Annotated in this window: 32 protein-coding genes (1 of these 32 running past the window's edge); 14 read left to right on the plus strand and 18 right to left on the minus strand. The window is 67.6% G+C overall.

The window, feature by feature from the left end:
• The 5 genes from cpaB to AC6EI8_RS01725 form a co-directional block, all read right to left on the minus strand.
• On the minus strand, positions 1–717 hold a 717-nt coding region (cpaB, locus tag AC6EI8_RS01705; RefSeq protein ID WP_498381107.1), incomplete at its 3' end, for a Flp pilus assembly protein CpaB.
• A gap of 76 nt (positions 718–793) precedes the next feature.
• Positions 794–1,267, minus strand: a complete 474-nt coding sequence (locus tag AC6EI8_RS01710) for a TadE/TadG family type IV pilus assembly protein (protein WP_223819606.1) — start codon at positions 1,265–1,267, stop codon at positions 794–796.
• Between the two features lie 53 nt (positions 1,268–1,320).
• A complete protein-coding gene (locus AC6EI8_RS01715) occupies positions 1,321–1,833 on the minus strand; it encodes an A24 family peptidase (RefSeq protein WP_498381108.1) in 513 nt (170 codons plus the stop codon).
• 28 nt (positions 1,834–1,861) lie between these two features.
• Positions 1,862–2,038 carry a Flp family type IVb pilin gene (locus tag AC6EI8_RS01720; protein WP_150083274.1) on the minus strand — a complete coding sequence of 59 codons (177 nt, stop codon included), beginning with the start codon at positions 2,036–2,038 and terminating at the stop codon, positions 1,862–1,864.
• A gap of 360 nt (positions 2,039–2,398) precedes the next feature.
• On the minus strand, positions 2,399–3,493 hold the full coding sequence (locus AC6EI8_RS01725) for a collagen-like triple helix repeat-containing protein (RefSeq protein ID WP_226105062.1): 1,095 nt from the start codon (positions 3,491–3,493) through the stop codon (positions 2,399–2,401).
• Between the two features lie 630 nt (positions 3,494–4,123).
• Here AC6EI8_RS01725 and AC6EI8_RS01730 point away from each other — a divergent pair.
• Entirely contained in the window at positions 4,124–5,845 is a 1,722-nt protein-coding gene (locus tag AC6EI8_RS01730) for a collagen-like triple helix repeat-containing protein (RefSeq protein WP_226105060.1), read from the plus strand.
• A 207-nt stretch (positions 5,846–6,052) separates the two neighbouring features.
• Positions 6,053–7,732: a ShlB/FhaC/HecB family hemolysin secretion/activation protein gene (locus tag AC6EI8_RS01735; protein ID WP_498381109.1), complete on the plus strand. Its 1,680-nt coding sequence runs from the start codon at positions 6,053–6,055 to the stop codon at positions 7,730–7,732.
• A gap of 102 nt (positions 7,733–7,834) precedes the next feature.
• Here the strand turns inward: AC6EI8_RS01735 and AC6EI8_RS01740 are convergent, their stop codons facing one another.
• Together AC6EI8_RS01740 and AC6EI8_RS01745 are read right to left on the minus strand one after the other, a co-directional pair.
• On the minus strand, positions 7,835–8,242 hold the full coding sequence (locus tag AC6EI8_RS01740; protein ID WP_149319887.1) for a hypothetical protein: 408 nt from the start codon (positions 8,240–8,242) through the stop codon (positions 7,835–7,837).
• 13 nt (positions 8,243–8,255) lie between these two features.
• Entirely contained in the window at positions 8,256–9,473 is a 1,218-nt protein-coding gene (locus AC6EI8_RS01745; protein WP_498381110.1) for a BON domain-containing protein, read from the minus strand.
• 469 nt (positions 9,474–9,942) lie between these two features.
• Here AC6EI8_RS01745 and AC6EI8_RS01750 point away from each other — a divergent pair, with 469 nt between their 5' ends.
• Positions 9,943–10,131, plus strand: coding sequence for a hypothetical protein (locus AC6EI8_RS01750; RefSeq protein WP_226105056.1), 189 nt, complete (start codon positions 9,943–9,945; stop codon positions 10,129–10,131).
• On the opposite strand, the gene AC6EI8_RS01755 is transcribed toward AC6EI8_RS01750, so the two are convergent.
• The 3 genes from AC6EI8_RS01755 to AC6EI8_RS01765 form a co-directional block, all read right to left on the minus strand.
• Positions 10,132–11,349, minus strand: a complete 1,218-nt coding sequence (locus tag AC6EI8_RS01755; protein WP_498381112.1) for a class I SAM-dependent methyltransferase — start codon at positions 11,347–11,349, stop codon at positions 10,132–10,134.
• 369 nt (positions 11,350–11,718) lie between these two features.
• On the minus strand, positions 11,719–12,054 hold the full coding sequence (locus AC6EI8_RS01760) for a hypothetical protein (RefSeq protein WP_150083280.1): 336 nt from the start codon (positions 12,052–12,054) through the stop codon (positions 11,719–11,721).
• An 83-nt stretch (positions 12,055–12,137) separates the two neighbouring features.
• Complete coding sequence (locus tag AC6EI8_RS01765) at positions 12,138–12,668, minus strand: DUF4142 domain-containing protein (RefSeq protein WP_223819610.1); 531 nt, start codon at positions 12,666–12,668, stop codon at positions 12,138–12,140.
• A gap of 339 nt (positions 12,669–13,007) precedes the next feature.
• On the opposite strand from AC6EI8_RS01765, the gene AC6EI8_RS01770 reads away from it, so the two are divergent.
• On the plus strand, positions 13,008–13,388 hold the full coding sequence (locus AC6EI8_RS01770; protein ID WP_149319884.1) for a hypothetical protein: 381 nt from the start codon (positions 13,008–13,010) through the stop codon (positions 13,386–13,388).
• Between the two features lie 183 nt (positions 13,389–13,571).
• Here AC6EI8_RS01770 and AC6EI8_RS01775 read toward each other — a convergent pair whose 3' ends face one another.
• The 5 genes from AC6EI8_RS01775 to AC6EI8_RS01795 form a co-directional block, all read right to left on the minus strand.
• On the minus strand, positions 13,572–14,720 hold the full coding sequence (locus AC6EI8_RS01775; protein WP_498381113.1) for a zinc-dependent alcohol dehydrogenase: 1,149 nt from the start codon (positions 14,718–14,720) through the stop codon (positions 13,572–13,574).
• Positions 14,721–15,006: 286 nt separating this feature from the next.
• A complete protein-coding gene (locus AC6EI8_RS01780) occupies positions 15,007–15,567 on the minus strand; it encodes an RNA polymerase factor sigma-70 (RefSeq protein WP_149319882.1) in 561 nt (186 codons plus the stop codon).
• Positions 15,568–15,710: 143 nt separating this feature from the next.
• Positions 15,711–15,974, minus strand: a complete 264-nt coding sequence (locus tag AC6EI8_RS01785; RefSeq protein ID WP_223129709.1) for a DUF4880 domain-containing protein — start codon at positions 15,972–15,974, stop codon at positions 15,711–15,713.
• 108 nt (positions 15,975–16,082) lie between these two features.
• Positions 16,083–17,894, minus strand: a complete 1,812-nt coding sequence (locus AC6EI8_RS01790; protein WP_498381114.1) for a cyclic peptide export ABC transporter — start codon at positions 17,892–17,894, stop codon at positions 16,083–16,085.
• Between the two features lie 278 nt (positions 17,895–18,172).
• The gene (locus tag AC6EI8_RS01795; protein WP_498381115.1) at positions 18,173–20,383 is read right to left on the minus strand and encodes a TonB-dependent siderophore receptor; all 2,211 of its coding nucleotides are present in this window, start codon (positions 20,381–20,383) and stop codon (positions 18,173–18,175) included.
• 260 nt (positions 20,384–20,643) lie between these two features.
• On the opposite strand from AC6EI8_RS01795, the gene fhuF reads away from it, so the two are divergent.
• From fhuF to AC6EI8_RS01820, 5 genes are all read left to right on the plus strand, one after another.
• The gene (gene fhuF / locus AC6EI8_RS01800; RefSeq protein WP_498381116.1) at positions 20,644–21,384 is read left to right on the plus strand and encodes a siderophore-iron reductase FhuF; all 741 of its coding nucleotides are present in this window, start codon (positions 20,644–20,646) and stop codon (positions 21,382–21,384) included.
• 111 nt (positions 21,385–21,495) lie between these two features.
• Positions 21,496–31,197, plus strand: coding sequence for an amino acid adenylation domain-containing protein (locus AC6EI8_RS01805; protein ID WP_498381117.1), 9,702 nt, complete (start codon positions 21,496–21,498; stop codon positions 31,195–31,197).
• Positions 31,198–31,201: 4 nt separating this feature from the next.
• A complete protein-coding gene (locus AC6EI8_RS01810; RefSeq protein ID WP_498381118.1) occupies positions 31,202–38,956 on the plus strand; it encodes an amino acid adenylation domain-containing protein in 7,755 nt (2,584 codons plus the stop codon).
• On the plus strand, positions 38,953–43,587 hold the full coding sequence (locus tag AC6EI8_RS01815; protein ID WP_498381119.1) for an amino acid adenylation domain-containing protein: 4,635 nt from the start codon (positions 38,953–38,955) through the stop codon (positions 43,585–43,587). The genes AC6EI8_RS01810 and AC6EI8_RS01815 overlap by 4 nt, the downstream gene beginning before the upstream one ends.
• A 67-nt stretch (positions 43,588–43,654) precedes the next feature.
• Complete coding sequence (locus tag AC6EI8_RS01820; protein ID WP_498381120.1) at positions 43,655–50,770, plus strand: amino acid adenylation domain-containing protein; 7,116 nt, start codon at positions 43,655–43,657, stop codon at positions 50,768–50,770.
• Here AC6EI8_RS01820 and AC6EI8_RS01825 read toward each other — a convergent pair.
• Together AC6EI8_RS01825 and AC6EI8_RS01830 are read right to left on the minus strand one after the other, a co-directional pair.
• On the minus strand, positions 50,721–50,966 hold the full coding sequence (locus tag AC6EI8_RS01825; RefSeq protein ID WP_149319600.1) for a hypothetical protein: 246 nt from the start codon (positions 50,964–50,966) through the stop codon (positions 50,721–50,723). The genes AC6EI8_RS01820 and AC6EI8_RS01825 overlap by 50 nt on opposite strands.
• The gene (locus AC6EI8_RS01830) at positions 50,963–52,171 is read right to left on the minus strand and encodes a PepSY-associated TM helix domain-containing protein (protein ID WP_498381122.1); all 1,209 of its coding nucleotides are present in this window, start codon (positions 52,169–52,171) and stop codon (positions 50,963–50,965) included. The genes AC6EI8_RS01825 and AC6EI8_RS01830 overlap by 4 nt, the downstream gene beginning before the upstream one ends.
• 193 nt (positions 52,172–52,364) lie before the next feature.
• Between AC6EI8_RS01830 and AC6EI8_RS01835 the strand changes: the two genes are divergently transcribed.
• Positions 52,365–53,462, plus strand: a complete 1,098-nt coding sequence (locus AC6EI8_RS01835; protein ID WP_226109218.1) for a GNAT family N-acetyltransferase — start codon at positions 52,365–52,367, stop codon at positions 53,460–53,462.
• Positions 53,463–53,547: 85 nt separating this feature from the next.
• On the opposite strand, the gene AC6EI8_RS01840 is transcribed toward AC6EI8_RS01835, so the two are convergent.
• Positions 53,548–54,894, minus strand: a complete 1,347-nt coding sequence (locus AC6EI8_RS01840; RefSeq protein WP_498381124.1) for a lysine N(6)-hydroxylase/L-ornithine N(5)-oxygenase family protein — start codon at positions 54,892–54,894, stop codon at positions 53,548–53,550.
• 262 nt (positions 54,895–55,156) lie between these two features.
• Here AC6EI8_RS01840 and AC6EI8_RS01845 point away from each other — a divergent pair, with 262 nt between their 5' ends.
• The 4 genes in view from AC6EI8_RS01845 to AC6EI8_RS01860 are tightly spaced (each overlapping or abutting the next) and all read left to right on the plus strand, a layout consistent with a single transcriptional unit that may run on beyond the window.
• On the plus strand, positions 55,157–55,381 hold the full coding sequence (locus AC6EI8_RS01845) for an MbtH family protein (RefSeq protein WP_149319596.1): 225 nt from the start codon (positions 55,157–55,159) through the stop codon (positions 55,379–55,381).
• A complete protein-coding gene (locus AC6EI8_RS01850) occupies positions 55,378–56,145 on the plus strand; it encodes a thioesterase II family protein (RefSeq protein ID WP_226109222.1) in 768 nt (255 codons plus the stop codon). Before AC6EI8_RS01845 ends, AC6EI8_RS01850 begins: the two co-directional genes overlap by 4 nt.
• A complete protein-coding gene (locus AC6EI8_RS01855; RefSeq protein ID WP_498381125.1) occupies positions 56,139–57,095 on the plus strand; it encodes a 4'-phosphopantetheinyl transferase family protein in 957 nt (318 codons plus the stop codon). The genes AC6EI8_RS01850 and AC6EI8_RS01855 overlap by 7 nt, the downstream gene beginning before the upstream one ends.
• Positions 57,092–57,671: the 5' portion of a TauD/TfdA family dioxygenase gene (locus AC6EI8_RS01860; RefSeq protein ID WP_498381126.1), read on the plus strand. 413 nt of this gene lie beyond the right edge of the window; 580 of the gene's 993 nt are visible here — the first part of the coding sequence; its start codon is at positions 57,092–57,094; its stop codon lies off the right edge, out of view. The genes AC6EI8_RS01855 and AC6EI8_RS01860 overlap by 4 nt, the downstream gene beginning before the upstream one ends.

A 57,671-nucleotide genomic window follows, 5' to 3' on the forward strand; every position in this document is an offset into this window, starting at 1 on the left:
CGCGGGCTCCGCGAACAGCGTCTCGCTCGGCATGCCGTCATCGTGCGGATTGCGCAGCGCCAGCACCAGGCGGCCCGCCTGCTGCGCCATCGTCAGCTTGCTGACCTGCGCCAGCGGCACCGTCAGCACCGCGGTCTTGGCGCCTTCGCGGCGGTTCATCATCTGTTCGGGCGCGCCTTCGCGCGAATCGTTGACGGCGTTTACGCCATACGCCAGTACGCGCAGCCTGGAAAGCAGCAAGCGGGCCTGGCTGCCGTCGATTTCCTGACTGTCCCGCCGCAGTACGAGGAACACGTCGACAAGGTCGCCCGGCCGCACGCGATGCCCCACACCGATGACCTCGTCGACGGCAATGGCGACCGCGCGCTCGCCTTCAGGCACCTGTGAGGCAAGACCGCCGGCCAGTTGGCCCTCCAGCACCGGCACATTGGCGCCGAGCGCCACCAGCGGAATCTGGCCCGCCACCGCATCAACGGACTTGTAGCCGCCCGTCGGATCGATTGGCAGCATCTCCACCCTCAATGCATCTGCACTCAAGGGCTTGCCGGCCTCCACGGGCCTGGTGGTGATCACGACCGGATGCAAGGCCGCGGGCGATGAAGCCGGATGCACGGGCGGTTTGGCGGGCCCCCGCCCGACCTGCCAGGCAAGCAGCGCGAGCAGCCCTGCCAAGGCCAGCAGCACGATGGCAACGATTCGGATCTGTTTGCTGGTCATGGGAGATGTCCGTGCATGGCGTGGAATTCGCGCACTATGTCATTGGGGTAGAAAAGGTGCCGCGACATGTTGGTGCTCAGATATCGGGCGCCAATTGCGCGACGGCACTGCCCATCAGCGTTTCGGGAACGGGCACGAAGGGAATGCGCGGCAGGATGTTGGCGGCCGGCAGGCGCAACGTCACGCTGACGCAGATTGCGTCGGCCGGCGCGCTGCAGGGTGCCGCCGACGCGAGATTGCCGGCGGAAGCAAGATTTGACTTGATGCTGGCAGGCAGCGCGGCAAGCGCGGTGTCGGCAGCCGCTGCCACGCGCAAGTCCTTGGATGCGGCAATACTGCCGTCGACGGCGCCACTGGGGTAGCGCAACGCCGCGCGCGCGCCTTCGGCCGCTGCCAGCGTCAACACCTGCTCGAGGACCAGGATCATGCCGTAGTAGACAATGCCCAGCACCAGTGCGAGCAGCACAGGCAAGACCACGGCGAATTCCAGCGCGGCGATGCCTCGCGCGCGGGCTCGCGATGGCATAAGCCCCCTTTTCCCCAGTTTCATGCATTCATCCGGTTTGTCTTATGTTGGCGCCAACCGGTGGCGCATATCGCTCTTCAGGAACTGCCTTGCCCAACCGATAGCCATAGCAGCACCCCGATGGCAAGGTACGCGGCATAGGGAATGCCTCGAGTTCGCGCCACGGTCTCCGGGCGCAATGCATCGAATATGCCGAAACGGCGTTGCCACTGCCCCATGGCAATCCCGAACCACCCGACGACCGCCGAATGACGAAGCGCAAGAACGGCGCAAGCATGGACGAACGCCAGCAACGTGCCGACCAGCCATACCGGCAGCAAGCCCGACGGCCCGATGAACAGTCCCACTACCGCGAAGAACTTCACGTCGCCGGCGCCCATGCGGCCGAGCAGGTAAGCCGGCAGCATGATCGCAAACCCGATCGCGAATCCGAGCGCGCGCGTTCCCAGCGGCATCGACGCGTCGTAGCCGAGAGACAGCACGAGACCGGCCGCAATCAGCGCGCACGCCAATGCGAGGTTCGGTACTTTGCGGTAGTGAAAGTCAGTCCAAAGGGTCGTCACGCAGAGGAGCGTGACGATGAGTGCCATGGAGAAGTAGCGTGATGCCTGTCTGCGCTTACTTGACGAAGGCTTCGAGCTTCCCAGCCAACTTAGTGAAGGCACCGCTCAAGTTTGTGCCGAGGGACTCGGCTGCACCAGCGACCGCCAGCGCGATCAGACCCGCGATCAGACCATATTCGATGGCCGTCGCCCCCCGCTCGTCCCGAATGAAACGCAAGAACCCCTGTTTCATGATGACCGCTCCTTCTTTATTGCTAGTTATCCCAACACTTTGGATACCGCGTCGATCCGCGCGATCGCCTGGCTCTAATGGCTTGGCTGATCTCGTGCAGCAAGTATCCGTGTTGTTTTTATAAAGGAATTTTTTAATTTCAGCTACATCCGTTTGCTGTCTTGACAAAAGTTTTCAGTTGCCCCGATTGACAGTGCTCCTACTGTCGGCTCATGCATTAGGACTACTACGGATGGCGGACGGTCTTTCCGCTTCCCTGAATAAAAAAAGATGCGCAGCCGCGGGGATCGTCCGACTGCGCACCATCAAGCTGCCTGGCATGGCCCCCGGACTGGTGCCATGGCAGCAGTCGACTACGCCTTAGCGCCCCAGCGCTCCAAGCGTGCCGACCAGGCCGGTCACAGGTGCCAATAGCCCACCGACCGGTGCCAACACACCGCCGGTCTTGCCGCTGCCGGCACCCTTGTCAGAACCACTGCCCGCCTGACCACCCGTTTGGGTGAGAGGCAGACCGCCAAGCAGGCCACCGAGCGGATTGCCCGCACCGCTGCCTGCATTGCCATCACCGTGGACCAGTCCACCCGCTGCGGCCACGGTCCTGCCGACTTCCGTCACGACACCGCCCACCGGGCCGACCACCGGGGCCTTCGTCGCGCTCAGGTGCGTGCCGGTATGCGCGACCACGCCGCCGACCTTGGTCAACAGGTTGTCGACCGGCGCCCCCAGGCGCGTGGTGGCACCCAGCGCCTGCGTGGTGTCCGTCAGCTTGCTGGTCAACGGCACGATCACCTTGCTGGTCTGGCCGGTCAGCTGCGCGACCGGGCCGGTCGACAGCTTGTCGCCCAGCTTCTCGCCCAACTGCTGCACGCCGCCGGCCACGTGATTGATCACGGCGCCCACCGGCGTGGTCACCGGCGACAGCACCTTCAGCTGGTCCTGGCCCAGCGAGTTCACCAGGTCCCCCGTGCTCGACAAGGTATGGCCGGTTTGCGTGACGACATTGCCGGTGCTTGCCACGGTCACGCCGACCGGGTTGTCCACCGCGCCCATCTTGCCGAGGCCATCGCGCACGCCCGCGCCCAGCGCGGCCACCGTGTTGCCGGCATCGACGACCACCTGGCCGGTCGCCTTGCCCGTCGCGTCGCTGACGATCGGCAGATTGGCGCCCTGGATCTGCTTGCCGATTTCCGAGATCGCATTGCCGGTTGCCGTCACCGTATTGCCGGCGCCTTCCGCGACCTGGCCCGTCGGCGTGGTCGGTTTCGACGTGGTCGGCGGCGGCGTGCCGCCTCCATCGTCACCGCCGCCGCCATTGCTTGGAGGCGGCGTCGTCGCAGGCGGCCGCGTGCCACTACCCGAACCGCTCGACGAGCAGCCCGCCATCATCCCCAGTACGCATGCGCACGCCAGCGCCATCATCACCGGCGCGCGTCGCGTCGAATTCGTCCGCTTCATTGTGTTTCTCCTTGTGGATCGGACCGGCGCGGAACCCTGACCCGTCCCGTGGTGCCGGCGGTCCCCGTGCAGCGGGGACTCGACGCCTTGGTCCGCAAGGCGTGTGCCATGGAGAGAAACGATGCGGAACGTGCCGGCCGCGCAGCCCGGCGCATCGCCCGCAAAGCCTTGCAGGGCGCGCCTTTGCGGGCCAAAGCCCGGCATGGAAATGAGGCCATGCGAGGACGCATTGCCGCGCTTTCCGACGTTACGTGCTACGTAACGTGTTACGGCGCCCATCGCCACACGCCGACGCTCGCGAACACCGCGCCGGCACGCCCCCGCGCGCCATCGCCCACCCCCTCCGATGTTCCGTTCGCGCCGTAGCGCGTTACGTAACGCGTAACGCCGCCACACGCCTCGCGCATGGTCTTGCGAGCTCTGCACGCAGTTGCCCCCATTTCCCGCAAACCGTTGCTGCACAAGGCTTTCCGGCAAGCCATCGAACTTGTCCATGCGCGTGGCGCACAGCTGGTCACTCAGTGGCACACCGCTTGCGCTTGTGACAGCAGCACGGCGGCGCCACGCGCCCCATGCCTTTCAACTCGGGAACGTCAAACACGAGAACACTTGTTGACCAGGGGATCAATGATGAAAAGAACCAAGACAACCTTGACCGCCACGGCGCTGCTCAGCGCATTGCTGCTGCTCGGCGGTTGCGCGAGCGGCAGCGGCTCGACCTCGATGGGGACGGGCAGCAAGGGAGGCGGCACGGTCGGTGACACCAATGGCGGCACCGGCAGCCCGAACGGAGGTGGGACCGGTGGTGGAAGCGGTGGCGGTGGTACTGATGGTGGCGGTAGCGGCGGTGGTGGCACCGGCGGTGGCGGTACTGGCGGCGGCGGTACTGGTGGTGGTGGCAGCGGCGGCGGTGGTACCGGCGGCGGCGGCGATGGCGGCGGTAGCGGTGGTGGTGGCGGCGGCGGTGGTGGCGATGGCGGCGGCGGTGGCAGCACGCCGGTACGCAGCCCGACCGGAGAGATCGTCAACCCGACCGGCGGCCTCGTCAGCAAGGTCGGCGACGTCGTCGGCGCCGTCGGCGAGCAGCTGCAGAACGCCAACCTCCCCGTGGTCCCCGACCAGACGCAGAACGGTGTCGGCGGCGCGCTTGTGTCGGTCGGCAACGCGGTCGACTCGCTGGGCACCGGACTGAAGGACGGCCTGGGCAATATCCCGAACGTTGTCAATCCGATCGGCACTACCGTGGCCAGCACCGGCAACGTGGTGACCCATGTCGGCACGGCAGTCACGCAGGTCGGCAGCGCGGTCACCGGCCTGGGCACCGGCCCGCTGTCGCCGCTTGGCGCGGTGACGTCGCCGGTCGGTGCGCTGGTCGACAAGGTCGGCACCGGCGTGCAGACGCTGGGCGGCACGGTGGGCACGGTGCTGTCGACCGGTCCGGTCGAGCAGCTGACCAGCGGCGTCAGCCGCGCGATCGTACCGCTGACCTCGCAGCTGACCAGCACCACGCAATCGCTGGGCGCGACGACCGGCCTCGGCCAGCCCGTGAACAACCTGCTGACCGTGGTCGGCGGCACGGTGGCGCAGCTCGGCGGCAAGCTGCAGCAGACCAATACGCCGGTTGTCAGCGGCGTGGGCGGCGTGGTGACCGGTGCGGGCAACACCGTTGCCGCGCTGGGCGGCGCGGTGCATGCGCCGGGCACGACCCCGAGCGGTCCGCTGGCACCGGTCGGCAATCTGGTCAGCGGCATCACGGGCGGATTGGCCGGTGGCGGCAATGGCGGCACGGGTCCGCTGGCGCCGGTGACCAACCTAGTTAGCGGGCTGACCGGCGGCTTGACCGGCGGCAACAACGGGGGCAGCGGCAGCGGTCCGCTGGCTCCGGTCACCAATCTTGTCAGCGGGCTGACCGGTGGTCTCACCGGCGGCCTCACCGGTGGCAACAACGGAGGCAATCCCGGCGGTTCGGGCAGCGGTCCGCTGGCCCCGGTCACCAATCTCGTCGGCGGGCTGACCGGTGGCCTCACCGGCGGCAATAACGGCGGCGCCGGCAGCGGTCCGCTGGCTCCGGTCACCAACCTCGTCGGCGGGCTGACCGGTGGTCTCACGGGCGGCAGCAACGGCGGTGCCGGCAGCGGTCCGCTGGCTCCGGTGACCAATCTGGTCGGCGGCGTGGTCGCCGGTGTTACCGGCGGCGTGACTGGCGGCGGCACGGCACCGGCACCCGCCCCGGCTCCCGCTCCCGGCGGCACTGCCGGTGGCGCGACCACCGGTCCGGTCACCGGCGCGGTCGGCGGCATCGTCGGCGGTGTGCTCGGCACCGTTGGCGGTCTGCTGGGGGGTCGCCGCTGATGAGGGCTTGATGCCCGCCTGATGCACACGTGATGCGCCGCCGATCGGCCGCCTGGCCGATCGCGGCAAATCCGCTGCATCGCCTCACTCAGCCTTGCAGTACAGCCGGACGCCACTTCGATAAGCGCGCAGGCAGCGGCAGCCTGCGCGCCGGTGGAGATCCGGCTTCCACAGCCGCATCGGTTTCATTGTGAAAGGGGATTGACCATGTCGCGCACGCACACTCGCGTCGCCATGCTGCTGCTCGGCCTCGGTGCCTGGCATGGCGGCATGCATCCAGTTCTGGCCGCCGATCCGCGCAGCCCGGTCCAGGGGGACCCGACTCAAACGCTGCCGAAGATCGCGCCGCCCAAGCCCACCGGGGAAGTCAAGGTACAGGTCGAACGTCCCGACCCGGCCCTGCAGAATCTGCTGTCGGCCAAGCTGACGCCGACACGCTTCCAGATCGAGGGCGCCAGGACGCTGCCCTTCGACCAGATCGCGGACAAGTTCAAGCCGCTGGCCGGCAAGGAAATCACGGTTGCCGAACTGCTGCAGGCCACCAATGCGGTCACCGAGATGTACCAGCAGCATGGCTATCCGCTGTCGTTCGCCTTCGTTCCCGCGCAGTCCTTCGAGAACGGCAATGTGCTGATCACCGTCGTCGAAGGCTATGTCGCACGCGTGACCATTCGCGGCAATCCGGGGCCGCTGGAGAATCGTCTTCGCGCGATCGCCGAACGGCTGAAAGAGGAACGGCCGCTGACGCGCGCGAGCTTCGACCGCTATTCCAGCGTGCTGGGCCTGCAGCCGGGCGTGCAGGTCGGCGCCACGGTGCAGCCGCCGACCACCACCGACGGCGCCAGCGAAATGGTGCTCGACGTCAAGCGCAAGCCGATCGCCTTCGGCACCGGCGTCGACTACATGTCGCCCGGCGTGCGGGCGATTGCAACGGCAACGGCCAGCGGCCTGACGCCGCTTGGCGAGCAGCTGACGGTATCGGCGCTGTTCCCCAAGGGACGCGACGACGAGGAGTACTACGCGCTCGGCTATGCGCAACCGATCGGCACCGAGGGGCTGGTCGCGCGCGTCAACGCGTCGCACTATCGCGGCGTGCCGCAGAACGCCACGCTCGAGCAAATCGGCTTCAACCGGCGCTACGTCAACGACAACAAGCGGCTTGGCGCGAGCCTGAGCTATCCGCTGCTGCTCAGTGCGCGGCATTCGCTGACGCTGAGCGGCGGGCTCTACGGGACCGACCAGTTCGAGCGCTATACGCAGGCCGGCACCGATCGCTCGGTAGCGATCGGCACCAATGTGCGGGTAGTCAATGCGGAGCTGGCCTATGTCCAGCGCAAGGAAGGCGTGTCGCGCAGCGCCACGCTGGGCCTGTACAAGGGCGTCGATGCGCTGGGCGCACGCCGCGAGAACAATGCCAACGACCTGAGCTTCCTGCGCACGCGGCTGCTGCTGTCGCAGGCGACCGACCTGCCCTTCGGCTTCGGCATGGCGGTCTCGGCCGCCGGCCAGTACAGCGGCGATCGGCTGGCGTCGAGCGAGCAGATCAGCTTCGGCGGACGCTTCTACGGCCTCGGCTATCCCGCCGGCGAAGTGGCGGGCGACAAGGGTTGGGGCGCGTCCGCCGAGATCAGCCGGTTGTTCGGCATGGACATGACCTACCTGAAGACGCTGCAGCCGTATGTGTTGGCGGATGTCGCGCGGGTCTTTTCGAACAGCTACTCGCTGACGCACCGCTCGCTGTCGTCGGTGGCGCTGGGCGTGCGCTTCTCGGACCGGCGCTACTACACGCTGGACCTGTCGCTGGCGCAGCCGGTCGGCGACAAGCCGATCAATGCGGAACGCCGCTCGCCGCGCATCAACGCGAGCTGGTCGTATCAGTTCGATTGAGCCGGCCTGCCCTCACCCCCGCCCTCGCCTGCAAGCGGATCGACATCATGCCGAGGCGCCCCTATCGCAAATCATCGGACCGCCTCGGCAAGCGATCCGGCCTTACTCGGGCTCGTGCCGGGGCGGACGTTCCTCGCGCTGGTCAGTGTGATCGGCGCGGTCTGCGGGCGTATCCGGGGGGATGCCTTCGGCTGCATCGGCGATGCGCTCGCCGATCTGCTCTTCTGGCAGCAACGCCTCGGTCCGATTGTCGTGCGGATAGTCCTGTTCCTGCTCGGGCAGGCCTTCCAGGTTCATGTCCGAATCGATCGGCTCGATGTCCGTATCGGGATCGAGCGAACTTGGAATCGCGCGCGCTTCCTCCCTCACCTCGCGTTCGCGCTGGGCCTCGGCGCTGGAGGTAGTGCTGTCGTTGCCGCTGTCGTTGCCAATATCGTCGGCAGACTCGCGCGCGCGAAGCTTGTCGCGGGCATCGTCCTGATCGCGCTTGTTGTCGGTGTTCCGGTTCATCGTCCTCTCCCCATCACGTAGCGTGCTTGCCCGGCGTCGTGGTGCCGCCGTGCGGGTCGGTGCCCTTGGGCACTTCCCCGGCGCCGACCTCCATGCCGCCGACATAGCTGCTGGCGGTGCTGCCGGTGGCGCTGCCGGACGTGCTCATGCCGGAGACACGTTGGCCCCCCGACGCGGACCCGGCCGAACCCTGCACCACCTGGCCGCCTTCGCGCTGCACGCGAATCCGGTTGTGGACCTCGCGCACGCCGAAGATGTCGTCGGCGATGTCCTCGACGCAGTATTTCTGGCGGCGGTCGCGCACGGCGCCGGTCAGCGTGACCACGCCGTCGCTGACCTGGACCTCGACGTCCTGCACTTCAAGGCGGTCGTCATGCGCCAGGCGTTCGCACAGGTCCTCGCGAATCCGTTCGTCGCTGCGCTGGTAGCCCTTGGGCGAGACGCGGCGGCCGGGACCGCTGCCGCTGCCCGAGCCCTGCCCCCAGGTCACGCGCTGCGGCGCGCCGCTGAAGCGCTCGTAGGCCTCGTCGCGGCCGTGCGATTGCCATTGGCCGCCGGCGCTCCAGTCGTCGCCGGGCCAGCCCGACGGACGGCCGCCGCGTCCAGGGCGCTCGCTTTCGGGGAAGCGTCCGCCCTCGTCCATCCAGCGCGCGCTGGCCTGGCGGCGGCCGGCATTGCCGCTGCCGCGCTCGTCGGGCCAGGACGGCGCATCGAGCCGCTCCGAATCCGAGATGCCATAGGCCTGGGCGAGATTGGCGCGGGTCTGCGGGTCGTCGGGCTCGTAGCGATCGCGCCAGGGCGTACGCGATTGATCTGGCCACGGCCCGCCGCGCTGTCCGCGCGAGAGCCGGCTGTCGGTCAGGTCGCCGCCGCGCCGTTCGCCGCTGCCCGATAGTCCCCTGTTGCCGCGCATCACCTCGCCGGTCGACGGAAAGGTGCCGTAGGGATTGTCGCCAACCGGTTCTTCGTAGCTGCGGCCGAAGCGGCCCTCGCCGAAGTGGCCGGCGCCATAGCCGTGTTCGGCATGGCGCGGCGCCGCGAACGGATCGTCGCGGCCGCCGCCGTAGCGCGGCATGCCGGGCCGGCCGACACCGCGTCCCTGACGGATTTCCTCCTCGGCGTATTCCGCATAACGGCCGCCCTGGCGCGAGCCGCGCTGGTCAAGCCGATCTTCGGCGCTATACGGCTGGCGATAATCCCATACGCGGCGGCTGGTGCTGCGATCGTTCATCTCTGCCTCCGTTGGTAAGAGTTGCAAATGCTGTGGCGGGGAACCGGCGCGAAACGCCCGTCCGGTCCGGCGTGTATCGGTGGTGATGTCCTTGGTGACGCAATTTCCATTCCGCCGCCGAAGGCTGTGTGCGCTAGGCGACTTTCGCGCCGAGTGGCGGCGGATAGCCTGTGGCAACGCGGGATAGACTGACCGCTCGCCCGCGCTTGGCGCCTCTCCCGTCCCCGGTGGAGAGGCGCCCTTTCTCGTCTGGACTTTGTCGTTCGGACTTTCTCGTTGGGGATCGCAGTGCGGGACGGCCACGCCCCAGCCACCCCTGCGGGCGGCACGCGGAACCGCGGCGCCGACGGGCGCCACAGCCATGCCTGCCGCGCGGCTGCCGTGCAAGGGCAGGCCGGGGCTGACCGCATCGGCCATCACGCAAATAGCGTTCCCGCGCGAACATGGCGATGCGCGCGGCGATTCGGACATGGCAATGCGCATCGCGATCAGGCGATGCGCGCTGCAATCAGGGAATCAGGAAATCAGGGAATCAGGGGACCAGGGGATCGAACGTCGCGCCAAGGAAGGCGGCAACTGCGGCGCGCCGCCACCGAATCCGGCGGCGGCGCGAGGCGACCGGGAGATCGCCATGCGGCCGACTGGCGTGTCGGCGTGACTACAGCGTGCGCCGTCGCGCGACGACGAACAGGCTCAGCGCGGCTTCCGCCGAGCGCGGATCGATGCCGGACAACCGCTGCGCCAGCCGGATCTTCAACGGCGGGCGGCCCATCGCACCATCGAGCACGTCCTTGCCGACATAGTGGCTGTGCGGATAGATCGCGATATCAAAGCCCAGTGGCCGCAGCGTCGTGTGTACCAGCTCGCGCGTGAGCCCATCACCCGGCCGGTGATGCAGTTCGGTCGCCAGCGCCCAGGTCTGTTCGTCATCGGCCGCGGTATGGCCGCCGCGCCGAAGCCAGCGATAGATCGGCAAGCGCATGCGCCAGAGCAGCAGGGCAATCCCGCGGAAATTCCACGCCGAGCGCTGCGGATCGTGATCGAGGATCAGCAGCCCGCCGGGACGGACGAGCCGCGACGCCTCGACCAGCGCGCGCCGCATGTCGTCCAGATGATGCAGCGACCCGTTGATGGCCACGACGTCGGCGATGCCCGAGCGCAACGGCATATCGTGCGCGTCGGCCCGCAACGGCAGGTAGCCGACCCCTGCCGCTCTCTCCAGGCTGCCCGGCGCGATGTCGACGCCGATCGCGACGCGCGGCTTGCCCCCCAATGCGGCCAGCAGATTCCCGGGGCCGCAGCCGACATCGACCAGCACCTTGCCATCGAGCGACCCCATTACGGACAGCCACCGCTCTCGCAACTCCGGATAGCGATGCACGCTGGCCAGCCAGTCGTCCATCCATTTGGGATGGCTGAAGTAATGCGCGTTGGCGCGCATGCCGGTGGTGAACGCATCGATGCGCGCCTCGGGAAAGGCCCCACCGCGTACCACGGCGCCCGGCTTCAGAAAGGGCTGCAATCGCTCGAGATAGCTGTCCTCTCGGCTGGCCGTCGCCTGCATGGCCAGGGTGGCGTCGGATCGTTCGACATCGCGTCGCAAAACGGATGGGCCGAGTGGCTCGGCGCGCGCTGGAACGCATGGGTCGGAGAGCAGGGCGTCGTTCATGTTGGATCCCGGGGTAGAAGCGCCGGCGCGGCCGTGACCACGGCCCACACCAGACGAAAGACGCGAAGGGCCGGCCGGCCGCACGCCGTCGCCGGCGCGATGCCGTTCCTTTCCAATGCGCTGCGTATTGGCAGGCCGGACCCGCCCGGTGCATGCCGGTCGGTATGCCTGGCCTCCTGGTATGACTTCGACGCGAGCGGCCGCCATCATGCTTCGACGGACCAGCCCCAGACCCCGTGGACTGGCGCTGCCTCGCGTCCGCCCTCCCCCACGGCTCGGACGCGATTGCCTTGGCATGCCGGTGTACCGCCACGGCGGGTTGCCGCGGCCGCGACATGCAAAGACCGCCAGCATGTCAGCGTTGACAAACCCACGAAGGCAATCTAGTTAGCGTTTGCTGCGCCCGCAAATAAAAAATTGTTTGCCTATGTGCGCGAGCCAACATTTCCGTCCATGCGGCCAATTGCGGTCGCGCGAAAAGAAGCGGCGCCCGTACTGGGCGCCGCGCTCGGACAAGGAAAAGGGACGGAAAAGCGGGAAGAAGCGCTACGGAAATGGCCGGCGCCAGCGGGATCGTCAGCGTGCCTTCGCCGGCGAAGCCGGATAGCCGTAGCTTTCGGCCGCAGAGGCGCTGCGGCTGTTGCCGCGATTCGACTGGCTTGCCTCGCCGCGCTTGCTGGTGCCCGTGCCCTTGGTCGCATCGTGCTGGCGAGTGCCGCCATGCGCGCCATGGTCCGAAGTGGAGCTGCCGCTCGGCCCCTGCACCGGGCGGGTCGGCGCGACGTCCGACGCGGCCGTACCGGGCGCCTTGTCCCCGCCCGGAGGCGTTCCGGTAGCGGGCGTGGCCGTGGGTTGCGACATCACGGCGCCGGACATCAGCGCCAGCATCGCGAAGGTGGCAAAACGTTTCATCTCTGTCTCCTGCGTAGTGGTGGCGACGGGCCCCGCTGGCGCATCGCGGTTCGTGCTGCCTGGTGCGGTGCCTGGCGCGGTGCCTAGCGTTTCGCCGACTTGGCCGGGGACTTTCCCACCTCGTTGGCCATCTTGTTGGCCATCTCGAGATGGTGTTGCAGCGTTGGCAGCGTCTTGCCGGCGAACGCCTTGATTTCCGGATCGCGCGCCTTCGTCGAAGCCTCGCGGAACAGGGCGACGGCCTTGTTGTGCGCCTTGACGCCGACCTCCTTCGCGTACTCGCGATCGAAGGTTGCGCCCTCCAGCGCCCCCAGCGCCTCCAGCCGCTTCTTGTCCGCCGAGGGCAGCTCGGTCGGCAGCTCCACGCCCTTGGTCGAAGCCAATGCCTTGAGCTCACTGTCCGCGGCCTTGTGGTCCTTGAGCATCTGCGAGGCAAAGGACTTCACCGTCTCGCTCGATGCCTTGCTTTCGGCCAGCGTGCTGGCCTCGATTTCCAGCATGCCGCTCTCGGCCGCCTTCTTCATGAAGTTCGTGTCGGTCTTGCCAACCTCGGCAAACGCGAGGTTCATCGACGCCGCGGCGGCAACCAGCAGCGCGGGACGGATCCATTGCATCGCTTTCAAGGTGACCTCCATCGGCCAGATCAGTGACAACGGCCGCGGCGCAACTTCCGTGCCGAGTCGGCGCGACAAGATCGGTGTATGGCCCGAGGCATACGGGTGGCCTGCTTGCGTGGTCCTCTGCGTTGCCGCCCCGGAATTTCTACATCGCCTCGTAAGGATTGCAGTACGGGACTCGCAGCCGTCGTCCAATTCCTACAGTCAATTCAGGCATCGCCTTCCTGAGCGGGCATGGCGCGGCACGTATCGTTAGGTAACGGGCATCGTGTGCCACCAGCCGGTGTCTGTCCGGACGGGCCTGCCCGTTCTCACGTTCAATGGATGGAGCCAACGATGAAGCGAATCGTCACCACTACCGCGCTTGCGCTGTGCGCGGCGCTGAGCCTGCCCGTGGTCGCACAGCAGGCACCCCCCAGCAACAACGCGCCGAACCCGAGCGCGCCGCCGACCGAAGGCAACCCACCCGCGAGCCGCAGCACGACGCCGTCGGCGACTGGCGGCAGCATGAGCGGCAGCAGCGACACCACGATGCAAAGCGGGTCGACCAGCTCGACCGGTTCGACCATGACCGGTACCGAGAAACGCGACAAGAAGAAGAGCGGCACCACGCATCGCAGCAAGAAGCCGCGCCAGCAGGGCATGCCCGACGCGGTAACGCCGGACTCGCCGTCGGCGCCGAAGGGCGATTCCCCCAGCCCCGCGACGAAGCAGTAAGCCTGGCGCTGACCGGGCGCTGCATGGCCCGGCAAGCCGGTACGACCGGATACGGCGTGCCGGCTTTTTTTGTCCGCGGCTTCGTCCGGGCTTCGTCCGGGCTTCGTCCTGGTGTCGACCGGGGCGATCGCTCGCCCCCGGGTATCGCTGCGCTTGCTCGATGCCCTTGCCTGGAGCGCCAGGTTACGGCTCCAGCTTGACCTTCATCCAGCCGGGCTGGCGCTGGTCGAATGCCTCGTACGCCTGCAACGCGCCGGTCAGCGGCTCGGTCTGGGTCAGCACCTCGGCGGGATCGATCACGCCGGCGCGCACCAGGTCCACCAGCTCGGGCAGGATCGCGCGGTGATTGCAGTTGCCCATCTTCAGCGTCAGGTTTTTGTTCATCGCCTTGCCGATCGGAAAGGTCTCGTGCGCCTCGGGATAGACGCCGATGATCGACAGCGTGCCGGCCTTGGCCAGCGCCTCGACCGACCACTTCAGCACCTCCGATGGACCATCGCCGGGTTGCCATAGCGACGGCCGGCCGGTGGAGCCGCCTCCATCGGCATGCCGGCGCTGCGCATCGATGCCGACCGCATCGATGGCGCGGTCGGCGCCGATGCCGCCGGTCAGGCGCAGGATCGCCTGCACCGGATCTTCACGGTTGAAGTCGATCGCTTCGGCGCCCTGCGCCTGCGCTGCCTCGAGCCGCGAAGGCACATGATCGACCGCGAGAATGCGGGACGCGCCCAGCAGATGCGCCGACACGATTGCGAACTGGCCGACCGGTCCGCAGCCGAACACGACCACCGTATCGCCGCGCCGGATCTCGGCCAGCTGCGCGCCGAAATAGCCGGTCGGAAAGATGTCCGACATCAGGATGGCCTGGTCGTCGCTGATCTCGTCCGGCAGCTTGATCGCGCCGATATTGGCAAAGGGAATCCGCGCGTACTCGGCCTGCAGGCCATGGAAGGGACCGGAGGTCTGCGGTCCGCCGAAGAAGGCCGTGCCCGCGCGCATGCCGTTGGGATTGGCGTTATCGCACTGCGCGTGGTAGCCGCTGCGGCAGTAGCTGCAGTAGCCGCAGGCGATCGTGGAAGGAATCACGACCCGATCGCCGGGCCGCAGATTGTTGACGTCCTGTCCGACCTCGGTCACCACGCCGACGCCCTCGTGGCCGAGGATGGTGCCCGGGCGCATGCCGGGCATGGTGCCGCGGACCATATGCAGGTCGGTGCCGCATATGGCGCTGGCGGTCAATTCGATCAATGCGTCCGTCGGCGCCTGCAGCACCGGATCGGACACATCGTCCAGGCGTATATCGCCGACTCCGTGGAATACGACAGCTTTCATCGCGCAACTCCGCAAGACTGGGTTGACGCGGTCCGACCCACCGGACCGCAATGTCACGGCAGGACGCAAATTGCATTCCGGGAAGCGGCGCGATGGAGGGCTGGAACTCGGGTAGACGGGGATAACAGGATGCGATGGTCGCGCTTGCACGGTCCCGATCAAGTGGTATCGGATCACGCGGCGCCGGATCAAGTGGTATCGGATCACGCGGCGCCGGATCAAGCGGTGCCGGATCAGGGGGTGCCGGATCAAGCGGTACCGGACTGCACGGATTGCAGGATGAAAATTACGCAGCGCCGAACAACGCGTCGCGGCAATGGGTCATCGCATCGCGGATCATGAAATTGACCAGTGTCGGAGACACGCCGAGGATCACCGCGATCTCCTTCTGCGTCATCCCCCGAATCCGATACATCTCAAAGGCTTTCTGGGTACGCTCTGGAAGTTCGGCCAGCGCGCCCGCCACCGTGCCGAGCGCTTCGCGGCCCAGCGTGATGGACTCCGGCGACAAGGCGTCGCTGGCCACCAGCAGGCCATCTTCCTCGCAGGCGGCGTGCCGTTGTTCCAGCGCCGCGCGCCGATGCCGATCGATGGCGAGATTGCGCACGGTCTGGAACAGGTAGCCGACGGGTTGCCGGACGACGATGGCGCTCTCCTGGTCCATCAGCTTCAGGAAGGTGTCCTGCACCACGTCCTCCGCGCCGGCACGGCAGCCCAGGATGCGCGCCGCGGCGTCGATCAGGGCTCGGCGATAGCTGAGGAAGGTACCGAACAGTTCCTGATTCATATGGCGCGGCTGGTGCGCCTCGACAGGCGTCCGGACCTCGTTGATCGGTTGCTCGGTCATTTCGTTCCCCCTCCCAGAAGAAACCGACGGACATGCTAACGCAAATGCGACTCATTCGCAATTATAGCGACATGCCCGTGCGATTCGAAGAGGCAATGTGTAAAGGTTGGTGGCCGAATGCGACCGAGGTATGACAGCGAAGGTCAGCCGTGCCGTGTGGGGCGCTGCCCTGCCGTGGGCGGCATGCGCGCTTCGAGGGCGGCCTGGATCGAGGGGGTCGCCGCACCGGTCGCCTGCCACACGGCGCAGGCCTGGCGGAACGACTCGATGTGATCGGGCGACTGGTCGAGCCAATCGAGCAGGCGTTGTTCGGCGCTGGCGTCGAGCATGCCGTCCCGCATCAGCATCACCCAATCGAGCGCTTGTTGCCAGGCGATGTCGTTGCCCGGCGATCGGTTCTGGACCACGTACAGCTCCCCTTGATGCGTTCTTGTGCGCCGATGTCATGCACCAGCGTCGTGTGACGCGATTGTAGCGGAGTCGCTGCCTGGGCACCGGCGCAACGAGCCGGTGTCTCATGCCGCGCGCTGCCGCTCGGTGGCGATCGCCACGCCCGCCGGCTCTGCGGCCGGTTGGTGTTCGCGCTGATGTTCGGGCGGGTATTCGGGCGGGTCTTCGGGCTGGTATTCGCGCTGGTGTTCAATGTGCTGCTCGCGGATGCGACCCTGTTCGAGCAGCACGATGCGATCCCCCGCATCGAAGTAGCGATCGTCGTGCGAGATCACCAGCACCGCCTTTCCCTGCGCGCGCAGGGCCGGCACGATCTCGCGATAGAACACTGCCTTGAAGGCCGGATCCTGATCCGCGGCCCATTCGTCGAGCACGATCACGGGCCGATCCTCGAGACAGGCGGCGACCAGCGCCAGGCGCTTGCGCTGGCCCTGCGACAGCGCGCGCGTCGAGAACGCGCCGCCGCGCACGGTCACCTTGTGCTGCAACTGCAGACGCGCCAACAGCTCGTTGGCACGCGCGTCGAGCGCCGCGTATCTGCCTTCATGATCGCCCTGCCCGTCATTGCCACCCGCCCCCCCCTCTTCACCTTCCGAGGCCGCGCCCAGCAGGCTGTCGAACAGATGGAAGTCGGAGAACACCGCGGTGCACTGCTGCCTGTGTCGCTCACGGTCAGACGCATCGGCGATCGCCTGGCCATTGAGCACCACGCTCCCGCTCTCCGGCGCATACAGGCCGACCAGCAGCTTGGCCAGCGTGGTCTTGCCGCTGCCATTGCCGCCGACGAGGAACACCACCTCGCCGGCGCGCAGCGACAGATCGATCGGCCCCAGCGTGAAGGCGCCGTCCTCACCATCGCGGAAGTAGCGATGCGTGACGCCGTGCAAGGCAAGCGCGACGAACGGCCGGCGATCGCCCGCGGCATCTGCCTGCCCCTGCTCCACCGCCAGCGGCCCGGTGGTATCGGCGATGCGCTGATACGCGATGCGCGCCAGATTGAACTGCGGCAGGCTGTTCAGCAGGCCCTCCAGCGGGGCCATCATGTAGAGGAACACCAGCGTATAGCCGCTGGCGACGGCAGCATCCGCGCCGAGCGGCCACTGCACCACGAACAGGATGATGCCGATCACCGCGAAGAACAGCGTGCTGCCGATCGTCAGCGACAGATACAGCAGCGACAGCCCCTGCGTGCGGTTGGTCCTGACCGCATCGATCGCTTCGGCCAGCGGCCCGCTGGCGAACGCCTCGCGGCGTTGGCGATGCAGCTTCAGTTCCTTGGCGCCTGCGAAGATCGCGCCGAAGCGTTCGATCAACACATCGTGCCATTTGCCGGCATCGCGCAGATAGCGCTGCGAACGCTTGCGGCTGAGCCGGTAGCAGATCGAGCCGGTCAGCACGGCAACCAGCGCGAACAGGAAGACCTGCCACGACAGATAGGCCAGATAGGCCAGGCAGCCGAGCACGATGGTGCCGTTCATCACCACGAACGGCAGCGCTACCAGCAGCGTCGCCACCTGATTGGTGTCCTCGCCCAGCAGCGCGAGTCCGCGCCCCGGCCCAACCCGTTCGAGCTCGGCATAGGGCGAGGCCAGCAACCGGCCAGCGATATGCTCGCGCAGCCTGGCCAGCACCGTCTGGTTCAGCCGCACGAACAGCATCAGCGCGGCGGTACGGCACAGCAGCACCGCCACCGCCAGGGCCGCGAAGCGCAGTCCCAGCGCCGTCAGTTGATCGGCCGGCGTCGCCAATGCGCGATTGATGGTGGCGATCAGCCCCACCGACGCCGCGCCGCCGGCCAGGCTGGCCACGATGGCAAACGCCAGCAGATGGCCCGAGGCCCGGAACAACACATTGCGCAGCGAGGGGAAGGCGGACACGGTCGGTGGCTCCACGAGGAAGAGGTCTTCTTCCTGTGACGAACGAAGGTGCCCGCGAATTAGGCGGAAACGGACGCCGCCAGTGCCGGCGACGTTCGCAGGGCCGGATTGCCGGCGCCTTGGCGGGCCTCTGGCCTCTGGCCTCCGGGCCTCCGGGCCTCCGGGCCTCCGGGCCTCCGGGCCTCCGGGCCACGGTGCCTCGGTGCCTCGGTGCCTCGGGACCTCGGGCCTCGAGGCGCGGGGCCCAGGCCGGGGACCAGGGCCCCGGCCTCAGGCCCTCACCAACGATAAGTCGCCGTGGCCAGGATGTTGCGGCGATAACCGTAGTAGCAGGTCGTCGCGCTGCCGCACTGCCCGACGTACTCCTTGTCGAGCAGATTGGTCGCGGTCAGCGCAAAGCGCCAATGCTGGTCCAGCGTGTAGTGGATCGCCGCATCGGCGAGCCACACCGACGACACCTTGAAGGTATTGGCCGCATCGCCCCAGGTCGACCCGATATAGCGCGCGCCGGCCCCCATGCCGAGGCCGCGCAGCATGCCGCCGCGCATCGTGTAGTCGACCCACAGCGCGGCCGTATGGCGCGGCCGGTTGGTTGGCGTCTTGCCCAGGTCGGGCCCGTTGCTCTTGGTGGTTTCCAGATTCATCAAGGTGTAGGAGCCAATCGCCTTGAAGCCGTTCTGGAAGTCCATCGTGCCTTCCAGCTCGAAGCCGCGCGAGCGGATCTCGCCGGTCTGGATCTGGAAATTGGTGCCAGCCGGACGCCCTGGATCGGGCGTCAGCACGTCCTGCTGCCGCAGGTCGTAGACCGCCGCGGTGAGGAAGCTATTGCTGCCCGGCGGCTGCAACTTGACGCCCAGTTCGGTCTGCTTGCCGGTGGTCGGCTTGAACGGCGAACCCTGCCGATCGGTGCCGGCCTGCGGCTGGAACGAAGTCGAGTAGCTGACGTACGGCGTGATGCCGTACGGCGCCTGGTACAGCAGGCCGAGGCGATAGGTGAAGTCGTCCTGGTCGATCGGCGTCGTGGTCACGGTCCGCGCGTTGGTCGCCGTAACGATCCGCGTCGAGGTCGTATCCGAACTCGCCCAATCCTTGCGCCCCCCGGCAACGAACGTCAGCCGCTCGGTCAGCTTCATCTGGTCCTGGAAGTACACGCCGAGCTGACGCTGGGTCTGCTCCGCGTTGGTGTACGAGGCGATCGGATTGATCCGCGCGCCGTAGACCGGATTCCACGGATCGATCAGGCCCAGCGGCGGGGTGCCGACCGTGCCGAAGCCCTGCTTGTCGTCGAACTTGCCGTGCTGGTAGTCCACGCCGACCAGCATCTTGTGCCGGACCGGACCGGTGCTGAAGTCCGCCTGCAGCTGGGTGTCGACGCCGATCGTATCGAGCTTGCCGCCCGCATCGAGCGAGCCGCGCCGCAGTTGCTGCTGCGCGGCCGAATTCCAGCCCACCGCGTAGACCCCCGTATAGGTCAGGTCGCTATGCATGTAACGCACGTTCTGGCGCACGCGGAAGGTGTCGTTGAAGCGATGCTCGAAGGCGTAGCCGATCGCGTATTCCTCGCGATCGAAGGTATTGAAGCCGGGTTCGCCGGTGAAGAACGAGCTCGAGATCCTGCGGCCGTTGACCGTCGGAATGACCGTGCCCTCGCGCGGCAGGAAGTTGATCGCGGTGCCCTGCCTGTCGCGCTGATAGTGGGTCAGCAGCGTGAAGGTGGTATCGGCGGACGGGCGGAACGTCAGTGCAGGCGCGATGAAGATGCGATCGTCCTTGGCGTGGTCGGTCTGCGTATCGCTCTTGCGGAACAGGCCGGTCAGCCGATAGAGCACGGTCTGGTTGCTGTCCACCGCGCCGGACAGATCGAAGCTGGCCTGCTTGCGATTGTGCGAGCCGTATTGCACGTTGACCTCGCGCAGCGTCTCGGCGGTCGGCCGCTTGCTGACCAGGTTGATCAGGCCGCCCGGCGCATTGGCGCCATACAGCACCGAGCTGGGGCCGCGCAGCAGCTCGACGCGCTCGAGCCCGTAGGCGTCGACGCGCGGCATCAGGTAGCCGCTCGTGTAGTAGTTGATGTACAGGCCGTCGAGATACTGCCGTGCCGGGAAGCCCCGGATCACCGGCTTGTCGTAGCGCGACTCGACGACGTTGTCGCCGACCACGCCCGCCGAATACGCAAAGGCCTCGGACACGGTCTGCACGCCGCGGTCTTCCATCTGCTCGCGGGTGATCACCGAAATGGACTGCGGCGTCTCCGACAGCGGCGTGTCGGTCTTGGTCGCGGTGACGCTGCGGCGGGCGACATAGCCGCCGACCGGCCCGATCCCGGTTTCCGACCCCGCTGCCCGGACCGTGACTTCCGGCAACTGCCCCGCCACCGGCTGGCCCGCCGGTGCCGCCTGCTGCTGCGCATGCGCGCTGCCCGCCAGCGCAAACAACATCACTACCGCCCGCCGGACCTCCGTCCGCCGGCAATCGAACACCCGTTGCATGAGACTCCCCTTCTTATTGGATCGCGCCGGCCCGGTACGCAAAAGGCTTACCGTAATGCGTCTGCGAATGATAATGATTCGTAATTATTACGTGAGTGACGGGAAAACGGCAATAGGGAGCCTGAACACGGGAATTGGCGGCTGATCGGCACAAGAAAGGCGCGCCGCCTAATTTCCTGCGGCGCCGGTCCGTCTCTCGTGGAAGGCGGCGCCCAACCGCGAAGCCCTGATACGGCCCCACCCGGCCTGGAGATTTCCGTTTGATTGCCGAACTCACGCCCTTCTTTCCCGGCCCGCTGCGGCGCTTCGGCGAAGGGGTCACCGCGGCGCCCGCCGGTGCGGAAGCGTTGCCGGGAAGCCGGTTCGCCGAGCCGGCCGCCTTGCAGCAACGGCTGGCCGATTACCGCGACACCATCGGCGCCGAGCACGAACGCGCCCCGCCGGCGCTGGCATCGTGGTGGGCCCGGCACTACTGCGTGGTGCTGGTGCCGCCCGTGCTGGTCGCGGCGGCTGCGCTGGGCCGGACCGTACCGGTATCGCTGGACGAGGTCGATATCGCCTTCGGCCCGGATGGGCTCGTATCGCGCATTCACTTGCGGTCATCGGCGCTGGGCCAGGGCGCGGCCACGTTGGACGACATGCTGGCCGCCATGACCCAGCGCCATCTGGCGCCGGTGTTCGCCGCGCTGTCGGCACTGACCCGTGCGTCGCCGCGCGTGCTGTGGAGCCACGCCGCCGAGTTCGTGCAATACGTCGGCATGAACCTGCTCGCCCATCCGGCGCTCGACGCACGCCGCCGCGACACGCTGGCGCGGTGGCTGCGCACCGACACGGACGCCGATGGCCGGCCGCATCCCTATCGCGCCGCCTATCTCGACCGTCCGCAGGCGGACGGCGGCGAACGGCGCGTGCGCCGCGTCTGCTGCCTGAAGTACCGGCTCGACGGCGACGACTACTGCGGCACCTGTCCGCTGCGGGCCGAATGCGCGGCCCTGTGCTGATCTCCGCTTGATGCCCGCCCCGCCGCGCTAAATTCCACGCCCCTCCCTTCGTCTTCCTTCTGTCGGACGTGCTGGTGCAGCACCGGTCCATCGATTCGCAAAAGGACAGCAATGCAAGGCGAGACGCTGCTCGACTATTTGATCCATCACGCGACCAGCCGCGGCGATGCGACGGCACTGACGGTGCTGGATGAGGACCACCCGGAAGGCACGACCTACCGCTACCGCGACCTGCTCGCACGCGCGGCTGCCTATGCCACGCGCCTGAGCGAGGTCGCGCAGCCCGGCGAGCGCGCGATGATCGTGCTCGACACCGGCATCGACTACGTCAGCGCGTTCCTCGGCTGCCTGCTGGCGCGCGTGATCGCGGTGCCAGCGTTTCCGCCGGAATCGATGCGGCCGCAGCATCTGGCCCGGCTCAACGCCATCGCGGCCGATGCGCGGCCCAGCGTCGTGGTGGTCGACGACGGACTCGCAGGCGACTGGGCCAGTGGGCGGTCGGACAGCCTGCAAGCGCGCATCGTCGCCGTATCGTCGGTCTCGTCTGGCTCGTGGGTTTCCTCGGTCGGCGAAACGATGCCGGGAGCGGCCATCGCCGACGCCAGGGCATGGGCCGCGGCCGTCCGCCCCGACACCGTTGCCTTCCTGCAGTACACCTCCGGCTCGACCGCGACGCCCAAGGGCGTGATGGTGACGCACGCCAATATCGTCGCCAACGAAGCGGCCATCGCCAGCCAGTTCGGCACCACGGCCGACGACGTGATGGTCAGCTGGCTGCCGCTCTATCACGACATGGGGCTGATCGGCGGACTGCTGCATCCCCTCTACGGCGGCATGCCGCTGGTGCTGATGTCGCCGACTTATTTCCTGCAGCGGCCGCGCCGCTGGCTCGAGGCGATCGACCGCTTCCGCGGCACCGTCAGCGGCGGCCCAGACTTTGCCTATCGGCTGTGCGTGGAACGCGTGCGTGCGGCACAGGTCCAGACGCTGTCCCTGCGCAGCTGGCGCGTCGCCTTCTGCGGCGCCGAGCCGATTCGTGCCGAGACACTGGAACGGTTTGCCAGCCACTTCGCCGACGCCGGCCTCGACGCTCGCGCGCTCTATCCCTGCTATGGACTGGCCGAGGCGACGCTGCTCGCCACCGGCGGTCGCCCCGGCGAGGGCGCCATGATGATCGGCTTTGATGAAGCGGCGCTGGCCACCGGCCGCGCCGTTGCATCGATCGATGGCGGCGGCGCGCGACTCGTTGCCTGCGGCGACGCGGCTCCGGGCCATCGCATCGAGATTCGGGATGTCGAGCATGGCAGCCCCGTTCCGGACGGACAGATCGGGGAGATCTGCATCGGCGGGCCGAGCGTGACCGCGGGCTACTGGCAGCAGCCCGAGGCCACCGCCAGCACCTTCCCGCATCACGACGACCCCGCCTCGCGCTATCTGCGCACGGGCGACCTCGGCTTCCTGCACGAAGGCAGGCTCTACGTCGCCGGACGTTCGAAGGACCTGATCATCGTCCGCGGGCACAACCTGTATCCACAGGACATCGAGATCGCGGTCGAAGGCGCGGTCGAAGTCGTGCGCAAGGGGCGCGTCGCGGCCTTCCCGTTCCAATCGGCCGACGGGCAGTTCGAAACGATCGGCGTCGCCGCCGAGATTGCGCGCAGCATCCAGAAGTTCGGCTCGCCCGAAGCGGTGGAAGCGGCCATTCGCGAGGCAGTGGCGCAATGCTGCGGCGAGCCGCCGGGACTGGTGCTGCTGCTGCAGCCCGGCGAATTGCCGAAGACCACCAGCGGCAAGCTGCAGCGTTCGCGCTGCCTGCCTGCCTGGCGCAGCGGCGAACTGGCGCTGTGGGCGGCATTCGAATCGGGGCGGCGGCTCGCATCCGTTCCATCGTCGGAGGCCGCCGCCTCAACGGCCGCTATCGGCAACGCCGTGGCGCTGCAGGGTACCGAGGCAACACTGGCGGAGCTCTGGCAGGAAGTCCTCGGCGTTTGGCCTGCGTCGGCCAATGACAACTTCTTCGCCCTGGGCGGCAATTCGGTGCGCGCGACCCAGCTGGTGTCGAGAACCCGCGAACGCCTGCATCGAGGCTACGCGTTGTCGCATCTCTTCGCCGATGGGACTCTGCGGGCCAACGCGGCGGTCATCGATGGATTGCTGGCGCGCGACGACGGTGAGGCTTCCCACGGGGAAGCGGCAATTACGCGCCGAACCGAAACCGACCTGGCGCCGCTGTCCCCGGTGCAGCGCGGCTTGTGGGTACTGTGGTCGATGCAGCCGGACAGTGGCGCCTACAACGTCTCCGGCGTGTTGAAGCTCCACGGCCGGTTCGATCGGATCGCACTGCAACGCGCGGTCGATGCGCTGGTCGCGCGGCACGAGGCACTGCGCACGCGCTTCGAACTCGACCAGCACGAAGAACCGAGGCAACGGGTGCTGCCCGCCGGCGCCTGCCCCATCGCCGTGCTGGATTTGCGCGAGCACGGCTCCGATGCAGCTGCCGAGGCGCAGGCAACGGCCAGAGCGCTCAGCGCCGAGCCCTTCGACCTGCTGGCCTCGCCGCCACTGCGCGTCGCGCAATTGCGGGTGGCGGACGAGCAGGAATGGCTGTCCATCACGGTTCACCATATCGTGTCGGACGGCTGGTCGATGAATGTCGTGATCGACGAGTTTTGCCGGCTGTACGAGGGCTTCGTAGCGGATCGCCCCGTCGACCTGACGCCGCTTGCGATCCGCTACGCGGACTATGCCTGCTGGCATGCGGATCGCCTCGTCGCCGGCCAGCGCGACCGTCAGCTCGCCTACTGGAAGGATCGTCTTGGCGACGAGTCCCTGGTCCTGGAGCTGCCGAGCGATCGCCCCCGCCCCGCGGTGCAAAGCCATCGCGGCGGCGCGGTGCCGTTCATGCTAGGCGGCGCGCTGGCGACGAGCTTGCGTCGCATCGCGCTGGGCGCACAAACCACGATGTTCGCGGTGCTGCTCGCCGGGTTCCAGACGCTGCTGTACCGCTACACGGGGCAGCGCGATGTCCGCGTCGGCGTGCCGGTCGCCAATCGCGGCAGGGTCGAAACCGAAGGCCTGGTCGGCTGCTTCGTCAATACGCTGGTCGTGCGCACGGATATCGACGGCAGCATGCCGTGGGACGCCCTGCTCCGCCGGCTGCACGAGACGGTGCTCGAATCGCAGCAATACCAGGATCTGCCCTTCGAACAGCTGGTCGAGGCCTTGCAGCCCGATCGCAGCCTCGCCCATAACCCGCTGTTCCAGGTCAAGTTCAACCTGGCGCTGCCGATCGCCGTCCCGAAACGACTGGCGGGCCACGCTGTCACGGCCGAACAGATCGAAGGCGATGTCACGCGCTTCGATATCGCGCTGGATCTGGTGGAGAGCGAGGACGGCATTGCGGGGCGATTCGGCTACGCCACGGACCTGTTCGATTCCGACACCATTGAACGGATGCAGCAGCACTATGTCGGCATCCTCGAACAGATCGCGTGGACACCGACGCTTCGCGTGGGTGAGCTGGCGTTGGGCAATGAGGACGGGCGCCTTGTCGGCGAGGCTCTGGAGTCGGCTGCGGTCGATGTGCTGACGGCATGGCGGCGTAGCGTCGTGGCGGATCCTTCTGCCGTCGCGTTGCGATATGAGGAACAGACCCTGACCCGCGGCGAGGCCGATCGGCTTGCCAATGGCATTGCGGCTGCGCTGGCCGAGCGCGGCATTGGGCGCGAAACGCGGGTCGGGCTTTGTGTCGAGCGCTCGCTGGAGTTCGTTACAGGCTTGCTTGGCATCCTGAAGGCCGGGGCGGTTTGCGTGCCGCTCGATCCGGCACAGCCGGTCGAGCGCTTGCGCCAGCTATTGGACGACGCTGGGGCCAGTGTTGTCGTAGGCTCGGGGCCGGGCTCCGTGCCGGAGTTCGGACCGGGGTTCGGGCCGGGGTTCGATTGCATCGATCCGACGTCCGTGACGCCGGTCGACGATGCGCCTTCCGTCTCGCTGCTTCCGGGCCAGGCCGCGTACCTGATCTATACCTCCGGCTCCACCGGCACCCCCAAGGGCGTGGTGGTCAGCCACGACGCGCTCGCGCATTACGTCTCCGGCGTGCTGCACCGCCTGCAGTTGCCTGCCGATGCCTCGATGGCGATGGTCTCGACTACCGCCGCCGACCTCGGCCATACCGTGCTGTTCGGCGCCCTTTGCAGCGGCCGGGCCTTGCATCTGATCTCACGCGAGCGGGGCTTCGATCCCGATCGTTTCGCCGAGTACATGTCGCGGCACCGCGTCGGCGTGCTCAAGATCGTACCCAGCCATCTGCGCGGATTGCTGCAGGCCCGCCAACCCGCTGACGTCCTGCCCGAGCAGGCGCTGATTCTTGGCGGCGAAGCGACCTCGGCCGAACTGGCTCGGACGATCCGCGGCCTGAAGCCGCACTGTCGGCTGTTCAATCACTACGGCCCGACCGAAACCACGGTCGGCGTTCTGACGCATGAAGCGATGGCCCTGCCCGAACGCCAGTTGCCGACCGGCACGCCGCTGCCGGGCTCCCGCGTCTATGTGCTTGACGCCGACCTGAACCCGGTTCCCGCCGGCATCGTCGGCGAACTCTATATCGCCGGACCGCAGCTGGCGCGCGGCTACCTCGGTCGCCCAGGGCTGACCGCCGAGCGCTTCGTCCCCGATCCCTTCACCGAGGGCGAGCGGATGTACCGCACTGGCGACCGCGTCAGGCAGGATGCGGCAGGCCGAATCGAATACCTTGGCCGCCAGGACGAACAGGTCAAGATCCGCGGCTACCGGGTCGAACTCGGAGAGGTTGCGCATCTGCTGCGGTCGCAAGCTGGCGTCAAGGACGCCGCCGTGATCGTCCATGAGGACCGTCTGGTCGCCTATTGCGTGCTGGACGGCACGGATACCGCGACACTGAAAACGCAGCTCAAGGCCCAGCTGCCCGACCACATGGTCCCGGCACAGCTCATTGCGCTCGACCACCTCCCGGTCACGCCAAACGGCAAGCTCGATCGTCGCGCGCTGCCTGCCCCGTTGTGGGAGGCCGAGGGCTACATCGCCCCCGCCAACGAAGCCGAAGCGCTGCTGGCCCAAATCTGGCAGGAGGTCCTGGGCGTCGAACGCGTCGGCGCCACCGACAACTTCTTCGAACTTGGCGGCGACTCGATTCTGTCGATCCAGTCGGTCAGCCGCGCTCGCCGCCTCGGCCTGCGCTTCACGCCCAAGGACCTGTTCCTGCATCAGACCGTGCAGGCGCTGGCCCAGGTGGCCAAGCGCGACGAGGCCAATCGCCACGTCGACGACAAACCTGCCGGCGAGGTGCCGCTGCTGCCGATTCAACGGGCGTTCTTCGAGACGCCGATGCCGAACCGCAATCATTGGAACCAATCCGTGCTGCTGCGTCCCGTGGAGCGCCTGGATCCGGACGCACTGCGCGGCGCGCTGAAGGCCTTGGTCGATCATCACGACGCATTGCGGCTGCGCTACCGGCAGCAGGACGGCCAATGGCAGCAACGCTACGCCGCGCCCGGCGATAGCGAGCTGCTGTGGCAACAGCAAGTCGCCGACACGGATTCCATCGAAGCGCACTGCGATCGCGCCCAGCGTAGTCTGGACCTCGAACAGGGACCATTGCTGCGCGCACTGCATCTGCAATTGCCGGATGGCAGCGAGCGCCTGCTGCTCGCCGTCCACCACCTTGTCGTCGATGGCGTCTCCTGGCGCGTCCTGCTGGAAGACCTGCAACAGGCATACCGGCTGGCCCAGCAACGCCAATCCATCGCGCTGCCGCCCAAGACGGCGTCGTACAAGGCCTGGGCACAGGCGCTGGTTCAACATGCGAACTCCGACGAACTCACCAGGCAAGCAGACTACTGGTGCGCCCAGCACGGCCCCGAGGTGCCATGCGACCACGCCGCGGCGGACGATCGCATCGCGCAAGCCGCCACGCTGACCTTGGAATTGTCCGCCGAGCAGACCCAACGCCTGCTGAAGCAGGCGCCAGCCGCCTACCGGACGCAGATCAACGACTTGCTGCTAAGCGCGCTCGCGCAGGCAGTGGGCCAATGGGCCGGCGTCGATCGCGCCGCCATCCTGCTCGAAGGGCATGGCCGGGAAACCCTGCTTGCTGCACCGGATATCGGCCGCACCGTCGGCTGGTTCACGACGATGTTCCCGGTCGTGCTGCCGGTGGCCGCCGACACCGCGGCCAGCATCAAGTCGATCAAGGAGACGCTGCGCGGCGTTCCCGATCATGGCATCGGCTACGGTCTGTTGCGGCATCTCGCGCCGCAGGCCATCCGCGAACGACTCGCAGCGTACCCATTGCCCCGCATCACGTTCAACTATCTGGGCCAGTTCGACCAGAGCGTCGGCGGCGACGCGCTGCTCGATTTCGCCGACGAGCCAAGCGGAGAGAGCCGCGATCCGGAAGCCCCGCTTGGCAACTGGATCACGATCAATGGCCAGGTCAGCGGCGGCGTGCTGTCGCTGGGCGTCACGTTCAGCACCGCCCGCTACCGGCACGACACCATCGCCTCGCTGGTGGATGCCTATCGGGACGCGTTGGAGACCACCATCGACCATTGCATCGGCATGCCGCCCGGCGCGCTGACACCGTCCGATGTGCCGCTCGCCGGCCTGAACCAGCATCAGCTCGATCGCCTCGACGGCGGCCAGATCGAGGACCTGTATCCGCTCACGCCGATGCAGCACGGCATGCTGTTCCACTCGCTCTACGCGCCGGAGGCCGGGCTGTACGTCAACCAGCTCGCCATCACGCTCGACGGACTCGATGCCGAGCGCTTCCGCTCGGCCTGGGATGAGACGGTGGCGCGGCACGAGATCCTGCGGACCGGCTTTATCTGGATCGACGGGCAGGCCATGCAGGCGGTCTATCGGCAGGTGCCTTCGCCGGTTCGCATCGATGCCGAACGCGACTGGAACGAATCGGCGTGCGAGAACGTTGCGCTCGAAGAACGCAAGCTGGCCTTCGCGCTCGACACCGCCCCGCTGATGCGCGTGCGCCTGCTCCGCCTGGGTGCGAACCGCTACCGCATGATCTGGACCAGCCACCATCTGCTGCTCGATGGCTGGAGCACCGCCCGCCTGATCGGCGAAGTCCTGCAGCGCTACCACGGCCAGCCGGTCGAGGTGCCCGCCTCGCGCTATCGCGACCACATCGCCTGGCTGCAGACCCACGATGTCGCCGCAAGCGAGTCGTTCTGGCGCGAGCGGCTGCAAGCGCTCGACGAGCCTACCCGGCTGGCCTCGGCACTTCCCGCACCGGATGCCGGCACCGGTCACGCGACGTGCCGCACCAGCCTCGATGCCGACGCCCTCGCCCGCCTCCAGCGCAGCGCCGCCAGCCAGCATCTGACGCTGAACACGCTGTTGCAGGCGGCCTGGGTCATCGTGCTGCAGCGTTATACCGGTCGGCGTGCCGTCGCCTTCGGCGCGACCGTGGCCGGTCGGCCGGCGGCCTTGCCGGGCGCCGAGGCGATGCTCGGCCTGTTCATCAATACCTTGCCGGTGATCCAGGCACCCACGCCGGACCAGTCCGTCGCCGACTGGCTGCAGGCACTGCAAGCGGAGAACCTGGCGCTGCGCGAGCACGAACACGTGCCGCTGTACGAGATCCAGCGCTGGGCCGGTCAAGGCGGACAGGCGCTGTTCGACTCGATCCTGGTGTTCGAGAACTACCCGGTCGATGCCGCGCTGCGCCAGCGCGAGCAAAACGGCCTGAAGCTCGGCGAGGTCAGCCATGCGGCGACTACCAACTATCCGCTGACGCTGGTGGTCTCCGCTGGCGCCACGCTGGATATCGTGTGCAGCTATCAGTGTGAAGCGTTCTCGCACGCTGCCGTCGAGCAATTGCAGCGGCAATACTGTGGGGTGCTCGACCAGCTTGCCGCTGCCCCGACGGCACGTATCGCCGACTTGAAGTTGCTCGATACGGACCATGACGAGCCTTCGCGCGACCCGGATACGCCGGACCGCCGCTACTCGGCTGCGGATCCCGTCCACGTCGCCATCGCGCGTCAGGCGGCACAGCGCCCTGATGCCATTGCGCTGCGTTGCGGCGAACGCGCGGTCAGCTACGGCGAGCTTGATGGCGCCGCCACGCGTCTTGCCTACGCCCTGCACGCAGCCGGTGTCGGCCCGGAAACCGTCGTCGGCGTCGTGCTCGACCGCAGCCCCGACCTGATCGTACGGCTGCTGGCCACGCTGAAGGCCGGCGCCGCCTACCTGCCGTTGGACCCCGAACTGCCGGCTGCGCGTATCGAGCAATTGCTGCGGGACGCCGGGGTCAAGCTCGTTCTGACGTCCCAGGCGCTGGCCGGCCGCATCGTTACTACCCTGCCGGTCATCGTCATCGAGGACATTGGCGAGCCGGAAGCGGTGCAACTGTCCGCCGTCGATCCCCGGCAGCTCGCCTACCTGATCTACACCTCCGGCTCCACCGGCACGCCCAAGGGCGTCGGCGTCGAGCACGGACCGCTGGCGATGCACTGCCACGCCACCGTCGAGCAATACGGCATGGGACCGGACGACCGGGAGTTGCACTTCCTGTCGTTCAACTTCGACGGCGCGCACGAACGCTGGCTGGTACCGCTGATCGCCGGCGCCCAGCTGGTGCTGCGCGACGACGCCCTGTGGAGCGCCGAGCAGACTCTCGAAGTGATCGCGCGCGAAGGCGTCACCAATGCCGGCTTCCCGCCCGCGTACCTGCTGCGTCTGGCCGAGGCGGCCACCGAGCCGGTGCCCCTGCGCCTGCTGTCCTTCGGCGGCGAAGCGATGTCGCGCGAAGCCTTGGCCCGCATCAAGCAGAAGTTCCAGGCCGGCACGCTGATCAACGGCTACGGACCGACCGAAGCCGTGGTCACGCCGCTGGCCTGGGTCGGACAGCACGACACCGATTGCCCGAGCGCATACGTGCCGATCGGCCAACCGGTGGGCGACCGCACCGCCTACGTGCTGGACGCGGACCTGAACCCGGTGCCGGTAGGCGTGGCAGGCGAGCTCTATATCGGCGGCCTGGGTCTCGCGCGCGGCTATGTCGGCAGACCGGGACTGACCGCGGAGCGCTTTGTCCCCGACCCCTTCACCGCTGGCGCCCGCATGTACCGCACCGGCGATCTGGTACGGCGTTGTCGCGACGGCAGCATCGAATACGTCGGCCGGCTCGACCATCAGGTCAAGATCCGCGGCTATCGCATCGAACTGGGCGAGATCGAGGCGCGGCTGCGCGCACACGAAACCGTGCGGGAAGCGGTGGTCGTCGCCCACGACGGTCCGGGCGGAAAGCAGTTGGTCGCCTATGCCGTTCCCGCCGAAGACCAGCCCGGCGTCGGCGCGAAGCTGAAAACCTATCTCGAAGGCTGCCTCCCGCCCTACATGGTGCCGGCGCAGATCGTGCCGCTGAACCAGTTGCCGGTTACCTCCAACGGCAAGCTCGATCGCCGCGCCCTGCCCGAGCCGGTTTGGGAAACCCATTCCTACGTGGCACCGCGCAACGACATCGAGGCATTGCTGGCGGCGATCTGGCAGGAAGTGCTGGGCGTCGAACGGGTCGGCATTCACGACGACTTCTTCGAGCTTGGCGGCCATTCCCTGCTGCTGACGCAACTCGTTTCCCGGCTGCACCGCGAGTTCGGCAACCCGCTGACGCTGCGTCAAGCGATGTCGCTGCCCACCGTGGCCGAGCTTGCCGAATACATCGCCCAGCAACAGGCGACCGGCGCCACGGTCAACGTCGCCAGCCAATTGCAGACCATCGACGACTTGATGGCCGATCTCGAGACTTCCTGATCCAATGAACGAACAGCAAACAAGCCGGGAACTGATCCGGCGTTTTGTCGGCCTTCCGCCGGAGAAGCGGAAGATCCTGCTGGAGCGGCTGGGCCAGCAGGGCATTTCGCTGTCGGTGCTTCCGATTACGCCAGACTGGCGCCCGCCCTCCGGCGATCTGCCGCTGTCCGCCGCACAACAACGAATGTGGTTCCTGTGGAAGCTGGAGCCTGCCGGCAGCGCCTATCACCTCGCCGGCATGCTGCGTCTGCGCGGCTCGGTGGACGATGGCGCCTTGCAGCGGACCTTCGATGCGCTGGTGGAGCGGCACGAAAGCCTGCGCACCACCTTCCATCAGGAGGGCGAGCAGGCGGTGCAGCGCATTCACGCGCCTGCTCCCCTTCCCGTCGCCATCAGCGATCTGCGCGACACCGATCCGGCGCAGCGCGACGCTGTTGTGCAATCGATGGTCGACGCCGAGGCCCGGGCCCCGTTCGACCTCGAACACGGACCGCTGCTGCGCGTGCGCCTGCTGCGCTTGGCCGACGACGACCACATCCTGTTGGTCACCATGCACCATATCGTCTCCGACGGCTGGTCGATGAACGTCATCATCGACGAGTTCGCGCGGCTTTATGCGGGCTTCGTCAGCGGCCAGCCGGCTCAATTGGCGCCGCTGCCGATCCAGTACGCCGACTACGCGGCGTGGCAGAAGCAGTGGCTGGAGGCCGGTGAGCTCGAGCGGCAACTGCGCTATTGGAAGTCGCATCTGGCAGACGATGGCACCGTCGTGCTGGAACTGCCGACCGACCGGCCGCGCCCGGCTGTCCCGAGCCACCGCGGCGGTGCGGTTTCGTTCTCGCTCGACGCTGGCCTGTCGGCCCAGCTCAGGGCATTGGCGCGCCGTGCCGACACCACGCTCTTTACCGTGCTGCTGGCCGCCTTCCAGGTCCTGCTCTACCGCTACACCGGTCAGTGCGACCTGCGCGTCGGCGTCCCCGTGGCCAATCGCAATCGCGTCGAGACCGAGGGCGTGGTCGGCTTCTTCGTCAACACGCAGGTCCTGCGTACCGAGATCGACGGCAGCATGGCGTTTGACGCGGTACTCGCCCGCGCTCGGGAATCGTTGCTGCAAGCGCAGGCGCATCAGGAACTGCCGTTCGAGCAGCTGGTCGAGGCGCTGCAGCCCGAGCGAAACCTGTCGCACAACCCCTTGTTCCAGGTCATGCTGAACCATCAGCGGCGCGACCTGCGCGCGCTGGATCGCCTGCCCGGTCTGGTGCTGGAGAAAGTCGAGCGTACCGCCAACGCGGCCAAGGTCGATCTGGCGCTCGATACGCAGGAGGACGAACAGGGCGTTCTCAGCGGCGTGTTCGGCTATGCCGCCGATCTGTTCGAGCACGACACCGTCGAGCGCTTGCAGCAGCATTTCGTCGGTCTGTTGCAGCAGGTCGTCGCACGGCCCGAGGTTCGTATCGGAGAGTTGAACCTTCTCGATATCGGCGAGCAAGGTCAGTTGCGTGACTGGAACACGCCGAACAAGCGGTTCTCCGCCATGGAGCCGGTACACGTCGCCATCGCTCGCCAAGCGGCGCAGCGCCCTGATGCCATTGCGGTGCGTTGCGGCGAACGCGCGGTCAGCTACGGCGAGCTTGATGGCGCTGCTACGCGTCTTGCCTACGCCTTGCACGCGGCCGGTGCCGGCCCGGAGGCCGTCGTTGGCGTGGTGCTCGACCGCAGTCCCGACCTGATCGTACGGCTGCTGGCCACGCTGAAGGCCGGCGCCGCCTACCTGCCGTTGGACCCCGAACTGCCGGCTGCGCGTATCGAGCAATTGCTGCGGGACGCCGGCGTCAAGCTCGTTCTGACCTCCCGAGTCCTGACCGGCCGGATCGATACCACCCTGCCGGTCATCGTCATGGAAGACGTTGGTGAACCGGAGGCGGTGCAACTGCCGACCGTCGATCCTCGCCAGCTCGCCTATCTCATCTACACCTCCGGCTCCACCGGCACGCCCAAAGGCGTCGCCGTCGAGCACGGACCGCTGGCGATGCACTGCCACGCCACCGTCGAGCAATACGGCATGGGACCGGATGACCGGGAGCTGCACTTCCTGTCCTTCAACTTCGATGGGGCCCACGAACGCTGGCTGGTACCGCTGATCGCCGGCGCCCAGTTGGTGCTGCGCGACGACACCCTGTGGAGCGCCGAGCAGACCCTCGAAGTGATCGCGCGCGAAGGCGTCACCAATGCCGGCTTCCCGCCGGCCTATCTGCTGCGACTGGCCGAGGCGGCGACCGAACCGGTGCCACTGCGCCTGCTGTCCTTCGGCGGCGAAGCGATGTCGCGCGAGGCCTTCGCGCGCATCAAGCAGAAGTTCCAGGCCCGTACACTGATCAACGGCTATGGACCGACCGAGGCCGTGGTCACGCCGCTGGCCTGGGTCGGGCAGCGCGACACCGACTGCGCGAGCGCGTACGTGCCGATCGGCACACCGGTGGGCGACCGCACCGCCTACGTGCTGGACGCGGACCTGAACCCGGTGCCGGTAGGCGTGGCAGGCGAGCTCTATATCGGCGGCCTGGGTCTCGCGCGTGGCTACGTCGGCCGACCGGGATTGACCGCGGAGCGTTTTGTCCCCGACCCCTTCACCGCCGGCGCCCGCATGTACCGCACCGGCGATCTGGTCCGGCGCTGCCGCGACGGCAGCATCGATTACGTGGGGCGCCTGGACCATCAGGTCAAGATCCGCGGCTATCGCATCGAACTCGGCGAGATCGAAGCGCGCCTGCGCGCGCATGCCGCGGCCCGGGAGGCCGTCGTCCTTGCGCACGATGGCCAAGGCGGGAAACAGCTGGTCGCGTATATCGTCGCGCGCCAGAACGCCTCCGATCTCTCCGCCGAGCTTCGCGCCTATCTCGAAGGCTGCCTGCCAGCCTATATGGTCCCGGCGCACATCATCGTGCTGGATCGGCTGCCGGTCACGACGAACGGCAAGCTGGATCGTCGCGCGCTGCCCGATCCGGTATGGGAAGCGAAGAGCTATGTCGCGCCGCGCAACGACATCGAAACGCGGATCGCCCAGGTCTGGCAGGAGGTTCTTGGTGTCGAGCGAGTCGGCATCGCGGACAACTTCTTCGAGCTCGGCGGCGACTCGATCCTGTCGATCCAGGCGGTCAGCCGGGCGCGTCGCCTTGGCCTGCGCTTTACACCGAAGGACCTGTTCCTGCATCAGACCGTGCAGGCCCTGGCCCAGGTCGCCAGCCGCGACGAAGACCGCCATGCCGTCGAGGACACGCCAACCGGCGAGGTGCCGCTGCTGCCGATCCAACAGGCGTTCTTCGAGACGCCGATGCCCCGGCGCCACCATTGGAACCAATCCGTGCTGCTGCGTCCGAGGTCGCCGCTCGACCACGACGCACTGCGGCAGGCGCTGCTGGCGGTGGTCCACCATCACGACGCCCTGCGGCTACGGTTCCGGCAGACCAAGGGCGAATGGCGCCAGCACTACGCCGAGCCGGCAGAAGACGAGTTGCTGTGGCAAGCAGATGTCGCTGGTCTGGAGGCCATGGACGAACACTGCACCCGCGCGCAACAAAGCCTCGATCTACAACACGGTCCGTTGCTTCGTGCGCTGCATCTGCGGCTGCCGGACGGCAGTGAGCGCCTTCTGCTCGCGGTACACCATCTGGTGATCGACGGCGTGTCATGGCGCGTCCTGCTGGAAGACCTGCAGCAGGCGTATCGCCTTGCGCGGGACGGCCGGTCGATCGCCCTTCCGCCCAAGACGGCGTCGTACAAGGCCTGGTCGCAGGCATTGGTCCAGCACGCGAACTCGGACGATCTGATCCGGCAGGCGGACTACTGGCGCACCCAACAAGGGCCGGAACTGCCTTGCGATCGCGCCGTGGAGAACGATCGCATCGCCGACGCCACCACGCTGACCCTGCAGCTGTCGCCGGCGCAGACGCAGCGGCTGCTCAAGCAAGCGCCTGTGGCGTATCGCACGCAGATCAACGACCTGCTGCTCAGCGCGCTCGCACGAGCCGTCGGCGATTGGGCCGGCGTGGACCGAGCCGCCATCTTCCTGGAAGGGCACGGCCGCGAGGCGTTGTTCGAGAACGTGGATATCAGCCGCACCGTCGGCTGGTTCACCAGCCTGTTCCCCGTCGTCCTGCCAGTGCTCGGCGACACCGGCAGCAGCATCAAGGCCGTCAAGGAGACGTTGCGCGGCATCCCGCATCACGGCATCGGCCATGGCTTGCTGCGGCATCTCGGACCGCAGGCGATCCGAGACGAACTTGCCGCGCTCCGCTCACCTCGCATTACGTTCAACTATCTCGGCCAGCTTGACGCCAATATCGACGAAGCGGCCCTGTTCGATCGCGCCACAGAGTCTCCGGGGCAGCCCGTCTCCCCCGACGCGCCGCTTGGCAACTGGATCACGATCAACGGCCAGGTCAGCGGCGGCGTGCTGTTGTTGGGCGTCACGTTCAGCACCGCCCGCTACCGCCACGACACCATCGCCTCGCTGGTGGACGCCTACCGGCAGGCGTTGGAGACCACCATCGACCATTGCATCGGCGTGCCTCCGGGCGCGCTGACGCCGTCCGATGTGCCGCTCGCGGGCTTGACCCAGGACCAGCTCGATCGCCTCGACGGCGGCCAGATCGAGGACCTGTATCCGCTCACGCCGATGCAGCATGGCATGCTGTTCCACTCGCTCTACGCGCCGGAGGCCGGGCTGTACGTCAACCAGCTCGCCATCACGCTCGATGGCCTCGATGCCGACCGCTTCCGCTCGGCCTGGGACGAGACGGTGGCGCGGCATGAGATCCTGCGGACCGGCTTTGTCTGGATCGACGGGCAGGCGATGCAGGCGGTCTATCGGCAGGTGCCTTCGCCGGTTCGCATCGATGCGGAACGCGACTGGAGCGAGTCGGCGTGCGAGGACGTTGCGCTCGAAGAACGCAAACTGGCCTTCGCGCTCGACACCGCCCCGCTGATGCGCGTGCGCCTGCTCCGCCTGGGCGCGAACCGCTACCGCATGATCTGGACCAGCCACCATCTGCTGCTCGATGGCTGGAGCACCGCCCGCCTGATCGGCGAAGTCCTGCAGCGCTACCACGGCCAGCCGGTCGAGGCGCCCGCCTCGCGCTATCGCGACCACATCGCCTGGCTGCAGACCCACGATGTCACCGCCAGCGAGTCGTTCTGGCGCGAGCGGCTGCACGCGCTCGACGAGCCGACCCGGCTGGCCTCGGCTCTTCCGGCGCCGGATGCCGGCACCGGCCACGCGACCTGCCGCACCAGCCTCGATGCCGACGCCCTCGCGCGCCTTCAACGCAGCGCCGCCAGCCAGCATCTGACGGTGAACACGCTGTTGCAGGCGGCCTGGGTCATCGTGCTGCAGCGCTATACCGGTCGGCGTGCCGTCGCCTTCGGCGCCACGGTCGCCGGTCGGCCGGCGGCCTTGCCGGGCGCCGAGGCGATGCTCGGCCTGTTCATCAATACCTTGCCGGTGATCCAGGCACCGTCGCCGGACCAGGCCGTCGCCGACTGGCTGCAGGCGCTGCAAGCCGAGAACCTGGCGCTGCGCGAGCACGAACATGTGCCGCTGTACGAGATCCAGCGCTGGGCCGGTCAAGGCGGGCAGGCGCTGTTCGACTCGATCCTGGTGTTCGAGAACTACCCGGTCGATGCGGCACTGCGCCAGCGCGAGCAGAACGGCCTGAAGCTCGGCGAGGTCAGCCATGCGGCGACTACCAACTATCCGCTGACGCTGGTGATCTCGGCCGGTGCCACCCTCGAAATCGGTTGCAGCTACCAGTGCGATCTCTTCTCGACGGCGACCGCCCAGCAATTGCAGCGGCATTATGTAGCCGTGCTCCAGCGGATCGTCGCGGCGCCGCATGCTCGTGTCGGTGAATTGCGGTTTGCCGGCGAGGAGGACGGAAGGCTGGCCGGCGAGCCGCTGGGTACTCGCGCAGCCGATGTGCTGACCGCCTGGCAGCGCAATGTCGCCGCCGGGCCCGCAGCCGTCGCGTTGCAATATGAGGATCAGACGCTGACTCGGGGCGAGACCGATCGGATCGCCAACGGCATTGCGGCGGCGCTGGCCGAACGCGGCATTGGGCGGGAGACGCGGGTCGGACTTTGTGTCGAGCGCTCGCTGGGGTTCGTTACAGGCTTGCTTGGCATCCTGAAGGCCGGGGCAGTTTGCGTGCCGCTCGATCCGGCGCAGCCAGCCGAGCGCTTGCGCCAGCTATTGGACGACGCTGGAGCCAGTGTTGTCGTGGGCTCGGGGCCGGGCTCCGTGCCGGAGTTCGGGCCGGGGTTCGATTGCATCGATCCGGCCTCGGTGACGCCGGTCAGCGATGCGCCTTCGGTCTCTCTACTTCCCGGCCAGGCCGCTTACCTGATCTACACCTCCGGCTCCACCGGCACCCCGAAGGGTGTGGTGGTCAGCCACGACGCGCTCGCGCATTACGTCTCCGGCGTGCTGCACCGGCTGCAGTTGCCTGCCGATGCCTCGATGGCGATGGTCTCGACTACCGCCGCCGACCTCGGCCATACCGTGCTGTTCGGCGCCCTCTGCAGCGGCCGCACCTTGCATCTGATTTCGCGCGAGCGGGGCTTCGATCCCGATCGTTTCGCCGAGTACATGTCGCGGCACCGCGTCGGCGTGCTCAAGATCGTACCCAGCCATCTGCGCGGATTGCTGCAGGCCCGCCAACCCGCTGACGTCCTGCCCGAGCAGGCGCTGATTCTTGGCGGCGAGGCTACCTCGGCCGAACTGGCTCGGACGATCCGCGGCCTGAAGCCGCACTGTCGGCTGTTCAATCACTACGGCCCGACCGAAACCACGGTCGGCGTGCTGACGCATGAAGCGGTGGCCCTGCCCGAACGGCAGTTGCCGACCGGCACGCCGTTGCCTGGCTCCCGCGTCTATGTGCTTGACGCCGACCTGAACCCGGTTCCCGCCGGCATCGTCGGCGAACTCTATATCGCCGGACCGCAGCTGGCGCGCGGCTACCTCGGTCGCCCAGGGCTGACCGCCGAGCGCTTCGTCCCCGATCCCTTCACCGAGGGCGAGCGGATGTACCGCACTGGCGACCGCGTCAGGCAGGATGCGGCAGGCCGAATCGAATACCTTGGCCGCCAGGACGAACAGGTCAAGATCCGCGGCTACCGGGTCGAACTCGGAGAGGTTGCGCATCTGCTGCGGTCGCAAGCTGGCGTCAAGGACGCCGCCGTGATCGTCCATGAGGACCGTCTGGTCGCCTATTGCGTGCTGGACGGCACGGATACCGCGACACTGAAAACGCAGCTCAAGGCCCAGCTGCCCGACCACATGGTCCCGGCGCAAATCATCGCGCTGGACCGCCTGCCGGTCACGCCAAACGGCAAGCTCGATCGTCGCGCCCTCCCCGCGCCAGTATGGGAGACGCAAGGCTACGTCGCCCCGCGCAACGAGATCGAGACCCTGCTCGCGCAGGTCTGGCAAGACGTGCTCGGCGTCGAGCAGGTCGGCATCCACGACAACTTCTTCGACTTGGGCGGCCATTCGCTGCTGGTCACGCGGCTGGCGGCATTGGTCAACGCCCGACTGTCGGCGCCGGTCCCGCTACGCGTCTACTTCGAATCGTCGACGCTCGCCGAAATGGCAGCCAGCATCGAATCGTCGAATGGCCTTCAGAACAAGCAAGAGAAGGCGGCCGAAGCCGAAGGCTGGGCCGACATGGACGCGTGGCTGGACACGCTGGAGACAGAAGCATGAGCGTTGACAAACTCCGCCTCGCACAACGGTTCGCCAGTCTGTCGCCCGAGGGGCAGCAGCGATTCATTGCCGAACTGAAGGCCCGCGGCATGGATTTCGGCCGACTGCCGATCGCGGCGCGTGGACGCAGCGAGGCCGCGTCGTCGTATGCGCAGCAGCGGCTATGGTTCCTGTGGCAGCTCGAGCGGGACAGCGGCCTGTACAACATTCCGCGCGCCGTGCGACTACGCGGCGCGCTCGATCGGTCGTCACTGCAGCGGACCTTCTATGCGCTGGTGGAGCGGCACGAAAGCCTGCGCACCACCTTCCATCAGGAGGGCGAGCAGGCGGTGCAACGGATTCACGCGCCTCAGCCCCTGCCGATCGCCATCACCGATCTGCGCGACACAGATCCGGCACAGCGCGACGCTGCTGTGCAATCGCAGGTCGACGCCGAGGCCCAGGCGCCGTTCGACCTCGAACAAGGACCGCTGCTGCGCGTGCGCCTGCTGCGATTGGCCGACGACGACCATATCCTGCTGGTCACCATGCACCATATCGTCTCCGACGGCTGGTCCATGAACGTGGTGATCGACGAGTTCGCGCGGCTCTATGCGGGCTTCGTCAGCGGCCAGCCGGCGCAGTTGGCGCCGCTGCCGATCCAGTACGCCGACTATGCGGCGTGGCAGAAGCAGTGGCTCGAGGCCGGCGAACTGGAGCGGCAACTAAGCTACTGGAAGTCGCATCTGGCCGACGATGGCACCGTGGTGCTGGAACTGCCGACCGACCGGCCGCGTCCTGCGGTGCCAAGCCATCGCGGCGGCGCGGTTTCGTTTTCGCTCGACGCCGAACTGTCGTCGAAGCTCCGTACGCTGGCCCGCAGTGCGGACACCACCGTCTTTACCGTACTGCTGGCCGCCTTCCAGGTCCTGCTCTACCGCTACACCGGTCAGCGCGACCTGCGCGTCGGCGTCCCCGTGGCCAATCGCAATCGCGTCGAGACCGAGGGCGTGGTCGGCTTCATCGTCAACACGCAGGTCCTTCGCACGGAAATCGACGGCAGCATGGCGTTTGACGCGGTGCTCGCCCGCGCTCGCGAGTCCGTGCTGCAAGCGCAGGCGCATCAGGAACTGCCGTTCGAGCAGTTGGTCGAGGCGCTGCAGCCCGAGCGAAACCTGTCGCACAACCCCTTGTTCCAGGTCATGCTGAACCATCAGCGGCGCGACCTGCGCGCGCTGGATCGCCTGCCCGGTCTGGTGCTGGAGAAAGTCGAGCGTACCGCCAACGCGGCCAAGGTCGATCTGGCGCTCGATACGCAGGAGGACGAGCATGGCGCCCTCAGCGGCGTGTTCGGCTATGCCGCCGATCTGTTCGAGCCCGATACGGTCGAGCGTTTGCAACGGCACTATGTCGGCGTGTTGCGCGCCGTGGCGGACGAGCCGGCCATCGCGATCGCTTCCATCCCGCTGCTGCTTGCGGACGAGCGACAGCAGTTGACCGACTGGAATGTCACCGATCGCCGCTACTCGGCTGCGGATCCCGTCCACGTCGCCATCGCGCGTCAGGCGGCACAGCGCCCTGATGCCATTGCGCTGCGTTGCGGACAGCGCGCGGTCAGCTACGGCGAACTCGATGCCAGCGCCACACGTCTTGCCTACGCCCTGCATGCAGCCAGTGCGGGCCCGGAAACCGTCGTTGGCGTGGTGCTCGACCGCAGCCCAGACCTGATCGTGCGGTTGCTGGCCACGCTGAAGGCCGGCGCCGCTTATCTGCCGCTGGACGCCGAACTGCCGGCTGCGCGTATCGAGCAGTTGCTGCAGGACGCCGGCGTCAAGCTCGTTCTGACCTCGCAAGCGCTGGCCGGCCGCATCGATACCACCCTGCCGGTCATCGTCATGGAGCACATTGACGAGCCGGCGCCGGTGCAACTGCCCGCGGTCGATCCCCGTCAACTGGCCTATCTGATCTACACCTCCGGCTCCACCGGCACGCCCAAGGGCGTCGCCGTCGAACACGGACCGCTGGCGATGCACTGCCACGCCACCGTCGAGCAATACGGCATGGGACCGGATGACCGGGAGCTGCACTTCCTGTCCTTCAACTTCGACGGGGCCCACGAACGCTGGCTGGTACCGCTGATCGCCGGCGCCCAGCTGGTGCTGCGCGACGACGCCCTGTGGAGCGCCGAGCAGACCCTCGAAGTGATCGCGCGCGAAGGCGTCACCAATGCCGGCTTCCCGCCTGCGTACCTGCTGCGACTGGCCGAGGCGGCCACCGAACCGGTGCCGCTGCGCCTGCTTTCCTTCGGCGGCGAAGCGATGTCGCGCGAGGCCTTCGCGCGCATCAAGCAGAAATTCCAGGCCGGCACGCTGATCAACGGCTACGGACCGACCGAGGCCGTGGTCACGCCGCTGGCCTGGGTCGGGCAGCGCGACACCGACTGCCCGAGCGCGTACGTGCCGATCGGCACACCGGTGGGCGAGCGCACCGCCTACGTGCTGGACGCGGACCTGAATCCGGTGCCGGTAGGCGTGGCCGGCGAGTTGTATATCGGCGGCCACGGCCTGGCGCGCGGCTATGTCGGCAAACCGGGACTGACCGCCGAACGCTTCATCCCGGACCCGTTCACCGCCGGCGCGCGCATGTACCGCACCGGCGATCTGGTCCGGCGCTGCCGCGACGGCAGCATCGAATACGTCGGCCGGCTCGACCATCAGGTCAAGATCCGCGGCTATCGCATCGAACTCGGCGAGATCGAGGCGCGCCTGCGCGCCCACGCCACCGTGCGGGAAGCGGTGGTCGTGGCCCACGATGGTCCAAGTGGCAAACAGCTGGTCGCTTACGTTGTGCCAGACCACGGCGAGGTGGAGGTCCCGGCGCGGCTCCGGGCATATCTCGAGAACGTCCTGCCGCCCTACATGGTGCCGGCGCAGATCATGCCGCTGACCCAGCTGCCGGTCACCCCGAACGGCAAGCTCGACCGCCGGGCGCTTCCGGAGCCGGTGTGGGAGGTGCAGGGCTACGTCGCCGCGAGCAACGAGGTCGAGGCCAAGCTGACTCAGGTCTGGCAGGAGGTCCTTGGCGTAGAGCGAGTCGGCATCACCGACAACTTCTTCGAGCTCGGCGGCGACTCGATCCTGTCGATCCAGGCCGTCAGCAAGGCGCGACGCCTTGGCCTGCGCTTCACGCCCAAGGACCTGTTCCTGCATCAGACCGTGCAGGCGCTGGCCCGGGCGGCGACGCGCGAGGACACGGAACGGCCCGTCGAAGACAAACCCACGGGCGAAGTGCCGCTGCTGCCGATTCAACGATGGTTCTTCGAGACGCCGATGCCGAATCGCCATCATTGGAACCAGTCGGTACTGCTGAAGCCTCATGCGCCGATCGACCAGGCAGCGCTACGCCAGGCGCTTCAGGCCCTCGTCGCCCATCACGATGCCTTGCGCCTGCGCTATCGACAGTGCGACGGCCAATGGCAACAGCATTACGCCGAGCACGACGCTCATGACCTGCTGTGGCACGAGGATGTGGCCAACTTCGCCACCATCACGGACCGTTGCAGCGATGCGCAACGAAGCCTGGACCTCGAACGGGGCCCGTTGCTGCGCGCGCTGCACCTGCGACTGCCCGACGGCAGCGAGCGGCTGCTGCTCGCCGTGCACCATCTGGTGGTCGATGGGGTGTCATGGCGGATCCTGATGGAAGACCTGCAGCAGGCGTATCGCCTCGCACGGCAAGGTGAAGCCATCGTCCTTGTGCCCAAGACCGCGTCGTACAAGACCTGGGCGCAGACCTTGGCGGCGCACGCCAATGGCGACGCCATGCGGCAGCAGGCGGACTACTGGCTATCGCAGCCCGACGTGCCGGCGCTGGAACCCGATCACGACGAACCGGCGCTCGCCATCGACGGGCGCCAGCACACGATCCGCCTGGACGCGGCGCGAACCACGCAACTGTTGCAACAAGCGCACGGCGCCTATCGCACCCGGATCAACGACCTGCTGCTGACCGCCGTCGCGCGTGCCGTTGGCACATGGACGCAACGGCCGCAGGTCGCCATCCAACTGGAAGGACATGGACGGGAAGCGCTTTCCGATTCGGTCGACATCAGCCGCACGGTGGGCTGGTTCACCACGGTGTTCCCCGTGGTGCTGCCCGTCGCGCCGGATATCGGCGACACCATCAAGCAGGTCAAGGAGACCTTGCGCGCGATCCCCGACAACGGCATCGGCTATGGCCTGCTGCGTCATCTGGGCCCCGCCGAGATCCGGTCGGAGCTGGCCCGCCGCGCCGAGCCGCGCATCACGTTCAACTATCTGGGGCAATTCGACCAGACCGCGGGCGAGGACGCCGACTTCGCCATGGCCGACGAACCGAGCGGGGCCAGCCGCGATGCCCAGGCCCCGCTCGGCAACGCGCTGACCATCAATGGCCAGGTATTCGGCGCCGAGCTGGTGCTGAAACTGGGCTACAGCTGCAAACAGTTCGAGCCCGCCACCATCGAGCGCCTGGGCGATGCGCTCCATCGCGAACTGGAAGCCGTCATCGAGCACTGTCTCTGTCACGACAACCACGGCATGACGCCATCCGACCTGGTCAATGTCCAGATCGACCAGGACGCGCTCGACGCGCTGCTCGATAACGTGCTCTAAACCGTGCTCCCAAAAGCGAGCTCTGAAACGAGTTCCATACCGCTTGCTGCCTTTGAATCCGATCACCATGACGACTGCCACCGAACGACGCAAACAGGACATCGAGAGCATTGCGGCACTGACCGCCTTGCAGCAGGGCGTCCTGTTCCACGCACTGGAACGCGGCGACGGCGACCCCTATCACTATCAGCGCGTCTTCGACATTCGCGGCGAGCTGGCGATCGACGACTTCGTCCGCGCCTGGCAATGGACCGCCGACCGGCATCAGGCCCTGCGCAGCGACTTTATCTGGGGCGAGAGCGACGTGCCGCTGCAGATCGCGTACAAGCGGCGGCCCGTTCAACTGGAACAGATCGATTGGCGCGGCATGCCGCCGGACGAACAGCGCCGGCAACTCGAAGCCAGGCTCAGAGCGCAGCGGCAGGACGGATTCCCCTTCCGCCGCGCCGCCGATCTTCGGCTCTGCCTGGTCCAGGTGGAGGCGCGGCGCTGGTGGCTGGCCTGGTCCTTCCATCATGTCGCGATGGACGGCTGGAGCGTTGGCATGGTGCTGAGCGATGTCCTGCAGTCGTATCTGGCGCTGCGCCGCGGCCAGCCGCTGCCCGCCACGGCGCCGCGTCCCTTCAGCGCCTATCTGCAGTGGCTGGGCCAGCGCGACAAGGTGGCGTCGGCCAGCTACTGGCAGCAGGCACTGGCGGATGTGGAAGTGCCGACGCCCCTGCCGGCCAGTGCGCCGGAGGTCGGGCGATCCGGCTATGCGGAGCAGAAGCTGTCGCTGTCGCCCACCCTCAGCGAAGCCGCGCGCACGCTGGCGCGGCAGGCAGGCGTCACCGTCAATACGCTGGTGCAAGGGCTGTGGGCCTGGACACTGGCACGGCATGGCGGCGGCGACGACGTGGTGTTCGGCACCACGGTGTCGGGCCGCTCCGGCGATTTCTCCGGCATCGAATCGATGGTCGGACTGTTCATCAACACGGTTTCCCTGCGTGTGCGACTGCCGAGCGACCTGCCGATCCGGCAATGGTGGCGCGCCATCCAGCAACAGGCCGTGGAGAACCAGCAGCACGAACATATGCCGCTGCCGGACATCCAGCGGCTGGCACGCCCGGGCGAAGGCGGCGCGTTGTTCGACAGCATCGTGGTGTTCGAGAACTATCCGGTCGACGCCGCGCTGAAACAGCGGCAGGGCGAGATCGACATCCGCCTGCTGGGCGCCGCCGTCAAGGAGGCAGGCGCTGAATTTGTCATCAGCGGCCGCAATAACTATCCGCTGAGCCTGATCGCGGCGATGGACGAGCGCCTGCATCTGACGCTCGCGTACCAGCGCGACCGCTTCGCCGACCGGGACGTCACGGCGTTGCTGGGCCGGATGGAACAGGCGCTGGCACGTATGCTGGCCGACCCCGACCAACGGCTCGGGCAAATCGGCATCGCCGGGGACGGGGGCGTGCTGGTTGCCGAAACCGTCGACGGAGCGCTGCCGGATGTCCTGGCTGCCTGGCGGCGCGGCGTCGAGGCCGATCCTTCCGCGACGGCGTTGCGATATGAGGATCAGACGCTGACGCGCGAGGAGACCGATCGGATCGCCAATGGGATCGCGGCCGCGCTGGCCGAACGCGGCATTGGACGCGAGATGCGGGTTGGGCTTTGTGTCGAACGCTCGCCGGGGTTCGTCACCGGGCTGCTTGGCATCCTGAAGGCCGGGGCGGTTTGCGTGCCGCTCGATCCGGCACAGCCGGTCGAGCGCTTGCGCCAGCTATTGGACGACGCTGGAGCCAGTGTTGTCGTGGGCTCGGGGCCGAGCTCGGTGCCGGAGTTTGGACCGGGGTTCGGGCCGGGCTTCGGGCCGGGGTTCGATTGCATCGATCCGGCCTCGGTGGCGCCGATCAGCGATGCGCCTTCTATTTCGCTGCTTCCCGGCCAAGCCGCGTACCTGATCTATACCTCCGGCTCCACCGGCACCCCGAAGGGTGTGGTGGTCAGCCACGACGCGCTCGCGCATTACGTCTCCGGCGTGCTGCACCGGCTGCAGTTGCCTGCGGATGCCTCGATGGCGATGGTCTCCACCACCGCCGCCGACCTCGGCCATACCGTGCTGTTCGGCGCCCTCTGCAGCGGCCGCACCTTGCATCTGATTTCGCGCGAGCGGGGCTTCGATCCCGATCGTTTCGCCGAGTACATTGCCCGGCACCGCGTCGGTGTGCTCAAGATCGTCCCGAGCCATCTGCGCGGATTGCTCCAAGCGCGGCAACCCGCGGACGTGCTGCCCGAGCAGGCGCTGATTCTTGGCGGGGAAGCGACCTCCGCCGAACTGGCTCGGACGATCCGCGACCTGAAGCCGTACTGCCGGCTGTTCAACCACTACGGGCCGACGGAAACCACGGTCGGCGTGCTGACGCACGAAGCGGTGACCCTGCCCGAACGGCAGTTGCCGACCGGCACGCCGTTGCCTGGCTCCCGCGTCTATGTACTGGACCCCGACTTGAACCCGGTGCCGGCCGGCATCGTCGGCGAACTCTATATCGCCGGACCGCAGCTGGCCCGGGGCTACCTCGGTCGCCCGGGACTGACCGCCGAGCGCTTCGTCCCCGATCCCTTCAACGACGGGGCAAGGATGTACCGCACCGGCGACCGCGTCAGGCAGGACGCCGACGGCCGGATCGAATACCTCGGCCGCCAGGACGAACAGGTCAAGATCCGCGGCTACCGGATCGAACTCGGTGAGATCGCGCATCTGCTGCGATCGCAAGCCGGTGTCAAGGACGCGGCCGTGATCGTCCACGAGGACCGGCTGGTCGCCTACTGCGTGCTGAACGGCACGGATACCGTCACACTGAAAGCCCAGCTCAAGGCCCAACTTCCCGACCACATGGTCCCGGCGCAACTGATCGCGCTGGACCGTCTGCCGGTCACGCCAAACGGCAAGCTCGATCGTCGCGCCCTGCCCGCGCCAGTATGGGAGACGCAAGGCTACGTCGCCCCGCGCAACGAGATCGAAACCCTGCTCGCGCAGGTCTGGCAAGAAGTCCTTGGCGTCGAGCGCGTCGGCGCCACCGACAATTTCTTCGAGCTTGGTGGCGATTCAATCCTGTCGCTGAAGCTGATCGCCCGCCTGAAGAAGGCCGGTCACAAGCTGTTGCCCAAGCAGGTGTTTGCCAACCCGGTACTGGGCGACCTTGCGCGGGCGATCGCGACGAATCAGAACGGCGCCTCGTCTTCGTCTTCGTCAGCGACGGCGGATCGCACTCCGGCCCGGGCCGATCGCAGCGCCGCGATCCCGTTGTCCTGGTCCCAGCAACGGCTATGGTTCCTGTGGCAATGGAACCGCAATAGCGCCGCGTACAACATCCCAAGAGCGGTACGCCTGCGCGGCAACCTCGATCGATCGGCGCTGCAGCGAACCTTCGATGCGCTGGTGGAGCGGCACGAAAGCCTGCGCACCACCTTCCATCAGGAGGGCGAGCAGGCGGTGCAGCGCATTCACGCGCCTGCTCCCCTTCCCGTCGCCATCAGCGATCTGCGCGACACCGATCCGGCACAGCGCGACGCTGTTGTGCAATCGATGGTCGACGCCGAGGCCCAGGCGCCGTTCGACCTCGAACAAGGACCGCTGCTGCGCGTGCGCCTGCTGCGCTTGGCCGACGACGACCACATCCTGTTGGTCACCATGCACCATATCGTCTCCGACGGCTGGTCGATGAACGTCATCATCGACGAGTTCGCGCGGCTTTATGCGGGCTTCGTCAGCGGCCAGCCGGCGCAGCTGGCTCCGCTGCCGATTCAGTACGCCGACTATGCGGCGTGGCAGAAGCAGTGGCTGGAGGCCGGTGAACTCGAGCGGCAACTGCGCTATTGGAAGTCGCATCTGGCCGACGATGGCACCGTGGTGCTGGAACTGCCGACCGACCGGCCGCGTCCTGCGGTGCCAAGCCACCGCGGCGGTGCGGTTTCGTTTTCGCTCGACGCCGAACTGTCGTCGAAGCTGCGTACGCTGGCCCGCAGTGCGGACACCACGCTCTTTACCGTGCTGCTGGCCGCCTTCCAGGTGCTGCTCTACCGCTACACCGGTCAGTGCGATCTGCGCGTCGGCGTCCCCGTGGCCAATCGCAATCGCGTCGATACCGAGGGCGTGGTCGGCTTCTTCGTCAACACGCAGGTCTTGCGCACCGAAATCGACGGCGGCATGGCGTTTGACGCTGTGCTCGCCCGCGCTCGCGAGTCCGTGCTGCAAGCGCAGGCACATCAGGAATTGCCCTTCGAGCAGTTGGTCGAGGCATTGCAGCCCGAACGCGACCCGTCGCGCAACCCGCTGTTCCAGGTGATGCTGAACCACCAACGGCGCGACCGCAGCATCGCGCAACGGCTTCCGGGATTGCAGCTGGAACCGGTGGAGCGATCGGTCCGCTCGACCAAGGTGGACCTGTCCCTCGATACGCAGGAGGACCAGACCGGCGCGGTGTTCGGGGCCATGGGATATGCGTGCGATCTTTTCGACCATCGTACGGTTGAACGGATGCTGGCGCACTACCTTGGCGTCCTCGAGCAGATGGCGGCGGGGTTGGGGCTTCGTGTTGGCGAGTTCGTGCTGAATGGCGGGGACGAAGAAAGGGGCGAAGGACGGCTGATCGGTGAGGCGGGGGCCTCCAGGCCGGTCGATGTGCTGACGGCATGGCGGCGTAGCGTCGTGGAGGATGCTCCGGCTGTCGCGCTGCGATATGAGGATCAGACGCTGACTCGGGGCGAGACCGATCGAATTGCCAATGGCATCGCGGCGGCGCTGGCCGAACGCGGCATTGGACGGGAGATGCGGGTTGGGCTTTGTGTCGGACGCTCGCCAGGGTTCGTGACCGGGCTGCTTGGCATCCTGAAGGCCGGCGCGGTTTGCGTGCCGCTCGACCCGGCGCAGCCAGCCGAGCGCTTGCGCCAGCTGCTAGGTGACGCTGGTGCGGGCGTTGTGGTCGGCTCGGTACCGGGCTTCGATTCCATCGATGGAACGTCGGTGCCCGGCTTCGATTGCATCGATCCGACGTCCGTGACGCCGGTCGACGATGCGCCTTCCGTCTCGTTGCTTCCGGGGCAAGCCGCTTATCTGATCTACACCTCCGGCTCCACCGGCACGCCGAAGGGCGTGGTGGTCAGCCACGACGCGCTCGCGCATTACGTCTCCGGCGTGCTGCACCGGCTGCAGTTGCCTGCCGATGCCTCGATGGCGATGGTCTCCACCACCGCCGCCGACCTCGGCCATACCGTGCTGTTCGGCGCCCTCTGCAGCGGCCGCACCTTGCATCTGATCTCTCGCGAGCGGGGCTTCGATCCGGATCGCTTTGCCGACTACATGGCCCGGCACCGCGTCGGTGTGCTCAAGATCGTCCCCAGCCATCTGCGCGGATTACTGCAGGCCCGCCAACCCGCCGATGTGCTGCCAGAGCAGGCGCTGATTCTTGGGGGCGAGGCTACCTCGGCCGAACTGGCTCGGACGATCCGCGACCTGAAGCCGCAATGCCGGCTATTCAACCATTACGGCCCGACCGAAGCCACGGTCGGCGTGCTGACGCATGAAGCGGTGACCCTGCCCGAACGGCAGTTGCCGACCGGCACGCCGCTGCCGGGCTCCCGCGTCTATGTGCTTGACGCCGACCTGAACCCGGTTCCCACCGGCATCGTCGGCGAACTCTATATCGCCGGACCGCAGCTGGCGCGCGGCTACCTCGGTCGCCCAGGGCTGACCGCCGAGCGCTTCGTCCCCGATCCCTTCACCGAGGGCGAGCGGATGTACCGCACTGGCGACCGCGTCAGGCAGGACGCCGACGGCCGGATCGAATACCTCGGCCGCCAGGACGAACAGGTCAAGATCCGCGGCTACCGGGTCGAACTCGGAGAGGTTGCGCATCCGCTGCGATCGCAAGCTGGCGTCAAGAACGCCGCCGTGATCGTGCATGAGGACCGGCTGGTCGCCTACTGCGTGCTGGACGGCACGGATACCGCCACGCTAAAGACCGAACTGAAGGCCCAACTTCCCGACCACATGGTCCCGGCGCAAATCATCGCGCTGGACCGCCTGCCGGTCACGCCAAACGGCAAGCTCGATCGTCGCGCCTTGCCCGCGCCAGTATGGGAGACGCAAGGCTACATCGCCCCGCGCAACGAGATCGAGACCCTGCTGGCGCAGGTCTGGCAAGAAGTCCTTGGCGTCGACCAGGTCGGCATCCACGAAAACTTCTTCGAACTCGGCGGACATTCGCTGCTGTGCCTGCAGGTGCTGACGCGCCTGCGTGCCACGACCGGCGCCGGTCTGGCCATCGAGCTGCGCCATCTGATGGAACATCAGACCATCGCCTCGCTCTGCCAGGTGCTCGGCGGCGCGGGCTCGGCGCAGCATCGGCCTGTACCCCTGAATCGGTCCGCCGCCGAGACGCCGCCGCTGTTCTGCGTGCACGCATCCTTCGGCAATGTGTTCGACTACACGCCGCTTGCGCGAGCACTTGAGGGGGCCTGCAAGGTCCATGGGCTTGCGTGCCCGCCGGTGGACACGTTCGACTCGCTCGAACATCTCGCCCATCTGCATGTGAAGGCGATCCGGGCCGTGCAGCCCACGGGTCCCTATCGGCTGCTGGGATGGTCGCTCGGTGGCGCGCTGGCGGCGCGGATGGCTGCGATCCTGGAGGACGCCGCCGAGACCGTGGCCTTTCTCGGCCTGGTGGACAGCCTGGTGCCGCGCCAGGGAACGGCGCCGGTCAGGCAGCGTGGCTCGATCGACGAACTCCACGCGTATCTGTTGCAGCTGTTCCCGCAATTGGCAAACAGCGGCTTTGCGGACGAGCTGACGAGGGCACAGGCGGAGATGCAAGGTCCCGAGCTCGTCGAGCATCTGATCCGGCGCGCCTTCGCGCTGGCCGGCGGCGCGGAGCAAGCGGGCCCGGACGAACTGTCACGGATGTTCGCCACGGCCGAACGGCTGCGCGAGCTCAGTCACGACATGTCGCTGCAGGCGCTGCAGGTGGCGCCGACCTGCTGGTGGGCAGCCGACCGCGCCGAGGACGATATGGAACGGCTGGTTGCCTTGCTGGAACGGCAGCCGGCCTATTCGCAGCGCGTCGCGGCGACCCATCTGGGGATCGTGCGGGCGCCGGCCTTTATCGAGGGGCTGCGCGATCGGCTGGAGGCCGTGCCGGCGAACGGTTGACGCCACGCTCGGTGGACGAGGCGGCCGGGATCAGCGCATACCAGAGCCCTGCCGCTGTCATCGCGCCCAGGGCCAGCCACGAGACCCAATCCCATACCCCGTCCGCGAACAGCGCGGCCGCCAGGCCGACGCAGCCGGCGATGGCCAGGACGATCGGCATGCCATAGATCCACAGAAACGTCCCGGGCGTTTTCATCGGCTCGCTCCGGTTTGGCTCACCGCGGCGACCGCGGGAGCGGCGCGCTCGGCGGTGCGCTGTTCGTCTTCCATCTTGCGCAGCCGCGCATTGGTGGTACGCGTGCGGCCAACCCACAGATAGATGCCGCTGCCGAGCAGCACGATCGTGATGACATCGAGGATGGCCCACAGGATCTTCAGCGGCATCGCGCCGTAGTCGCCGAAATGCAGCGGCCCGGAGATCCGCAGCGCGGCGACGTACCAGGGCATCTCGCGCTTGGCCGCGAAGGCTCCGGTCTGCGCGTCGATCAGCACCGGCTTGATCAGCCGCGAGGTGATATGCGCGTCGCCGCGCATGAACACGGCGTAGTGGTGGTTGCCGGCCAGCGGCGTGCCGGGGAAGGCGACGAAGGCGGTGGTCATGTCCGGCTCCTCGGCCTTGGCCAGCGCGATCGCGGCGTCGAGCGAGGCCAGCTTTTCCGGCGGCGCGGCCGCGGCGGGCGACGCGCCGTCCGTGGCCGCGAACGGCGCGACCATCGCCTTCAGCTCGGTGGCCTGCCAGAAGCTGTACGTCGGCTTGGCCAGCGTCAGCAGCACGCCGGTCAGCCCAACCACGAAGGCCCACGACAGCGTGGCCATGCCCAGCACGTTATGCAGGTCCAGCCATTTGAGCCGGGTCGACCGTTCGCGGCGCACCGTGCCGAAGGGCAGCTTCTTCATCAACGGGCCATAGACGACGATGCCCGAGACGATCGAGATCACGAACAACAGGCCCATGAAACCCAGGAACAGCGTGCCGGCCAGCCCGGCGAACAGGTCCGTATGCAGCTTCACCATGATCAGCATGAAGCCGGACCGCAGCGGCGTATCGCGCAGCAGGTCGCCGGTCCGGGCGTCGTAGGTCAGCAGCGCCCCGCCCTCGCGAGGCGCTTCCCGCGAGGACAGCGAGACGAACCACACCGGCTCCTCGTCGTCGGCGGTGACGAAACGGACCGCCGTGCCCGGGCGCCGCTCCAGCGCGTCGGCGACGATGCGATCGACCGGCACCCGGCGCGCGTCGGCCGGCAGCTCCGGCGCCTCGACGCCATTGCCGAGCCAGTGGTCGATCTCATGCCCGAAGATCAGTGGCAGGCCGGTCAGGCACAGCAACAGCAGGAAGACGGTGCAGATCAGGCTGGTCCATTTGTGGATCAGGTACCAGATGCGGAACGTTCGGATATGCATGGTGGCTGGCGCCCGGCGGCGGTCGATCCCTATTTGCGAATGATTCGCATTCTATATGGGTCTGGCGGCCCCCGGATAGCCTACGGGCGCAGGCGCCGGCACAGCGTGCCCCACGCGCTAAATTTCCCGCCTCGCCCACCGTCTCTCCAGCACCGGTCGAACGCCTTTGCCGGCCATCACCATGGAGAACATCATGCCGATCGAACAGTCGGGCAGCGCGGCCGCCGCCTTCCAGGGGTTTCGCTCCTTCGAGGCGCGCGGCGACGCCCTGGAATCGTCGTGGGAAGCCGGGCGGCTCGAGGTACGTGACGCCCGCCGCAACGAACCGCTCGCGAGCTTCGCCGTTGCCCCGGGACCGCGCCCGGTACTGCGCCTCGCGGAGTCCTTTGCCGATACCGACGCGTCCGCCGATGCCGCGATCGCGGCGCTCGAGGCGATCACGACGCAGTGGGCGGTCACCGAAATGGATGTCGACATCGAACACCAGCCGACGCGGGCGTTGCTGCATCGGCGCGGTGTCGTGCGTCCGCACGCCGACGGCGACCGCTGCGAGGCCGCGATGCTGTGGCAATACGCGCCGCTATGGCTGGGCAGCCGCGCCGAGGCGCCCTATCCGCTGCGCTATGCGATGACCGGTGAGAAGCGCCATCCGGTGCGGCCGCCGAAGCCCGCGGGCACGGTCTACGCCCGCTATATCCCCTGGCTGCGCCGGACCTTTACGCTGCACGCCGCCACGGTCGAGCACGACCTTGCCAGCCTGCATCGCTGGATGAACGATCCGGATGTCGCGCACTTCTGGCACGAGGAAGGCGACGAGGAAAAGCATCGGTGCTATCTGCAAGGGCTGATCGACGATCCGCACATGCTGCCGCTGATCGCGTCGATCGATGGCACGCCGTTCGGCTACTTCGAGGTCTATTGGGCCAAGGAAAACCGCATCGCGCCGTTCTATGACGCCAACGACTTCGATCGCGGCTGGCATGTGCTGATCGGCGAGCCGGCATTCCGGGGCAAGGCCTTCCTGACCGCCTGGTTCCCCGCCATCCAGCATTTCCAGTTCCTGGACGATCCGCGCACGCAGCGCATCGTCGGCGAGCCGCGCTCGGACCACCATCGCCAGATCGCCAACCTGGATCGGGCCGGCTTCTCGAAGATCAAGCTGTTCGATTTCCCGCACAAGCAGGCCATGCTGGTGATGCTGCTGCGCGAACGCTTCTTTGGCGAGCATCTGTACCTGCCCGCGGACCGGGACGGACTGGAAACGGCGCCCGCAGCGTACTCAGCGTCCTGAACGGCTGACGGCCGGAACGCGCCGGCCGCCTTGCCGAGATCGGCAGGAAAGGGCCGGCGCAAACCGGCAGACACCACACGGCCGGCTATGCCGTGCCAACCAGCGGCCGCACGTCGGCGGCGTCCCGCGCGACGCGCACGGCATCACGATCCGCCTGCATCTCGTTCTCCAGCACCGCCTCGGCGATTTCGTGCGAGCGCACGGCCAGCACCGACAGCAAGGTATCGCTGAGGCCGTGGCTGTCCTCGCAGCAACCCTGCAGAAAAATCTGCGGCAGGCAACGCGTCGACGTTTGCAGCCGATAGTGGCGGTCGACGCGGAAGCCCTCGCCGATCAGCGAGGCCAGCGGCGCAAGCATGCGCTGGTGAGCCTGGCGCCGATAGCCGGTGGCCAGCACCACCAGATCGAACTGCTGGCGCTGCACGGCGCCATTGGCACGGTCGCGCAGCACGCAGGCAATGCCGTCCGGCTGCGGCGCGGCCGCCTCGATGTCCTTGCCCGGCAGCAGCTGGTGCTGCGGATTGCCGACCACCTTCTGCTGATAGAGCAGCTGATAGATGCGCTCGATCAGGTCGAGGTCGACCACCGAGTAGTTGGTATTGCGATATTCCTGCAGCATCTGCTGCCGGCGCTCGCCGGGTTGCCGATAGATGAAGTCGGTGAAGCCGGGGCTGAAGATCTCGTTGACGAACGGGCTGTCGTCCGACGGCTTGAGCGCGCCGCCGCGCAACACCATCGCGACCTCCGAGGCCGGGAAGCGCTTGACCAGGTCCATGAAGACCTCGGCCGCGCTCTGGCCGCCACCGACCACCGCGATCCGCCGCGGCGCATTGTCGTCGCGATACTGGGCGATCCGGTCCAGATAGCCGGAGGAATGCACCACGCGCGCATCGCGCCAGCCACGGAAGGCCGCGGGCACCTGCGGCTCGCCGCCGACGCCCAGCACCAGATTGCGCGTCAGGCGCTCATGGATGCGCCCGTCCGCATCCCTCGAGCGGACGCGCAGGCGCTGCACCACGCCGTCCGCCGGCTCGGGCAGCACGTCGATCACCTCCTCCCCATAGTGGCAGCGCTCGCCGAAGTGCGACGCGACCCACGCCAGATAGTCGTTGAACTCGATCCGGCTCGGGAAGAACGTCTTCAGGTTGATGAACGCTTCGAGCCGACCGCGGCTGTGCAGATAGTTGATGAAGGTATAAGGGCTGCGCGGATTGCGCAGCGTCGCCAGATCCTTCAGGAAGGAAATCTGCATGTCGGTGTCGTCCAGCAGCATGCCGCCATGCCAGACGAAATCGGGCTTGCGCTCGATGAAGGCATAGCGCGGCGGCCGCGCGGTGCGGGCCGCCGCCGCGGCACCGGCGCGCTCTTCCATCGCAATGGCCAGCGCCAGATTCGATGGCCCGAAGCCGATGCCGAGTAGGTCGTATTCCAAAGCACTGCTTGTCATCTGATGCCCCTTGCGGTGGGAGTTCGGCGACCGACGCAGCGGCCGACCCCGCGTCTCGTGCGGGGATATCCGATGTGACGATCCGGGGCGGGCGATATTTAGATTTTGGATTCAATCCGGCGATCGCCGACGCGAGCCCGCCGGGTCCCTCTCGACTAAATTCGCGCCGTCCCGGTCCGTCTAGTTGTCACGGGCGTTCGCTTGGGCGCCGCCACTGCCACGCATCCAGTCAGACGAGGGACACACCATGAGCTTCGACAGCGACACCCTGCTCTTCCAGGTCGTCATCAATCCGGAAGAGCAGTATTCGATCTGGCCCGATTACCGTCCGATCCCGGCGGGCTGGCGCGCCGTCGGCTTCAGCGGCCAGCGGCAGCAATGCCTGGAGTACATCGAGACACACTGGACCGATATGCGGCCCGCGAGCCTGCGTGCCGCGATGCAAGCGCAGGGCGAGCCCGCGGCGCGATGACCGCCACCGGCCCGGTCACGCTGTGGTGCCTGCCCAATGCGGGCGCGGGCGCCGCGGCCTATGCCGGATGGCGCCGCGCGGCGCCGGCCGGGCTGACGATCCGGCCGGTCGAACTGCCCGGCCGCGGCACCCGGATTGGGCAGCCGCTGTGCGAATCGTTCGATACGCTGTGCGACCAGCTGGCGCTCGAGTTGCGCCAGCAGCGGCTGCTGGCCGAATCGCCGCGCAGCCGCCATGCGCTGTTCGGCCACAGCATGGGGGCGCTGATCGCCTACGAGCTGGCGCACCGCTGGCAGGGCGAGGGCGAGCCCGCTTGCGCATTGGTGGTCTCCGGTTGCCCGGCCCCGCGTCTGCGCGACCCCGACCGCTTCGCCGGACCGCTGGACGATGCCGCGCTGATGGACCATCTGCGCGCGCTCGACGGCACGCCGCCGGAATTGCTGGAACACGAGGAAATGATGGCGTTGACGTTGCCGGTGCTGCGTGCCGACTTCCGTGTCTGCGCGAGTTATCGGCATCGCGAGCGGACGTTGCTGCGCTGTCCGCTGCATGCCTTCGGCGGGCGCAGCGACCGCACCGTCGGCGGTACGATCGCCGGCTGGGGCCACGAAACGGAGGGCGCCTTCACGCTGGACTGGTACGACGGCGGGCACTTCTTCCTGCGCGACCACGCCGCATCGATGCTTGCGCGGATCGGCACGCAGCTTGGCGTTTCGGCGGCGGCCGCGGCGGGGAGCGCAGCCGTGGAGGTCAGCGCATGCTAGCGCCGCTGCGATCGATGGAGCCGACGCCCGTGCCGCTGCCCGCGCCGCTCGAGTCCTACGACGTGCGCGTCTGGCGGATCGATATCGACGTCAGGGCCGAGCCCGCACCCGGTGACCTGGCAGTCCTGTCGCCACAGGAAGCGGCGCGGCTGCGCGGCTATCGTCGCGGTGCCGATCGGGCCCGCTTTGCCGCGGTACGCGCCGCGTTGCGCTGTTTGCTTGGCGCGATTGTCGAACTTGCGCCGCAGGCGGTCCCGCTGGAGGCAGATCCGCTGGGCAAACCGATCTTGCCGCCGGGGATCGACAGCGCGCCGCGCTTCAATGTCTCGCACAGCGGCGGCATCGGCTTGATCGCCATCGCGACGGATCCCGCGATCGCGGCGGTCGGCGTCGACATCGAGCAATGCCGCCCGGTGGAGCCGCTGACGTTGGCCGCATCGGCGTTCTCGGCGGACGAGCAGGCCATGCTGTGCGGCTGCCATCCCGCCTTGCGGCTGGATCGCTTCTATGCGCTGTGGACCGCGCGCGAAGCCCTGACCAAGGCGGCCGGCACCGGCATCGCCGATCCCCGTTGGCAGCAGGTCGCGCTGCAGGGGTCGGGCGACGGCCGCTGGCGGCCGCACGGTCCGGGGGCGGCGCTACCGACCGCCGCGGGGGCGTGGCATCCGGCGCAGGCCTGCGAGGTTGCTTCGCTGCCGTGCCAAGCGAACGCCGGCGATGCGCCATATCGTGCCGCCTTGGCGCTGCTCACCGGGGCTGCTGATACTTCCCTCTGCCCCGACTCCCTCCCGCAAGCGGGAGAGGGGAGAAACACCGTTTCCGCCCTTCGCGCCGAAGCCCTTCCCGCCCAAGCCCTTCCCGCCCAAGCCCTTCCCGCCCAAGCGCTTCCCGCCCAAGCCCTTCCCGCCGAAGGCATTCCCGCCCAAGCTCTCCCGATGAGGACCGCATGACCGATCTGTCCACGCCTACCGTCGAGTCGCTGACCGCCGCGTCGTTGCCGCGCGCGGCGGAGCTGCCCTTCACCATCGAGGCCGCCAGTGCAGGCGAGCCGCTGATCGAAGCGCTGCCACGGCTGCGCGCCCGGATCGAGGAACACCTGCGCACCACCGGCGGCGTGCTGTTCCGCTCGTTCGCCGTCGACGGCGCCGAGGGCTTTCGCGCCTTCGCCGCCGCCTTCGGCCATCCGCTGCTCAGCTATGAGTTCGGCTCCACGCCGCGCAGCAAGGTGACCGGCGGCGTCTATACCTCGACCGAATACCCCGCGCACCAGTCGATCCCGCTGCACAACGAGCAGGCCTATACGCGCGAATGGCCGATGAAGATCTGGTTCTATTGCGAGCGCGCGGCGCCACAGGGCGGCGAAACGCCGATCGCCGACAGCCGCGCGATCTACCGTGCGGTCGATGCCGGCACACGGGAGCGCTTTGCCACGCGCGGGCTTTGCTATGTGCGCAACTTCGGCAATGGCATGGATGTGCCGTGGCAGCAGGTGTTCAACACCGAGGACCGCGCCCAGGTCGAGGCCT

Source organism: Cupriavidus sp. R6-3 (assembly GCF_059772245.1).

What these genes read in the sequence shown, in the direction of transcription:
- AC6EI8_RS01710 (WP_223819606.1), bottom strand. Translation starts at nt 1,267, where the DNA reads ATGAAACTGGGGAAAAGGGGGCTTATGCCATCGCGAGCCCGCGCGCGA.
- AC6EI8_RS01715 (WP_498381108.1), bottom strand. Translation starts at nt 1,833, where the DNA reads ATGGCACTCATCGTCACGCTCCTCTGCGTGACGACCCTTTGGACTGAC.
- AC6EI8_RS01720 (WP_150083274.1), bottom strand. Translation starts at nt 2,038, where the DNA reads ATGAAACAGGGGTTCTTGCGTTTCATTCGGGACGAGCGGGGGGCGACG.
- AC6EI8_RS01725 (WP_226105062.1), bottom strand. Translation starts at nt 3,493, where the DNA reads ATGAAGCGGACGAATTCGACGCGACGCGCGCCGGTGATGATGGCGCTG.
- AC6EI8_RS01730 (WP_226105060.1), top strand. Translation starts at nt 4,124, where the DNA reads ATGAAAAGAACCAAGACAACCTTGACCGCCACGGCGCTGCTCAGCGCA.
- AC6EI8_RS01735 (WP_498381109.1), top strand. Translation starts at nt 6,053, where the DNA reads ATGTCGCGCACGCACACTCGCGTCGCCATGCTGCTGCTCGGCCTCGGT.
- AC6EI8_RS01740 (WP_149319887.1), bottom strand. Translation starts at nt 8,242, where the DNA reads ATGAACCGGAACACCGACAACAAGCGCGATCAGGACGATGCCCGCGAC.
- AC6EI8_RS01745 (WP_498381110.1), bottom strand. Translation starts at nt 9,473, where the DNA reads ATGAACGATCGCAGCACCAGCCGCCGCGTATGGGATTATCGCCAGCCG.
- AC6EI8_RS01750 (WP_226105056.1), top strand. Translation starts at nt 9,943, where the DNA reads ATGGCAATGCGCATCGCGATCAGGCGATGCGCGCTGCAATCAGGGAAT.
- AC6EI8_RS01755 (WP_498381112.1), bottom strand. Translation starts at nt 11,349, where the DNA reads ATGGCGGCCGCTCGCGTCGAAGTCATACCAGGAGGCCAGGCATACCGA.
- AC6EI8_RS01760 (WP_150083280.1), bottom strand. Translation starts at nt 12,054, where the DNA reads ATGAAACGTTTTGCCACCTTCGCGATGCTGGCGCTGATGTCCGGCGCC.
- AC6EI8_RS01765 (WP_223819610.1), bottom strand. Translation starts at nt 12,668, where the DNA reads ATGCAATGGATCCGTCCCGCGCTGCTGGTTGCCGCCGCGGCGTCGATG.
- AC6EI8_RS01770 (WP_149319884.1), top strand. Translation starts at nt 13,008, where the DNA reads ATGAAGCGAATCGTCACCACTACCGCGCTTGCGCTGTGCGCGGCGCTG.
- AC6EI8_RS01775 (WP_498381113.1), bottom strand. Translation starts at nt 14,720, where the DNA reads ATGAAAGCTGTCGTATTCCACGGAGTCGGCGATATACGCCTGGACGAT.
- AC6EI8_RS01780 (WP_149319882.1), bottom strand. Translation starts at nt 15,567, where the DNA reads ATGACCGAGCAACCGATCAACGAGGTCCGGACGCCTGTCGAGGCGCAC.
- AC6EI8_RS01795 (WP_498381115.1), bottom strand. Translation starts at nt 20,383, where the DNA reads ATGCAACGGGTGTTCGATTGCCGGCGGACGGAGGTCCGGCGGGCGGTA.
- AC6EI8_RS01805 (WP_498381117.1), top strand. Translation starts at nt 21,496, where the DNA reads ATGCAAGGCGAGACGCTGCTCGACTATTTGATCCATCACGCGACCAGC.
- AC6EI8_RS01810 (WP_498381118.1), top strand. Translation starts at nt 31,202, where the DNA reads ATGAACGAACAGCAAACAAGCCGGGAACTGATCCGGCGTTTTGTCGGC.
- AC6EI8_RS01815 (WP_498381119.1), top strand. Translation starts at nt 38,953, where the DNA reads ATGAGCGTTGACAAACTCCGCCTCGCACAACGGTTCGCCAGTCTGTCG.
- AC6EI8_RS01820 (WP_498381120.1), top strand. Translation starts at nt 43,655, where the DNA reads ATGACGACTGCCACCGAACGACGCAAACAGGACATCGAGAGCATTGCG.
- AC6EI8_RS01825 (WP_149319600.1), bottom strand. Translation starts at nt 50,966, where the DNA reads ATGAAAACGCCCGGGACGTTTCTGTGGATCTATGGCATGCCGATCGTC.
- AC6EI8_RS01830 (WP_498381122.1), bottom strand. Translation starts at nt 52,171, where the DNA reads ATGCATATCCGAACGTTCCGCATCTGGTACCTGATCCACAAATGGACC.
- AC6EI8_RS01835 (WP_226109218.1), top strand. Translation starts at nt 52,365, where the DNA reads ATGCCGATCGAACAGTCGGGCAGCGCGGCCGCCGCCTTCCAGGGGTTT.
- AC6EI8_RS01845 (WP_149319596.1), top strand. Translation starts at nt 55,157, where the DNA reads ATGAGCTTCGACAGCGACACCCTGCTCTTCCAGGTCGTCATCAATCCG.
- AC6EI8_RS01850 (WP_226109222.1), top strand. Translation starts at nt 55,378, where the DNA reads ATGACCGCCACCGGCCCGGTCACGCTGTGGTGCCTGCCCAATGCGGGC.
- AC6EI8_RS01855 (WP_498381125.1), top strand. Translation starts at nt 56,139, where the DNA reads ATGCTAGCGCCGCTGCGATCGATGGAGCCGACGCCCGTGCCGCTGCCC.